At 45.0% G+C, this 57,671-nt stretch carries 56 protein-coding genes and 1 pseudogene (1 of these 57 running past the window's edge); 46 read left to right on the top strand and 11 right to left on the bottom strand.

Translation table 11 applies throughout. The annotated features are described in order from the left end of the window. From AB4Z17_RS04470 to AB4Z17_RS04445, 6 genes are all read left to right on the top strand, one after another. Positions 1-949: the 3' portion of a lipopolysaccharide biosynthesis protein gene (locus tag AB4Z17_RS04470; protein ID WP_339204772.1), read on the top strand. Its footprint begins 404 nt before the window's first position; only the last 949 of its 1,353 coding nucleotides appear in the window; its start codon lies off the left edge, out of view; the stop codon is at positions 947-949. Between the two features lies 1 nt (position 950). Beyond that, positions 951-1,904 carry a polysaccharide pyruvyl transferase family protein gene (locus AB4Z17_RS04465; protein WP_441958374.1) on the top strand — a complete coding sequence of 318 codons (954 nt, stop codon included), beginning with the start codon at positions 951-953 and terminating at the stop codon, positions 1,902-1,904. Positions 1,905-1,977: 73 nt separating this feature from the next. Further along, positions 1,978-3,345 carry a sugar phosphate nucleotidyltransferase gene (locus AB4Z17_RS04460; RefSeq protein ID WP_441958373.1) on the top strand — a complete coding sequence of 456 codons (1,368 nt, stop codon included), beginning with the start codon at positions 1,978-1,980 and terminating at the stop codon, positions 3,343-3,345. Between the two features lie 29 nt (positions 3,346-3,374). Then, positions 3,375-4,715 carry a UDP-glucose dehydrogenase family protein gene (locus AB4Z17_RS04455; protein ID WP_076269089.1) on the top strand — a complete coding sequence of 447 codons (1,341 nt, stop codon included), beginning with the start codon at positions 3,375-3,377 and terminating at the stop codon, positions 4,713-4,715. A gap of 28 nt (positions 4,716-4,743) precedes the next feature. After that, entirely contained in the window at positions 4,744-7,986 is a 3,243-nt protein-coding gene (locus AB4Z17_RS04450) for a hypothetical protein (protein ID WP_441958372.1), read from the top strand. An 85-nt stretch (positions 7,987-8,071) separates the two neighbouring features. Next, the gene (locus AB4Z17_RS04445; RefSeq protein ID WP_441958370.1) at positions 8,072-8,935 is read left to right on the top strand and encodes a hypothetical protein; all 864 of its coding nucleotides are present in this window, start codon (positions 8,072-8,074) and stop codon (positions 8,933-8,935) included. Positions 8,936-8,990: 55 nt separating this feature from the next. Here the strand turns inward: AB4Z17_RS04445 and AB4Z17_RS04440 are convergent, their stop codons facing one another. After that, on the bottom strand, positions 8,991-9,347 hold the full coding sequence (locus AB4Z17_RS04440; RefSeq protein ID WP_441908575.1) for a helix-turn-helix domain-containing protein: 357 nt from the start codon (positions 9,345-9,347) through the stop codon (positions 8,991-8,993). Positions 9,348-10,053: 706 nt separating this feature from the next. On the opposite strand from AB4Z17_RS04440, the gene AB4Z17_RS04435 reads away from it, so the two are divergent. Then, positions 10,054-16,941, top strand: a complete 6,888-nt coding sequence (locus tag AB4Z17_RS04435) for a rhamnogalacturonan lyase family protein (protein WP_441958368.1) — start codon at positions 10,054-10,056, stop codon at positions 16,939-16,941. 73 nt (positions 16,942-17,014) lie between these two features. On the opposite strand, the gene AB4Z17_RS04430 is transcribed toward AB4Z17_RS04435, so the two are convergent. Further along, positions 17,015-18,181 (bottom strand): hypothetical protein, encoded by a 1,167-nt coding sequence (locus tag AB4Z17_RS04430; protein WP_441958366.1) that lies wholly within the window; start codon positions 18,179-18,181, stop codon positions 17,015-17,017. A 144-nt stretch (positions 18,182-18,325) separates the two neighbouring features. Between AB4Z17_RS04430 and AB4Z17_RS04425 the strand changes: the two genes are divergently transcribed. From AB4Z17_RS04425 to AB4Z17_RS04335, 19 genes and pseudogenes are all read left to right on the top strand, one after another. Continuing rightward, complete coding sequence (locus AB4Z17_RS04425) at positions 18,326-19,264, top strand: VanW family protein (RefSeq protein WP_441958364.1); 939 nt, start codon at positions 18,326-18,328, stop codon at positions 19,262-19,264. 103 nt (positions 19,265-19,367) lie between these two features. Then, a pseudogene (locus tag AB4Z17_RS04420) lies at positions 19,368-19,847 on the top strand (HAD-IIB family hydrolase). Positions 19,848-19,970: 123 nt separating this feature from the next. After that, a complete protein-coding gene (locus AB4Z17_RS04415) occupies positions 19,971-20,258 on the top strand; it encodes a HesB/YadR/YfhF family protein (RefSeq protein WP_441908570.1) in 288 nt (95 codons plus the stop codon). A gap of 500 nt (positions 20,259-20,758) precedes the next feature. After that, positions 20,759-21,541 carry a formate/nitrite transporter family protein gene (locus AB4Z17_RS04410; protein WP_441958362.1) on the top strand — a complete coding sequence of 261 codons (783 nt, stop codon included), beginning with the start codon at positions 20,759-20,761 and terminating at the stop codon, positions 21,539-21,541. Between the two features lie 2 nt (positions 21,542-21,543). Continuing rightward, positions 21,544-22,458: an L-lactate dehydrogenase gene (locus tag AB4Z17_RS04405; protein ID WP_430059526.1), complete on the top strand. Its 915-nt coding sequence runs from the start codon at positions 21,544-21,546 to the stop codon at positions 22,456-22,458. A gap of 25 nt (positions 22,459-22,483) precedes the next feature. After that, the gene (locus tag AB4Z17_RS04400; RefSeq protein WP_076269080.1) at positions 22,484-23,014 is read left to right on the top strand and encodes a DoxX family protein; all 531 of its coding nucleotides are present in this window, start codon (positions 22,484-22,486) and stop codon (positions 23,012-23,014) included. 164 nt (positions 23,015-23,178) lie between these two features. Then, positions 23,179-24,090, top strand: a complete 912-nt coding sequence (locus tag AB4Z17_RS04395; protein WP_441958383.1) for a LysR family transcriptional regulator — start codon at positions 23,179-23,181, stop codon at positions 24,088-24,090. 285 nt (positions 24,091-24,375) lie between these two features. Next, positions 24,376-25,212, top strand: coding sequence for a transporter substrate-binding domain-containing protein (locus AB4Z17_RS04390; protein WP_441908567.1), 837 nt, complete (start codon positions 24,376-24,378; stop codon positions 25,210-25,212). 27 nt (positions 25,213-25,239) lie between these two features. After that, on the top strand, positions 25,240-26,028 hold the full coding sequence (locus AB4Z17_RS04385) for an amino acid ABC transporter permease (protein ID WP_441908566.1): 789 nt from the start codon (positions 25,240-25,242) through the stop codon (positions 26,026-26,028). Then, on the top strand, positions 26,018-26,728 hold the full coding sequence (locus AB4Z17_RS04380; protein ID WP_441908565.1) for an amino acid ABC transporter permease: 711 nt from the start codon (positions 26,018-26,020) through the stop codon (positions 26,726-26,728). The genes AB4Z17_RS04385 and AB4Z17_RS04380 overlap by 11 nt, the downstream gene beginning before the upstream one ends. After that, complete coding sequence (locus AB4Z17_RS04375; protein WP_441908564.1) at positions 26,725-27,477, top strand: amino acid ABC transporter ATP-binding protein; 753 nt, start codon at positions 26,725-26,727, stop codon at positions 27,475-27,477. The genes AB4Z17_RS04380 and AB4Z17_RS04375 overlap by 4 nt, the downstream gene beginning before the upstream one ends. Before the next feature lie 21 nt (positions 27,478-27,498). Next, positions 27,499-28,509 (top strand): LLM class flavin-dependent oxidoreductase, encoded by a 1,011-nt coding sequence (locus AB4Z17_RS04370; RefSeq protein WP_441958360.1) that lies wholly within the window; start codon positions 27,499-27,501, stop codon positions 28,507-28,509. Further along, the gene (locus AB4Z17_RS04365) at positions 28,506-29,696 is read left to right on the top strand and encodes an amidohydrolase (protein ID WP_441958358.1); all 1,191 of its coding nucleotides are present in this window, start codon (positions 28,506-28,508) and stop codon (positions 29,694-29,696) included. The genes AB4Z17_RS04370 and AB4Z17_RS04365 overlap by 4 nt, the downstream gene beginning before the upstream one ends. Further along, positions 29,659-30,816 carry an N-methyl-L-tryptophan oxidase gene (gene solA, locus AB4Z17_RS04360; RefSeq protein ID WP_441958357.1) on the top strand — a complete coding sequence of 386 codons (1,158 nt, stop codon included), beginning with the start codon at positions 29,659-29,661 and terminating at the stop codon, positions 30,814-30,816. The genes AB4Z17_RS04365 and solA overlap by 38 nt, the downstream gene beginning before the upstream one ends. Before the next feature lie 36 nt (positions 30,817-30,852). After that, positions 30,853-31,332 carry a DinB family protein gene (locus tag AB4Z17_RS04355; RefSeq protein WP_441958356.1) on the top strand — a complete coding sequence of 160 codons (480 nt, stop codon included), beginning with the start codon at positions 30,853-30,855 and terminating at the stop codon, positions 31,330-31,332. 63 nt (positions 31,333-31,395) lie between these two features. Continuing rightward, positions 31,396-31,932, top strand: a complete 537-nt coding sequence (locus AB4Z17_RS04350) for a GNAT family N-acetyltransferase (RefSeq protein ID WP_441908559.1) — start codon at positions 31,396-31,398, stop codon at positions 31,930-31,932. A gap of 63 nt (positions 31,933-31,995) precedes the next feature. After that, complete coding sequence (locus tag AB4Z17_RS04345) at positions 31,996-33,324, top strand: LLM class flavin-dependent oxidoreductase (protein ID WP_441958355.1); 1,329 nt, start codon at positions 31,996-31,998, stop codon at positions 33,322-33,324. A gap of 122 nt (positions 33,325-33,446) precedes the next feature. Then, positions 33,447-33,671, top strand: a complete 225-nt coding sequence (locus tag AB4Z17_RS04340) for a helix-turn-helix transcriptional regulator (protein WP_076269070.1) — start codon at positions 33,447-33,449, stop codon at positions 33,669-33,671. Between the two features lie 305 nt (positions 33,672-33,976). Further along, entirely contained in the window at positions 33,977-34,264 is a 288-nt protein-coding gene (locus AB4Z17_RS04335) for a 4a-hydroxytetrahydrobiopterin dehydratase (RefSeq protein WP_441958353.1), read from the top strand. A gap of 107 nt (positions 34,265-34,371) precedes the next feature. Here the strand turns inward: AB4Z17_RS04335 and AB4Z17_RS04330 are convergent, their stop codons facing one another. From AB4Z17_RS04330 to AB4Z17_RS04310, 5 genes are all read right to left on the bottom strand, one after another. Further along, a complete protein-coding gene (locus tag AB4Z17_RS04330) occupies positions 34,372-35,226 on the bottom strand; it encodes an SDR family oxidoreductase (protein WP_441958352.1) in 855 nt (284 codons plus the stop codon). Further along, positions 35,223-36,314, bottom strand: a complete 1,092-nt coding sequence (gene uxuA / locus AB4Z17_RS04325) for a mannonate dehydratase (protein ID WP_441958350.1) — start codon at positions 36,312-36,314, stop codon at positions 35,223-35,225. Before uxuA ends, AB4Z17_RS04330 begins: the two co-directional genes overlap by 4 nt. 19 nt (positions 36,315-36,333) lie before the next feature. After that, positions 36,334-37,011 (bottom strand): GntR family transcriptional regulator, encoded by a 678-nt coding sequence (locus AB4Z17_RS04320; protein ID WP_441958349.1) that lies wholly within the window; start codon positions 37,009-37,011, stop codon positions 36,334-36,336. A 152-nt stretch (positions 37,012-37,163) separates the two neighbouring features. Continuing rightward, positions 37,164-37,322: a hypothetical protein gene (locus tag AB4Z17_RS04315; protein WP_179089827.1), complete on the bottom strand. Its 159-nt coding sequence runs from the start codon at positions 37,320-37,322 to the stop codon at positions 37,164-37,166. A gap of 111 nt (positions 37,323-37,433) precedes the next feature. After that, a complete protein-coding gene (locus AB4Z17_RS04310; protein ID WP_441958347.1) occupies positions 37,434-38,315 on the bottom strand; it encodes an alpha/beta fold hydrolase in 882 nt (293 codons plus the stop codon). Between the two features lie 236 nt (positions 38,316-38,551). Here AB4Z17_RS04310 and AB4Z17_RS04305 point away from each other — a divergent pair, with 236 nt between their 5' ends. From AB4Z17_RS04305 to AB4Z17_RS04255, 11 genes are all read left to right on the top strand, one after another. Next, positions 38,552-38,716: a DUF1328 domain-containing protein gene (locus AB4Z17_RS04305; protein ID WP_076269061.1), complete on the top strand. Its 165-nt coding sequence runs from the start codon at positions 38,552-38,554 to the stop codon at positions 38,714-38,716. Between the two features lie 73 nt (positions 38,717-38,789). Beyond that, positions 38,790-39,188, top strand: a complete 399-nt coding sequence (locus AB4Z17_RS04300) for a general stress protein (RefSeq protein WP_441908553.1) — start codon at positions 38,790-38,792, stop codon at positions 39,186-39,188. Between the two features lie 201 nt (positions 39,189-39,389). Further along, a complete protein-coding gene (locus AB4Z17_RS04295) occupies positions 39,390-40,526 on the top strand; it encodes a SpoIIE family protein phosphatase (RefSeq protein ID WP_441958345.1) in 1,137 nt (378 codons plus the stop codon). A 129-nt stretch (positions 40,527-40,655) separates the two neighbouring features. After that, positions 40,656-41,270, top strand: coding sequence for a hypothetical protein (locus tag AB4Z17_RS04290; protein ID WP_441958343.1), 615 nt, complete (start codon positions 40,656-40,658; stop codon positions 41,268-41,270). Between the two features lie 59 nt (positions 41,271-41,329). Further along, entirely contained in the window at positions 41,330-41,680 is a 351-nt protein-coding gene (locus AB4Z17_RS04285) for an STAS domain-containing protein (protein WP_339204741.1), read from the top strand. Next, positions 41,677-42,114: an anti-sigma B factor RsbW gene (gene rsbW, locus AB4Z17_RS04280; protein WP_441908550.1), complete on the top strand. Its 438-nt coding sequence runs from the start codon at positions 41,677-41,679 to the stop codon at positions 42,112-42,114. The genes AB4Z17_RS04285 and rsbW (AB4Z17_RS04280) overlap by 4 nt, the downstream gene beginning before the upstream one ends. A gap of 187 nt (positions 42,115-42,301) precedes the next feature. Continuing rightward, positions 42,302-42,703, top strand: coding sequence for a GntR family transcriptional regulator (locus AB4Z17_RS04275; RefSeq protein ID WP_441908549.1), 402 nt, complete (start codon positions 42,302-42,304; stop codon positions 42,701-42,703). After that, entirely contained in the window at positions 42,696-43,385 is a 690-nt protein-coding gene (locus AB4Z17_RS04270) for an ABC transporter ATP-binding protein (RefSeq protein WP_441908548.1), read from the top strand. The genes AB4Z17_RS04275 and AB4Z17_RS04270 overlap by 8 nt, the downstream gene beginning before the upstream one ends. Next, entirely contained in the window at positions 43,382-44,224 is an 843-nt protein-coding gene (locus AB4Z17_RS04265; protein WP_441958341.1) for a hypothetical protein, read from the top strand. Before AB4Z17_RS04270 ends, AB4Z17_RS04265 begins: the two co-directional genes overlap by 4 nt. 11 nt (positions 44,225-44,235) lie before the next feature. Next, positions 44,236-45,510, top strand: coding sequence for a hypothetical protein (locus AB4Z17_RS04260; protein ID WP_441958340.1), 1,275 nt, complete (start codon positions 44,236-44,238; stop codon positions 45,508-45,510). A gap of 12 nt (positions 45,511-45,522) precedes the next feature. Further along, positions 45,523-45,768 carry a hypothetical protein gene (locus AB4Z17_RS04255; protein ID WP_441908545.1) on the top strand — a complete coding sequence of 82 codons (246 nt, stop codon included), beginning with the start codon at positions 45,523-45,525 and terminating at the stop codon, positions 45,766-45,768. A 66-nt stretch (positions 45,769-45,834) separates the two neighbouring features. On the opposite strand, the gene AB4Z17_RS04250 is transcribed toward AB4Z17_RS04255, so the two are convergent. Both AB4Z17_RS04250 and AB4Z17_RS04245 read right to left on the bottom strand, forming a co-directional pair. Beyond that, complete coding sequence (locus AB4Z17_RS04250) at positions 45,835-46,725, bottom strand: CheR family methyltransferase (protein WP_441958338.1); 891 nt, start codon at positions 46,723-46,725, stop codon at positions 45,835-45,837. Further along, entirely contained in the window at positions 46,698-49,445 is a 2,748-nt protein-coding gene (locus AB4Z17_RS04245; protein WP_441958336.1) for a response regulator, read from the bottom strand. The genes AB4Z17_RS04250 and AB4Z17_RS04245 overlap by 28 nt, the downstream gene beginning before the upstream one ends. A 162-nt stretch (positions 49,446-49,607) precedes the next feature. Between AB4Z17_RS04245 and AB4Z17_RS04240 the strand changes: the two genes are divergently transcribed. The 3 genes from AB4Z17_RS04240 to AB4Z17_RS04230 are packed head-to-tail and all read left to right on the top strand — an operon-like array spanning position 49,608 to position 51,297. Beyond that, positions 49,608-50,039, top strand: coding sequence for a DUF948 domain-containing protein (locus tag AB4Z17_RS04240; protein ID WP_441958335.1), 432 nt, complete (start codon positions 49,608-49,610; stop codon positions 50,037-50,039). Between the two features lie 38 nt (positions 50,040-50,077). Continuing rightward, the gene (gene rsbW / locus AB4Z17_RS04235; RefSeq protein WP_076269046.1) at positions 50,078-50,518 is read left to right on the top strand and encodes an anti-sigma B factor RsbW; all 441 of its coding nucleotides are present in this window, start codon (positions 50,078-50,080) and stop codon (positions 50,516-50,518) included. Beyond that, entirely contained in the window at positions 50,515-51,297 is a 783-nt protein-coding gene (locus tag AB4Z17_RS04230; RefSeq protein ID WP_441958334.1) for a sigma-70 family RNA polymerase sigma factor, read from the top strand. Before rsbW (AB4Z17_RS04235) ends, AB4Z17_RS04230 begins: the two co-directional genes overlap by 4 nt. Positions 51,298-51,379: 82 nt before the next feature. Here AB4Z17_RS04230 and AB4Z17_RS04225 read toward each other — a convergent pair whose 3' ends face one another. Further along, complete coding sequence (locus AB4Z17_RS04225; protein ID WP_441958332.1) at positions 51,380-51,526, bottom strand: hypothetical protein; 147 nt, start codon at positions 51,524-51,526, stop codon at positions 51,380-51,382. A 4-nt stretch (positions 51,527-51,530) separates the two neighbouring features. After that, entirely contained in the window at positions 51,531-51,887 is a 357-nt protein-coding gene (locus AB4Z17_RS04220) for a YtxH domain-containing protein (RefSeq protein WP_441958330.1), read from the bottom strand. 418 nt (positions 51,888-52,305) lie between these two features. Between AB4Z17_RS04220 and AB4Z17_RS04215 the strand changes: the two genes are divergently transcribed. From AB4Z17_RS04215 to AB4Z17_RS04190, 6 genes are all read left to right on the top strand, one after another. After that, a complete protein-coding gene (locus AB4Z17_RS04215; protein WP_441908539.1) occupies positions 52,306-52,887 on the top strand; it encodes a GNAT family N-acetyltransferase in 582 nt (193 codons plus the stop codon). Between the two features lie 42 nt (positions 52,888-52,929). Beyond that, positions 52,930-54,411 (top strand): methyl-accepting chemotaxis protein, encoded by a 1,482-nt coding sequence (locus AB4Z17_RS04210; protein WP_441958328.1) that lies wholly within the window; start codon positions 52,930-52,932, stop codon positions 54,409-54,411. Between the two features lie 289 nt (positions 54,412-54,700). Next, entirely contained in the window at positions 54,701-55,756 is a 1,056-nt protein-coding gene (locus AB4Z17_RS04205) for a phosphotransferase enzyme family protein (protein ID WP_441908537.1), read from the top strand. Positions 55,757-56,014: 258 nt separating this feature from the next. Continuing rightward, the gene (locus AB4Z17_RS04200) at positions 56,015-56,431 is read left to right on the top strand and encodes a hypothetical protein (protein WP_441958327.1); all 417 of its coding nucleotides are present in this window, start codon (positions 56,015-56,017) and stop codon (positions 56,429-56,431) included. A gap of 1 nt (position 56,432) precedes the next feature. After that, on the top strand, positions 56,433-56,960 hold the full coding sequence (locus AB4Z17_RS04195; RefSeq protein ID WP_441958325.1) for a nucleoside-triphosphatase: 528 nt from the start codon (positions 56,433-56,435) through the stop codon (positions 56,958-56,960). A gap of 24 nt (positions 56,961-56,984) precedes the next feature. Continuing rightward, positions 56,985-57,620 (top strand): hypothetical protein, encoded by a 636-nt coding sequence (locus AB4Z17_RS04190; protein WP_441958323.1) that lies wholly within the window; start codon positions 56,985-56,987, stop codon positions 57,618-57,620. The last annotated feature ends 51 nt before the right edge of the window (positions 57,621-57,671 follow it).

The following is a 57,671-nucleotide window of genomic DNA, read 5'->3' as shown; positions in this document are numbered from 1 at the left end:
GATTCTGCTCGCTATTAATTTAATATCGGCGCTGGCGCAAAGTACGGGCAAGTTTAACATTTATAACGGTGTGCGCTTATTGGTTCCGCTGTGCAATCTGGTTGGGCTCTTGGGGTTATGGGCGATTGGTGATTTAAGCCTGCATAATGCTTCGCTTGTATTTCTCGTAACCAGCGTGCTTGTCGTTTCATGGTCACTCTATAGTTTAAGAGAAACGCTTCAGATGAACTGGTTGAAGGGACTCGGCAATCGGCTGGCAGCGAAAGCGTTATTTGGCTATGGCAGCAAAGTGTTCGGAGTGGAGCTTCTCGGCACGCTTTACACACAGTTTGACAAGCTTGTCATTTTATCGATGCTGACAGCTAGAGAACTGGGGTTGTATACGGTTGTTTATGCGCTGTCCCGTGTATTCAATGTCGTTCAGATGGCGATTACGAATGTTGTGTTTCCGAAGGTTACCGGCATGGAGAAGTCAGCCATCATCGCAACGGTAGGCAGGGCGTTTCGGCTATCGATGCTGCTGATGACGATCGTCGTTATCCCGAGCATGTTCATCGGGCGTTATCTGATGGGCATCCTGTTCGGAGCGCCGTTCCTTGAAGCAAGCGGGGCCTTCTATCTGCTGTCGTTCGAATGCATTCTCGGCGGGGGCTCATGGATTTTGGCATCCTCGTTTAATGCGATGGGCCGTCCAGGGCTGGTGCTTGTCCGCCAGCTTATTGCCTTAGCGGCAACCATCGGATTGTTTTTTCTGTTTACACCCTTGTATGGGCTAAATGGAATTGCACTTGCTTTATTAATCGGTGCAGTCATTCGTTTAGTAGTGACGTTGGCCTCGATGAGAATTATTTTCCAAGTAAAGCTATCAGGGATGTTGTTTGATAAAAATGATTTCCGTTTTTTAATCGAGCGTTTGAAAGACAAAAAACAACGTAAAGGAGCGCGTTGATATGCAAGTTGAAGCACAGGTACATCCGATGGAGGGCCTCAAAAAGATGCTTCTCCGAATTACGAAGGTGATACCGCCGGGTTCAAGCATTTATTATATCGATTATCCCGTTTACAACAATGGCGGCGATTTGCTCATTATGAAGGGTGCAGAGGCGTTTTTTAAAGACAATCATATCCGCGTGGCTGCGCGTTATAGCGTTCTTGATTTCCCAGACAAGCTGACCATTCCGAATGATCAAATTATCGTGCTTCAAGGCGGAGGCAACTTTGGTGATTTGTATCCGGTTCATCAGAAGCTGCGGGAGAAAATCGTAAAGGATTATCCTAATCACCGAATTGTACTGCTGCCGCAGACGATTTTCTTCGAGAAGGAAGCGGAGTATGATCGCACGGCGCGTATTTTTAACGCACATAAGGATGTTCATCTTTTTGTGCGGGATACGCTGTCCTATGGGATAGCAGCTCAAAAATTTGATAAATGCTGCGTATACTTATCGCCGGATATGGCGCATCAGCTGTGGCCGATTTTGCCCAAAAGCAGCCCCGGCAAGGAACTGCTCTGCTTCTTCCGTACCGACATCGAGAAGACGAGCGAGCAGGCGAGCTTTGAACTGGCAGGGAGAGGCGATTATTTGGACTGGGCTTCCCTATACAATCGCGTCGAGAAAAAATCAATTAAGATGATCGGGCAAATGATGACGAAAAGCGGTGTTCCTCTGCCGATGCAGGCGATATGGGGCAAGTACTCCGACTATCTCGTAGACAAAGCGGTCAAGCGCTTCAGCGGCTATCGCGTCGTGCAAACCTCTAGGCTGCACGGGCATATATTATCCTGCTTGATGGACAAGCCTAATACGCTGCTCGATAACTCATATGGCAAAAACTCGAACTATTACAATACATGGACCAGCGGGATCAAGTCAGCGCAGCTGGTGGTGAAGAACGAAGCATAATAACCCCGGCATATCGAAGAGAGTAAGTGCAAATCGAATCACCGTATCATAAAAACGATTAGGAGGAATCAACATGAAGATTGTTCTTCTATCCGGAGGCTCGGGCAAGCGGCTGTGGCCGTTGTCGAACGAATCGAGATCCAAGCAGTTTTTGAAGGTGCTAAAAGACGAGAGCGGCGAGCGTGAATCGATGGTTCAGCGCGTGTGGGGACAAATCACGAAGGCGGGTTTACGCGAGCATGCTTATATCGCAACAAGCAAGCCGCAGGTAGATATGATCCATAGCCAGCTCGGAAGCGAGATTGAAGTGATCGTTGAGCCGGAAAGAAGGGATACCTTCCCTGCTATCGCACTCGCAGCAACCTATTTATATTCGGTGCAAGGTGTAAGCTTGAATGAAACAGTCGTTGTCATGCCAGTTGATCCCTACGTGGAGCAATCGTTTTTCCATAAGACGAAGGAGCTTGAGCTGGTTTTGAATGAATCGGGAGCAGATTTAGCGCTTATGGGCGTGAAGCCAACGTATCCTTCGGAAAAATACGGCTATATCGTTCCTGAGCTTGCAGCTGAGGCGAACCATTATGTCAATGTAAACAGCTTTAGAGAAAAACCCCGCGAAGAAGAAGCGGCAGCCATGATTGAGCAGGCTGCACTTTGGAACTGCGGGGTTTTTGCATTCAAGCTTGATTTTCTCATTAACATTCTGATTGCTAATGAACTGCCGATTCAATACGACGAGATGCTGAAGCAATACGGGAAGATGCCGAAAAACAGCTTTGACTATGAAATCGTAGAAAAGTCCAATCATATCGTGGCATTGCCATATGAGGGCGATTGGAAAGACCTTGGAACTTGGAACACCTTGACCGAGGAAATTGAAACGCCGCTTATTGGGAAAGGGATTATTTCGGGAGATTCAACGAACACGCATGTCATAAATGAGCTCGACATCCCGATTACGCTGCTGAATGTATCGAATGTCATTGTAGCGGCGAGTCCGGACGGAATTTTGGTATCGGATAAAGCGGCTAGTCCTATGATCAAGGAGGTCATGAAGCATTCCGACCAGCGTCCGATGTATGAGGAGCGTCGTTGGGGCCGCTATCGTGTGCTTGATTATTTGAAATATCCCGACGGCAAGGAAGTGCTGACTAAGCGAATATGCGTTGCGCCAGGACGGAACTTAAGCTATCAATATCATCTGCTGAGAGACGAGGTATGGACGATTGTTGCCGGACATGGCGTCATGGTGCTGAATGGTCGAAGCTTTGAAGTGAAATCAGGCGATGTGCTAACGATATCGAAAGAAAGCCTTCATAGTCTGCGCGCAGAAACAGAAATAGACATTATCGAAATTCAGACAGGGACGGAGCTTATTGAAGAGGACATCGTCCGGCTTGCCTTCGATTGGAATGAGATTATGCAAATATGCACCGTATAAATAAATCATTCAATGAAGGAGCGAATAGCATGAACATCACGGTTATTGGAACTGGCTACGTGGGGCTCGTGTCGGGCATTTGTTATGCGGAGCTTGGCAATCGCGTCATTTGCGTAGACAAGGACCCGCGCAAAATTGAGACACTAAACGCTGGCGGCATTCCGATCTATGAGCCAGGCCTCAAGGAGCTCGCAGCGTCGAACCGAGCAGCAGGAATGCTCACCTTCACGACTGATTTGCGAAGCGCGGTACAGCAATCGGACATTATTATTTTGGCGGTAGGAACACCGCCGCTGCCAAATGGCGAGGCTAATCTATCTTACATTGACCAAGCAGCCATAGAGATTGCAAAGGCGATGAACGGTTATAAAATCATAGCGGTAAAAAGCACTGTACCCGTTGGAACGAATGAACGCCTAGCAACCGTCATCGCCTCCCACACGAGTGAGTTGTTTGACAGTATCTCGCTGCCAGAGTTTTTGCGCGAGGGCTCGGCGATACAAGATACGCTGCATCCCGATCGCATTATTATTGGAGCCAGCTCACAAAGCGCAGCAGAAATTATGAAGCTGCTTCATATTCCTTTAACGGAACAAATAGTTATTACAGATATTCGCAGCGCTGAAATGATTAAATATGCGTCCAATGCATTTCTAGCTACCAAAATATCATTTATCAATGAGATTGCTAATATTTGCGAGAAGGTAGGCGCAGATGTAACGAAGGTAGCTGAAGGAATGGGTTATGACAAGCGAATTGGTCCATCGTTCCTAAAAGCGGGAATCGGCTACGGGGGCTCTTGTTTTCCGAAAGATACAAGCGCCTTAATTCAAATTGCCGGACATGTTGATTATGAGTTCAAGCTGCTGCGCTCGGTAGTAGAGGTCAATCAGGATCAACGCTTCAACGTTATTCGCAAGCTGGAGACGATATTTCAAGGTGAGCTTTCAGGCAAGACGATTGCAGTATGGGGGCTTGCATTCAAGCCGAATACCGATGATGTGCGGGATTCGCCGGCATCGGAAATTATTCAACATTTGGTGGACAACGGCGTTAAGGTCAAGGCTTATGACCCTATTGCGACTGACAACTTCCGCACTTTATATGAAATTAGCGGTGTTGAATGGTGCGAGGACGCGATGGAAGCGGCAAAAGATGCGGATGCGCTTTGCTTGCTGACAGAGTGGGAGGAGTTCTCGCATGTTGACCTTGGGYTGCTTCAACAAGTATTAAAAAGTCCGATTCTGATTGACGGCCGCAATGTTTTCGAAGAGGAGCATTTGGTTGGTACTGAATTTGTTTATTACTCCGTAGGCCGCCCTAGCCTTAATCAAGGCGTAAAGCAGCAAATACCTGTATTACAATTTTAAACCAAACTAATGACCAGAGGTGAATGAAATGACGTTTCGAAAAAAAGTAACCTTATCCGCGCTGGCGATCTCCATGCTTACAGCATCGCTAGGCGGATTGCCGCTCAGCCAGAAAGGGCTGACGGAGAAGCTGGGATTTGTTCAAGCGGCGAGTGCCGCAGAAGCTGCGCTGCCTTCAAGCGTGTTTTTGGAGCGTATGCAGGCTCTATATGCTGCACTAGCAGCTGGGGACAAGACGGACATGCAAGAGGTTAAAAATTTGCGAGATGAAATTGCTGGCCTGGATGAAGCAACAAACCAGCAGCTGATCGATCCGATTTGGACAAAAATTAGCGAGAAGCTTCCTGAGTCTGCCGATAAAGCGGAACTTAAAGCGAGCCTGTTCCGGTTGATCAAGGCTGTAGGCTCCTTCCGTTACGACCCTGAAGCCTCTGATTTGGAAGCTATTCGCACGAATCCAGAGTTTCGTGCAACGTTAAAGACGATTGCAGCTGCCGGCGGTGACGAGAACATCCGATTGGAAGATTTTCTTGTCTTTATGTTTGGCGATGGCAGCAGCCGTAAAGGCGTGGAAGGAACGATTGGCAGCTTGATCGCGGAGAAGTCACCGCAGGAGCTGATTTTGCTGCTTGGCAATAAGCAGGGCATTGTAACGGTGCTTCTTCAGGCGATGGAGAAGCTGATGGGTGAGACGAATGAGTACAAGTTCAGCTCTATTTTGCAAAATTTAGGGGTGACGCCGCAGGATGTAAGAGCGACCGTACAAAACTTCCAGGTGAAGCTGAAGAAGGATGAACCTGCAATCAGCGCGATGACCGTGGCATATATTCGTTCTACCGTGAAATCAAACGTAAAAATAGATCATACCGGCCGTGTGCATACGTATAGCTTAAATGTGTTCGGCGTATATCTTTTCCCACAAGTGCTGCAATGGTCAAAGGTATCCGGAGATTCTAATGTGAACGTATTGCCTACAGGCGTCGTTACAATACCGGATGATGCGAAAACCGGCAAAGCAGTTATTCAGGCCAAGCTGATTAATCCATACGGCGGTTCTGCAAAAGTTATATTTGAGCAAGAGGTTACCTTAAAGGCTGCCGTCCCGCATGAGACCGAATTTCCTGTAGAGTCATTCCTTGCGCGGATGAATAAGCTGCATTCTGCTCTAGCAGCAGGAGATCCGGCAGATATTGGGGCCGTTCGCAATTTGCGTGATGAGCTTGCCGGGCTGGACTTTGCTAAGGATCACAATTTAATTGATCCGATTTGGAAGAAGATTGCAGCAAAGCTGCCCGCAGAAGCAGACCAAGCAAAGCTGAAGGCTGTTTTGTTCAATATGGTTAAGGACATTAGCTTGATTCCATATGACCCGCAGGCTGCAAGTTTAGAGGCGATTCGCAAAAATCCAGAATATCGTGCGGTGTTAGCTGAGCTTGGAGCAGCCGGAGGCGGTGAAACTAGCTTTGTAATAGACGATATTCTCATGTTTTTATTTGGCGATGGTGGTGTTAACCCAGGTGTAGATGGCGCTATAAGGCAGAAGCTTGCCAGCCTGTCACCGACTCAGCTGCTGCAGTTGATTGGGGATAAGCAAGCGATTTCCACACTGCTGCTCCAGAAGACAGAGGAGCTGCTAAGTGAAACCGGCAATTATAAGGTCAGCTCTGTTTTAAGCCAGTTAGGTGTAACAGCGGAGGAGTCTGCTGCGACCATGCTTAACTTCCAAGCAAGATTGAAGATGGATGAGCCAGCAATTCAATCGCTAATTATCGCTTATATGCGCTCCGAAGCTGTCGAGGCTGTCAAAGTCAGTGAAGATGGCCGTGAGCAAAAATTCAGCTTGAAAGTGTTCGGTGTAGATGTTCCGCCGCTTGCGCTAAGGTGGAGCAAAGTATCTGGAAGCAAAGATGTGAAAGTATCTACAAGCGGTACGGTTACGCTTCCGCGAGGCGTTGCCAGCGGATCTGCGGTTGTTCAAGCGACATTGATTAATCCATATGGCGGACAAGCTAAAGTTATATTTGAGAAAGAGGTTACGTTAAAAGCAACAAATGGAGAGGGAGAACACTTCCCGGCAGAAGAATTCCTTGAGAGAATGAATAAGCTTCACGCGGCGCTGCTTGCTGGAGATCCTTCGGATGTGCAGGATGTACGCAATTTGCGCGATGAGATCGCCAAGCTTGATTTTGCCAAGGATCAATCCCTTATTGATCCTGTCTGGGTCAAAATAGCGCCTAAGCTTCCCGCATCGGTTAACCAAGCGGAGCTGAAGAAGACCGTGTTCCAGATCATTCAGTCTGTAGGCTCCCTGCAATATGATCCAGAAGCGAAGGGACTTGAAGCGATTCGAACGAATCCAGAATTCCGTGCTGCACTGAAGACGATTGCCGCTGCAGGCGGGGTAACAAGCCTTAGCATGGATGATTTCCTCGTTCTGTTGTTCGGTGATGGAGCTGACCGCCTAGGTGTTGAAGGGACCGTTCGCAAAATTATCTCGGATATGAAGCCTCAGGAGATCGCTCAGCTGCTCGGCAACAAGGAAAAAATAAATGCGGTTATTATGGAAGCCATGGGTGAAATTTTATCCAAAAAGGATGATTATGCATTAAGCGAGGCGCTGAACAACTTAGGTGTTAAATCGGCTGATGTACGACTATCTGTTTTTAAATTCCAACTAAAGCTGAAATATGATGAGCGGGCCCTTAACGCATTAACAGTTGCTTATATCCGTTCAGAAGTTATTTCGGCGGTGAAGATTACGGATAGCGGAAGGCAGCATGAATACAGCTTGAAGCTGCTTGGCACTGTTTTGCCATCCTCGTTCTTGAAATGGAAGAAAGTATCGGGAAGCAAAGATGTCACGGTCGATTCGCGAGGGAAAGTAACGATTCCGAAAAAGGTTGCTAATGGTACGGCTGTTATTCAAGCGACGTTAGTGAATCCATACGGCKGCTCTGCTAAAGTGATTTTCCAGCAAGAGGTGACGCTAGTTAATGAAGATGTGGAAATTGATCCTAAGGCAGAGTTTAAGAGAATAGCTGAAGAATTGGACAGCAAGCTGAACGAGGTTAAGAAAAAGCTGAAAGCAGCGACCAACGATGAGCAGAAGGCACAACTGATCATGGATGTTGTACAGGCTAGAAATGTAGCTGTTGATGAGATCAATAAAGTAAAAACAACGAACGCGCTGAAAAATAAGGCGATAAACGAAACGAAAAGCAAGGTCAACAAATTGCTTACTACTATTATTATGGAAATCATGCGATCTTAACAAAAAGCAGCCAGTCTTCCTTCTCGTCTAAGAGAAAGGAGACTGGCTTCTTTCTATTCAAAACGGAAGGTGGTATGAGCATAATATGAGCAAGCATCATGCAAGGAAGAAACGGCGTCCGCGGCTTCAGAAGCCGGATACGATTAATATTATTTTAGGCTCGTTAACGCTTATTCTGTTATTTGTGTGGGGCGGTCTCTATTGGAATGAATCATCACAACAATCACTTATTGTGAATGCGAATGGCGCAGCATTAAACGAGCAAGCACAGCTGAGTGAGGAAGAACTGTATGGGACAGCGCCTGAGAAAACGAGTCCAACTGTAGATGGCGTACCGCCAACGACTGACAAAACCGGCAAACCAGTGGAACAGGTGGCGGGTAAGCCTGCTGGAAGTGGAGGGGAAGCTGTACTGCCGGAGAAAGAGGCGGATAAGCCGGCAGGGGAAAATGAAAATCCTTTGCCCGTTCAGACGACGAAGCCATCAAGTACAACTAAACCGAACAAAGGGACGGAGACGAAGCCGAATGATGGTTCAACGTCAACGCCAACGACAAAACCAAAGCCACTGCCTTCGCCTGATCTGCCGAATGTGCCGGAAACGGAAGCTCCAATTACGTCAACAGAAAAGTATGAGCAGCAGATTGTTCAGATTCAAGCTAAGTGTACGCAGGATATGAATGATGTTTTGGCAGGGGCGGAAACAAGTGTTGCACAATTGGATATGTCTGATCCTTACGCGTTTCAGGAGTTAAGCCAGAAATGGATGGATGGGCTTTCGAAGGTGGAAGCGACATGCAGTACGAAAATGCAGGGAATTATTGCACAAGCAGAAAAGGATAAAGTAGAGGCAGAAATTACGGATAAGTGGGAGCAAACGTTCAGCGATCTCATGCTGCAGCTTCAAGGGCAATTCGAGGCGAAGCTGCTGCAATTGATGGGCGGTTGAAGCTAAGAACGTTTGGAGTTCCTTATTTTAATCAAATATAGATATAGTTTATAGATCATTCATCCTTTGGCAAGGTGCGATCGCGGAGTACACGTTCGAGCAAGTTGCGAATTAAATCCAGGTCGTCCTTTTCCAAAGGAACCCCATCCCAGTGAAGCTGTTCATAATTCAAATATTCCTTCGCATTATGATTGAGCTCGATTGGCGGCTCAGGATAATCAGTAAGCCCAAGAAGATAATCAGCGGAAGTGCGCAGCTTGCGTGAAATGGTTTGAATGGATTCAAGAGTCGGCTGTCGATAGCCGGATTCATAGCCTGCATAGGTGCTTTTCGCAACTCCTAAATAATCAGCAACTTCCTGCATCGTTAATTTCCTCGATTTACGCAGCTGTTTAAGGCGCTTCGCAAACATCAATATCCCCCTCTCCAACGTCACAATGTCTATTTTAAATGATCATATTGCTTGCAAGGTAAATGCACACATAATTATATCATGTTTTCCAATTGCATGTACAAATCAGAACACTAGCTTGTTGTAAGCAACCTTACAGCCGCCCAAAGTCCCGCTCTGACTGCGAATTGACTCCATAAGCACATATATGTGCTTACAGCCGCCAAACTCATGATACTTCAAGGCTCTAAGAACATATACGTGCTAACAGCCAATTTAGATCACTATTTCAACGCTGGTTTTACTCAATAAGCACATATATGTGCTTACAGCCGCTAAACTCATGATACTTCAATGCTCTAAGAACATATACGTTCTAATAGCCAGCATAAATCCCCACTACAACGGCCCGCCAAACTCAATAAGCGTATATATGTACCTACAGCTACCAAACTAACATAACTTTAAGGCTTTTAGAACACCGACTTGCTTACAGTCACCTTCACTAATCAACAGCCCTGTATGCCGCCGCCGAAGTCTGTCGTTTTTGCAAAAGCTGCCTAAATACACGGATATTTGAACAATCATTATGGTTTTTTCTAATGAAAGCGCATTCTTTATAAGAGTACTATTAAGAGGTAAATATTTCTTGCCAAAAATTTTGCATGATTGCTAGAAACGTTTACAGCTTATTTTAGCCCATTTATGAAAGGGGAACAAATGCTGAATGAGTAAGCGATTGAAACGGAGCATGTCGTTAGTGTTGGCAGTAGTTATGGTTTTCTGCACGGTTTTTGCTGGATTTACAAATGAGCAAGCAGAGGCCGCGCAAACGACGCAGGCGCAGATGTGGAAGTTTGATTTTGGTTCAGCGCCAGCACCTGCTGGAAGTACAGGCGGTCCTGTTGCGGATGGTTATATCGGAATTACTGGAACGACGCTTTATACACCTGAGAAGGGCTATGGTTTGGATATGAATCTTGCTTCTCGTTTTCGAGGGGCAGAATCACCGGATAACGTAATTAACGATTTTGTTTTGGGAGGAACCAATGTTCCTTTTGTATTCAAAGCGGACATACCTAATGGCAACTATAAGGTCACGCTTTATTCCGGTGATCTTCTTCAAACGACTTCTACCTACAAAACGAAGGTAACGATTGAGGATGTAGCCGGGGAATCTATCAACTCTCGCAGAGCTGTAGAGAGCAAGGCTTATCATGCTTCAGTCGCAGATGGACAACTAAATATTCAACTGACAGGCGATGGAACATTCAGTGTATTGAACGCTGTCATCATCGAACAAGTACTTCCTTCTGCGCCAGAAGGACTCATGCTGACGAGTATAAGCGCAAGCGGAGTTTCAATGAAATGGACAGCTGTCACGGATGCGGTTTACTACCATGTATACCGTACGACTGGCGGCAGTGAGCCAAGTGCGCCGCTTGCTGAGCAAATCAAAGAAACGAGCTATTCCGATGCTAATGTAAGTGTTGGGGATAGCTATACGTATTATGTTTCGTCCGTCAATGCCTTTGGCCAGCAATCGCCTTTAAGCACAGCTAGCGAGGTTGCCTCGATTCCGATGCCGCAGTCTCCTGTTGTTCCAACCAATCTAGCAGTTACCGAAGTAAATGCCGCCTCTACTCTGCTTGCTTGGGGCGCTTCTGCCGGAGCGGCGGACTATGTCATATATCGTTCGGATGCAGTGGATGGGACGTATGCTGAGATTGGCCAATCAGCAGCATTGTCGTATATCGATCAAACTGCGAATACTGCTATCGTACAATATTACAAAATAAAAGCACGGAATGGACAAGTCTTGTCCGACTTCTCGGCTTACGCGGCAAGCACCGTGTATATGCCGCCGATCGTCTTGCCGGATGGAGATGTAAAACTTTTTGATTTTGGAAAAGGTTGGGCAGCCGATGGTTATGTTTCCGTTTCCTCTGCTGCTGCTTATTCCGCGGAGCGAAAATACGGATTCGGTGATCCGGCAAAGGTAAGCTTCGTCGACCGCGGCACAGCGGATGCGCTGCGCTCGGACTTCAGCATCATAAAGGACACATCCTTCATTGTGGATCTGCCGAATGCAGATTACACCGTGTCTCTTATTGCAGGGGATCTGAATGGCGTAACGGATATTTCAATTACGGTCGAGAACATTGAAAAGGTAAAACGACTGGACGGCAATGCGGTTAGGCCAGCAGGTCAATTTCTTGAAATGAGCTTTGATATTGCGCTCGTAGACGGGCAGCTGAACTTCGAGTTTGCGGGGACTGCTCCAAAAATCAACGCGCTCGTCATTACGAAAAAGGCGGAGCGTACACCAGGCGAGCTGCCTACTATTTATCTAGCGGGTGATTCTACAGTACAAACGTACGATCCGTACTGGCTTCCACAAGCGGGCTGGGGACAAATGATTCCAAGCTTTTTCTCTGAAAATGTTATTTTCAAAAATCATGCGATCGGCGGTCGTAGCACCAAAAACTTTATATCCGAAGGCCGCTTGGATGAGGTGCTGAGAGCTATAAAGCCGGGCGATTATTTCCTCGTGCAATTTGGTCATAATGATGCAACGATTAGCGTTCCGGATCGTTATGCATCTCCAGCTGATTACAAAAACTATTTGAAAATGTATGTAAACGGCGCGAAGCAGCGCGGAGCAACGCCAATTCTTGTGACGCCGATGGGCAGGCGCAGCTTCAACGCCGAGACTGGAAAGTTTAACGTCAGCTTCCCAGAATACGTGCAAGCGATGAAGGAAGTTGGGCAGGAGCTTGACGTTAATGTGGTCGATTTGAGCACGCTTAGTATTGCGTATTACGATTCAATCGGTCCAGCAGCAACGTTATCCGTGTTCCTTCATACGCCAGCTGGTGTATACGGAGCATTCCCGAATGGCTCCGCTGATGATACGCATTTCCAAGAATATGGCGCCATCCAGCTCGCGCGTATGCTCTCGGCAGCGATCAAGCAGCTGGATTTGCCTCTTGCTCAATCCGTAAAAGAAATTGAATTGCCAGCAAACGTGCCAGCTAAGCCGACCAGCCTTATCGCTGGAAGCATAAGCAATGCAGGAGCATTGCTCAAATGGGACAAAACAGCAACGGCTGATATTTACAAAATCTATCGCAAGCTTTCCTCAGAGCCGGATAGCGCGTATGCGATGATTGGTACTTCTACACTTCCGACGCTGAATATGGGCGGCCTAGTTGAAGGGAACAGCTATCATGTTTATGTGACAGCAGTGAATGGCAAAGGAGAATCTGCGCCATCCGATCCCATCTTTATTCAAACGAAATCGGCATTGTACAAATATGATTTCGGAACGATTGGCGGTGTAGTTGAGGCCGGTTATACCGAGGTTACTCGCAATACAATCTACACTGCTGAACGCGGGTATGGCATAACAGACAGCACAGGGATGATAGATCGCGACCGCGGAGCGGGTACAGATGCGCTCAGACGAGACTTTGTTGCTTATTTTGGCAAAAGCTATGAATTCAAAGTGGACCTGCCAAACGGTTATTATTCAGTCAAAACCTATACGGGGGACTGGATCGGGTCAACGAAAACGAATATTAATATTGAAAATAAGGATTATGGCACGGTATCATCGGGCAAGGAAAATATTGCTGAACGAGTGTTCAACATGATTGCCGTTAAGGACGGGCAGCTGAACATGATCCTCAGCGGCCAGACTGCTCATTTGAATGGGATTGAAATAACGCCGCTGCTTCTAGCGCCTACGAAGCTAAAACTAAACGATCTTGATTTGAGCAGCAACCCAATTAAGGCAGAGCTTTCATGGACGGGAATTGCGGATGCTGTAAAATATCATGTTTATCGCAAGGCTACTGTCGCAAGCAGCGCTGAGCTGCTAGGCGTGACGATGCAGCCAACGTTTACTGATACTAGCGCGTATGTTGGCCTTGAGTACGTATATTCGGTGTCGGCAATAGACAATACCGGATTTGAGTCGGTGACCTCTAATTTCCTGCAGGTGTCCATGATTGATCCGAATGTGGAGAAAGCAGCTATTCCATCTGGCCTTGCGCTTGCTTCCATTCACAAAAACGATATCAGCTTCACTTGGGATGCCGTTCCACAGGCAAGAATGTACAATGTGTATCGCGCCAAAGAAGCGAATGGCCCTTATACATTGATTGGAAAGTCATCTACGGCAGCTTATACCGACAACACCGTTTTGACGACGATTCCTTATTACTATAAAGTGGCCTCTGTCAATGAGGGCGGCATTTCTGAGCTGTCGGGTGCTTTGGAGACGCAGGCAATTACAACGCTTGTTCGCGCAATGGAGTATCTGGATCGTTCGCCTGTAGCCATTAAGACGGAGAACGGCAACTATTTGGGATGGCGTATGTTAGGACTTGATCCAGATTCAATCGGCTTCAATGTTTATCGTGACGGCGTCAAGCTTAACGATGAGCTGATCACGAAGAGCACGAACTATGTGGATACGGCGGGTACAGACACATCCTCGTACCATATTACTTCGGTGCTGAGCGGTATTGAGCAGGCGGCGACCAGCAGCTTCGGCGTTTGGCAAAAGCAGTACAAATCAGTGCCGCTGCAAAAGCCAGCCGATGATTATACGAAGGACGGACAGCCGTACACGTATTCAGCGGGTGATGCTAGCGTAGGGGATCTCGACGGTGACGGTAAATATGAGATTGTCATGTTATGGTCGCCATCAAACAGCAAAGACAATTCCCAAGCCGGTTATACGGGCATTGTGTATATGGACGCTTATAAGCTTGACGGCACGCGGCTATGGCGCATTAATCTCGGACCAAATATTCGAGCAGGAGCGCATTATACGCAGTTTATGGTTTATGACTTGGATGGTGATGGACGTGCGGAAGTAACGTTCAAGACAGCGGATGGTACGATTGACGGAACGGGCAAAGCCATCGGCGATCCTAGCAAGGATTATCGCAACAGTACCGGATATGTTTTGTTAGGCAATGAATATTTAACCGTATTCGAAGGCTTAACTGGAAAAGCGCTTGCCACAACAGAGTATGATCCGCCTCGCGGTGATGTTGCAGCGTGGGGAGATGCTTACGGCAATCGGGTAGACCGTTTTCTAGCAGCGGTCGCGTATCTTGACGGCGAGAAGCCGAGCTTAGTTTTTAGCAGAGGGTATTACACGCGAACGGTGCTTGCCGCTTATGACTATCGCAATGGTCAGCTGACGAAGCGGTGGGTATTTGACTCTAACGATGAAGGAAACGGCTCCTTTGCAGGCCAAGGGAATCACAATTTATCGATAGGCGATTCGGACGGCGACGGCAAAGACGAGATTCATTTTGGCGCGATGGGTATTGATGACGATGGCAAGCCGCTCTACAATACGGGACTTGGCCACGGTGATGCGATGCACTTTGGCGACCTCGACCCTGAACGTCCGGGACTGGAAATATTCGCTGTACAAGAGCATAGCGACTCTCCATACGGGATGGATTTGAAGGATGCGCGTACAGGCGAAATTATTTGGGGTATTCATACCGGCGTAGATACGGGCCGCGGGATGTCAGCTGATCTCGATCCAAGATATTTGGGTGAAGAGATGTGGAGCGCCAATATTGTAAGTAGCGAGCATATCCCGGTTACAGGATTGTACAGCGCTAAAGGCGAGAAAATAACGACGAGCATCCCAAGCTCGACAAACTTTGGCGTATGGTGGGATGGCGATCTGCTGCGCGAGCTGCAGGATTATAATCGCATCGATAAATGGGATTATATGAATGCAAAAACGGTTAATTTATTGACCGCAGTTGGCTCCGCTACAAATAACTCGACGAAAGCGAACTCTAGCTTGCAGGCTGATTTGTTCGGCGACTGGCGTGAGGAGATCATGTGGCGTTCAGAAGACAGCAGTGAATTTAGAATCTACTCTACTGTGGATGAAACTGAATATCGCATTCGCACGCTGATGCATGATCCGAACTATCGTTTAGGAGTAGCTTGGCAAAATGTTGCTTATAATCAGCCGCCGCATCCAAGCTTCTATTTAGGAGACGGAATGGCGATGCCAGCAGCTCCAAATATTCAATATATTCAAGCGCTAGTTACCTCGATAACGGTAACAGCGGCAGGGCAAGCTGATTCTGTTAAAGTAGGCAGCACGCTCCAGATGAATGCAGAGGTTCATATGGACACTGCGGCTAACAAAAATGTTGTTTGGTCAGTTGTGAATGAGGATGGCAGCTCTACTGCTCTGGCAGCAATCGGAACAGATGGCCTGCTTCATGCGGCAGCGGAAGGAAAGGTAACCGTCATAGCGACGGCTGCGGATGGATCGGGTGTAAAAGGGGAGAAAAAAATTACCCTGCTTGCGAATCCAGTCGTTTCACCAAGTCCAACACCGACACCAACACCAACTCCAAGTCCAACACCGGATTCACCGCCTGGTGGTACAGCGCCAACTCCAGCACCTGCTGGCAATCAAGTAACGGTTGAAGCAGTGACAGTGAACGGAAAAGCGACAGCGGTGGTAGAAGCTGCGGATCTCCAAAAAGCGATCGAAACAGCAGCGAAATCGCTCGCCATTAAGGTGAATGCGGTAGGGTCTGCCAAATCAGTAGAGATCAGCATTCGTGGCGGTGCGTTTGCGGGCTTGAATACGAAGGATGAATTATCTTTAACCATTGATACGGGCTCGGCAAAAGTAACCCTTTCAAGCAAAGCACTTAAGGGTGCGCTTGGCGCAGGTACAGAAACGCTAAAACTATCAATCGATAGGATGGATACTTCTGGACTCTCCGAGGCTATTCGAGAGAAAGTTGGCGATGGAACCGTCTATGATTTCAATCTATATGTAGGCGATAAGAAAATAGGTGAATTCGCGGGCGGCAAGCATGCACTTGAGATAAGTGTTCCTTATGTGCTTAAGCCAGGTGAGAAGCCGGGCAATGTGGTTGTTTATTATATCGCAGACGATGGCAAATTCGAAATCGTTCGCAATGGAAAGTATGATGCAAAAACAGGGACGATCACCTTCAAGACGAATCATTTCAGCTATTATTCTAGCCTATATGCGGCATCTGCATTCACGGATCTGAATCAAGCTTTATGGGCAATCGATCCGATTGAAGCATTGGCAGCGCGCAGCATTGTTAATGGCTATGGAGATGGCAGCTTCCAGCCAAATGGCGAGGTGACACGAGGAGCATTTGTGAAAATGCTGATGCTGGCATTAGAGCTTGAAGACAGCGAAGGCGTAAGCAGCTTTAGCGACGTGAAAGCAGGCGCATGGTACGCCAGCTCAATTGCCGCAGCTGAGAAGCTTGGCATAATAAAAGGCAAGTCTGACGGAACCTTTGGCGTGAACGAGCTTATCTCACGGCAGGATATGGCCGTTATGGCCTACCGTGCAGCTGAGGTGGCTGGCTTGAAGCTTGTGAGCGGAAGCGCAATTGCTTTCACCGATCAGAAGGAGATTGCCGATTATGCAGTCAAGGCTGTTCAGGAAATGCAGTCGACAGGCATTCTGAACGGCATGTCGGGTAATACATTTATGCCAAATGGATGGAGTACAAGAGCACAGGCAGCAAAAGTCATTTATTCGATGATGAGCATGCTCGAATAAAATACGTCAACTGAGTAGATCCCTACAGCGAAGGAAAGCCGAGTGATTCGGATTCCGCAGCTATAGGGATTTTTTATTCAATAATATCTTGAATATGCCATGGGGACTTAGCAGTTTCTCGTTTGAACATAAAGGTATAGACGCTGCTTCGGCGAGGCTTATTCAGCTGATGGATGGATACAGGCAATCTTATTTCGGTCGTTAAAGCATCACCAAGCTCATCGGTGTGGATCTGACCTTTGGATTTTGGCGGGATTTGCTCTCGTATGGAAACGAGTGACTCCATGACATGTAAGATGGAAGCGAGCTTTTCCTTAGGCATTTCTTTGGCGAGCGGAAGCAACAACTCATGGTCTTGATGATACATCGCTTCAACGAAGCTTCTAGCCAGAACGCTCGGCTGAACAGATTCGAAATAAGGTTTGATTTGACCAGCAGCCTTATGTACCATCATTTGGTGCGCAGGGTCTGGCGTATCTGATTTATGGGTGGAGCTGCCTAGAAAATGAATGCAAAAGTGACCAGAGAAGCCATTCTCCGGAATGCCGTCTCCGCCATGCGGCATGCCATTCATAGAAGCAGCGAGCCAGGTATCGCCGGAGTGGACGAGTATGGCTTTTCTTTTCCAGCTCCATTTGTCATTATAAATTTGCTTCATAACACGGGAATCTTCTTTCGTTAATGGCTGTACATCTGCATGATCACTGCCAGCGCGCCGCTGTACATGGAATGTTAATCCCGTCTCCAGCTCCGTCACGGAAAACATGCTTTTTTTAGGCAAAAGCTCCGTTGCTTGCTGCCATGTCAACAATTTCCCGTAATGCTGTGTCCGCAAACCTTCGGCTAATCGAACCAACTTCTTAGCCAGCTTATCAGGCAAAATTATTTTTTCTGCTTTTGCTTCGTTCCAGAGCTGTCCAGAGCGATCCAAGCGATAATGTACCGTTTCAGCAGACTTTAGTGCGATGTCTATATCGGAGTAATAGTCTATTTCAGCTTCAGGGACATGCTTGGATTGACGCAAAGCGGCATTCATTTCTTGGCTTTCAATTTGCAGCTCGCTCATAAATGAGGATTGTTGACCAGAGCGGACAGTCATAATCATTATATGTTGCTGCTGCTCATTTGATTTTTTGGGCTTCAACATCATCGTCTGCGCAGCGGCATCGTTGGCTTGTAAGATTAACAGCGATATARGAACGAATACAACAACAGCTGCTTGTCTCCAGATCCGGGTCATAAGTTGTCCTCCTCCAATCCCAATTGTCGTTATCTTTATATTCAGCCATTTTCACGTTAATTATGTGGTCACCGCGCATGCATGCTTCTGCCTAAAATGATTCATACTAGCACGGATACTACTGTATAGGGGTGATTAACGACAATGGGATTGCCGTGGATTCTGGCCATATTGTTTTTGTTCCAGCAAGGAGCATATTCTGATTCTTTAGTTATCGAGCATGAAGGCCATGCGATTTCGGAAATGAAACGTGCACAGTATAGCGATTCGATGACTGGCATTCCGCTCGTTAATCAAGAGAAGCTTGATAAATTTATGGATGAGCTTGATAAACGTGTGCAGAAGGCTCCTATTAACGCAGCGCTTGATGGAGCGGGGAGAATCATGTCCGAGCAGACAGGAAGCAAGCTTAATCGGAAAGCGTTCGAGGAGCTGTTTTACAGCTTTATTTTTGAAGGGGAACTATTAAAGCTTGAGACTCCTATGCTAACGACTTATCCGAAAGTAGACAGCGAGCTGCTCTCGAACATCAAAATCAAAAAAATTGGACTCTATGCTACATACTACAACTCACGCAACAAAAACCGTTCTCATAATGTTGAATTAGCTGCGAAAGCAATTAATAACCATGTCGTTTTCCCGGATGAACGGTTTTCTTTTAATGAGGTTGTTGGCATGCGGACAAGGGAAAAAGGGTATTTGCGTGCTCCAGTCATTGTGAGGGGAGAAGTTTCGGAAGACGTCGGCGGCGGTATTTGTCAAATTTCATCTACCCTCTTTAATGCGGTGGACCGGGCAGGACTCAAAATTGTTGAGCGCTACTCACACAGCCGGCATGTCAAATATGTTCCTCCAGGACGCGATGCGACGGTAAGCTGGTATGGGCCGGACTTTGTGTTTCAAAATAAATATGATCAGCCTATACTCATTCGTGCTTATGCGCAGGGAGGGCAGGTTAGCATCGTTATTTGCTCTTCGGAAGACGTTAATGCAAAAACGAGACAAGTGCCCAGCGCTTCGAAAAAATTGCCTGAGGAAATCAAGCTGGAGATGGATGCTGGCGGCTCGGAGCCAAAGAAATAACATAAAAGTTTAGATTAGGGACTGCCAGTTGGCAGTCTTTTTATTATGTAATTTATTGCTAGATCTTAATTGCAAAGTAAAGTAAAGCAAGGGAGAGATGCTTATGGATAACAAAATTGTTTTTTTCGATGTAGATGGAACGATTACGCACCATGAGGATGGCAGCATTTCAAATCAAACAAAAAAAGCGATAAAGGCGCTAATCGACAAAGGAATCAAGGTCGTTGCTGCAACAGGCAGGCCGTTATCCATGTGCGAAGAAATAAGAGAACTCGGAATCGATACGTTCATCACAGCAAATGGCGCGTATGTAAAACATAAGTAAGAGATCATTCATAAATTGCCGATGGACAAAATGATTATGAGACAAGTATTTGATTTTGCTCATACCAATGACCACGGGTTATCCTTTTATATTGCCTTTGGCGATGGCGAGAACGACATAGATATGCTCGAATTTGTAGGGCTAGGCATTGCGATGGGCAATGGGAGTGAACGGCTAAAAGAAGCAGCTGATTTTGTTACCAAAAAGTCGAGCGAGGACGGAATTGAGTTTGCGCTCAAAAAGTATGGGATTATATAACCCTTTCCTTCTTAAACGAAGGTGGGAGGCTTTTTTGATGACGGTTTGGTACGAAAGGGTTGACACCGCTAAGCGATTTCGTGATGATGGAGTAGAGCATGTAGCGGAAGGAGCTGACCTAAGATGAATTTAATAGTGGAACAACCAGCAGCTCGCTGGTACAAAAAAGAAATGGGTCTTTCCGATGGTGATGCGATTCGTATTTACGTTCGCCTGGGCGGCTGCGGCAGYGTTCATCCAGGACTTTCACTTGGCATTATGAAGGATGAGCCCAAGACAGCGGGACTTCGTGATGTCGTAGAAGGTATTACCTATTTTATAGAAGATGACAATCTGTGGTATTTGGATAATAAGACGCTTCGCATTTCTTTTGACGAGAAGTATGAAGAAATTAAAATGGTTGTGGAATAACCACATGGCATAGCAGGACAACAAAAAAGGAGCAGCTCCAATAGGTCATAAACCTTAAAGAGCTGCTCCTTTATTGCGTGTTGGCGCTTATTTGCTACTTATCAAGAGGCGATTCTGCTTCAGTTTTGTCCTGACATGAGCTTTTTGAGCAATTGCAGCATTTGCCGTTATGACGATGACCAGCTGCCTTGTCTTTATCATGGGGTGCTCCGTTTTTTGTATTCTCCTTGTTATCCTCATTTAAAGATGTCTGTATGTCCACTTTGTTTACCGCCATCCTCTCATTTGCCGATCACTTATTTCTATTATAAAAGTATGATCATGGAGGCCGCATCGGGGAACCTCCCTATTTGCTAAGCAGCTTTCGCATAGAAACCCTTAGCTATAGTTCAGGGAGTTCCCCGACATACAAATGGAAGAGAATCCCCTAAACTAAAGGTGTAGCAAACGAAAGCGAGCACAGCATAAACGATTAACACCACACATTAGGAGGATTTCATATGGAGCATGCTCCTTTGAGAAGGGTTGAACAGCTTGCTTTGAAGAAGCAAAAGGTGTTTCTGACAAGCAAGCTGAGATATATATTGCGAGCCATGTTAGCGAGTATGTTTATCGGATTTGGCGTAATCGTAGCGTTTAAGACAGGCAGCTTTTTCTATGAGTCACATAGTCCGCTAACCTATCCAATGGCGGCGATAACGTTTGGTGCAGCAATCATTCTAATCTCATATGGCGGAGGAGATCTTTTTACAGGAAACACCTTCTATTTCACCTTTGCAGCTCTTAGGGGCAAAATGCGCTGGCTAAACGTTGTAAAGCTATGGTGTGCAAGCTACGCAGGCAACTTTCTTGGTGCAGTTGCTTTCGCCCTTCTCATATGGGCAACCGGATTGTTCAGCGATGCATCCGTTAATGGATTTTTACTCAGTGTCGTAGAGAAGAAGCTTCACGCTCCGGTATGGGAATTGTTTTTCCGAGGTGTATTGTGTAACTGGCTGGTCTGCTTAGCGTTTTTTGTTCCGATGTCACTGCGCGGAGATGGGCCGAAATTGTTCGCTATGATGCTATTCGTATTCTGCTTCTTTATTTCAGGCTACGAGCACAGCATCGCTAATCTTTGCACCTTCGCCATTGCGCTTGTGCTGAATCATCCGGGAACCATTTCACTCGAAGGCATGATTCATAATCTTGTACCTGTAACACTAGGTAATTTAATCGGTGGCTCCGTCCTTATGGGCGTTATGTATTATTTCGTAAACAAACCATTTGAAGAGGTGGAATAACAATGAAAAAATCAAAAGTTGTCGTTATTGGTGTAGGAGCAGTAGGATCCACAACAGCCTATACGCTGCTGCTTCGCAGCCGGATGGATGAGCTTGTGTTAATAGATGCGAATGCAGGCAAAGCAGTTGGGGATGCGCTTGATATGAACCACGGGATGCCATTCCTTGGTCAGACTAAAGTATGGGCAGGAACTTACGAGGACTGTAAGGATGCGGATATCGTCATCATTACAGCTGGAGCAGCACAGAAGCCTGGGGAGCCAAGGCTGAATCTATTAAAGCGCAACATTGCCATCTATGAAAGCATCGTATCCGAAGTATTGAAATACAATGATGACGGCATTCTATTAATCGCGACGAATCCGGTAGATATTATGAGTTACTTCTGCCAGAAAAAGTCGGGCTGGCCAACTCACCGTGTTATCGGTTCGGGCACATTGCTCGATAGTGCTCGTTTCCGCTACCTGATCGGCGAGCGATTGCAGCTTGACCCGCGCAGCGTACATGCCCATATCATTGGGGAGCATGGGGACTCCGAGCTTCCATTATGGAGCCTCGCAAACGTAGCTGGTTCGTCCATCTCGCTTAGCGAGGAAGAAAAGTCCGACATCTTTACGCATACGAGAGATGCAGCCTACGAAATCATAGAAGCGAAAGGTGCCACTTATTACGCTATTGCGTTAGCACTGGATCGCATTGTAACTGCGATACTATCCAATGAGTCGGCTGTACTCAATGTATCCACGTTAGTAGAAAACTACCACGGCATATCAGATGTATACATGGGTGTTCCGTGCGTCGTTGATCGCAATGGAGTAAGAGAGGTGCTGGACATTCCGATTACAGAGGAAGAAAAAGCGCTGCTGCACCGTTCGGCGAACAAGCTGAAGGAACTGATTGAAACGATCTCGGTTTAGACAAAAATAAGAGGAGCTGATCGTCATGGTAACCAAATGGCTAAGCGAAAACAAATATGCAGCGGGCTTAATGCTTGTGCTGCGGGTGTACTTGGGATGGCAATGGCTGAGCGCTGGTTGGCATAAGCTTGGCGGATTTGATGCCAGCGGATTTTTAAAAGGAGCTATCGGCAACCCAGTAATGGATAAAGCGACAAACGAATTAGTTTATCCGACGTTCACTGCATTTCTAGAACATGTTGCTCTTCCGAATGCAGGCATCATTAACTTTCTCATTCCCGTTGGTGAATGTTTGGTAGGGCTTGGACTTATTGTTGGCGCACTTACGACAGCTGCAGCATTTTTCGGATTATTAATGAACTTCATGTTTATGTTTGCTGGTACGGTATCGACTAACCCTTGGATGCTGCTGATCGGAATTATTGTATTCATCGCTGGCACGAACGCAGGCAAATTCGGTATTGATTACTTTGCCCTTCCTTATCTGCGCAAATTATTTAAGAAAGGCAACCGCAGCGATAGCGGGTATGCGGACAACAATACAATCCCTCGTTAGAGCGGAACGAATGTAGAGAATAAGGGTTGCTCCAAAAGTAGGTTTATCTGCTTTTGGGGCAACCCGTTTTTTTTGCTCGATTGACATGAACTCCTTAGTTTGTTACTTTAATTATATATATTCGTATTGGTTTAGTTGGATTTAAGTGAGTGGAGGTGTGTCAAATCAACATTGAGAATATAGAAGCATTCGTCTATGTCATCCATTGTGGAAGCTTTAATAAAGCAGCTGACGCGTTGTATTTGTCTCAGCCTTCTGTAACAGCAAGAATTAAGTCCCTTGAGCAGGAGCTCGACTGCAAGCTGTTCGATCGAAATGGCAAACAGATTCAAATAACGGAAGACGGTAAACGATTTCTCCCTTATGCCCAGCAGCTGCTGCTCATCTATCAGAAGGGCAAGCAGCATATTAATCAGAAGAAGTCACTGCCGAACGAGTTCCGAATTGGCTGTACCGTGTCTGTCTCCAATTATATTATTCCTGACTTATTGCCTCGCTTGAAGAAGAAATTTCCAAACACTCACTATAAAATTGTCACAAGCACCACGGATGAGATTGTGAATAAAGTGCTGAGCAAGGAAGTGGATATTGGCTTTGTTCGCAAGGTGAATCATCCAAGCCTGCAATCGACGAAGTTCTATGAAGATCCAATACGGCTGCATGTGTATCATGGGCATCCGTTCTTAACAACGGATATGCTGACGGTTGAGGCGATTGCTGAACAGCCGCTCGTTTTTTTTGAATGCGGCTCATTGGATTGGCTTCGCATTCATCGTATATTCGAGAATTTGGAGCTGCCGCCCAACATTCAAATTCAGACGGACAATTCCGAAATGGCCAAAAAGCTTGTCATTCAGAAAGCAGGCATCGCGTTTCTTCCAGGCTTATGCGTCCAGCAGGAGCTGCAGGATGGGAAGCTTTATCCGATACGCGTCCCGGAGACGGAAGGTATTTTTTTGCAGACGAACCTCATTTCGCATCATGGAGAGCATCTGGAATTTGTACATGCCATTACGGAAATAAGCAAGCAATTAGCAGATGCGGAGCTAAGCTTATCAGCAAATATAAATCTGTAATATAAAAACTCTATTATTCGATAGGCGCTTGATATGGTACATTCATAATTACAGTTAAGCCGATATGAATAGTGAACTTAATCACATTCGTCCGCTGCTCCTACTGAAGCAGCGGACGTTTTTTGTTGATAAAAGCATCATTGGATTATTCAATTTTCTTATAGAAGATCTCTATAAGCTATAGGATTGACGAAGCTGGCAGTCCGGTGATAAAGTGAATTCAACACAATTCTTACTTAACAGGTAGGAATTATAAGGATTTAAACATTTAGGGGGAAAAAGAAAATGAAAAAACGTTTCGTTTTATCGATTGCACTCGTCCTTGCCCTTACAGTTGCTGGCTGCGGAAGCAATAAAAACAACACCGGCGGCAGTGTGGAAACAGGAAGCGGAGAGGCTTCCAAATCCGTAACAAAAATTGTTGTTGGCACAGGAACACAATTCCCTAAAGTTTGCTTTATAGATGAGAATGGCAAGCTTACTGGTTTCGATGTAGAGCTTGTAAGAGAAATTGATAAACGTCTTCCAGATTATGAATTTGACATTCAAACGCTTGAATTTACGAACCTGCTGTTAAGCTTGGAAACGAAAAAAATTGACATGATTGCACATGAGATGGAGCAAAATCCGGAACGCGTACAGAAGTACCTCTTTAATAAAGAGCCTTATGCGCACTGGAGAAACAAGATCATAGTAGACAAGGACAATAATTCAGTTCAAACGTTGGCTGATCTAAAAGGTAAAAAAGTGCTAACAACGGCAACAAGCGCAGCGGCAACGATTCTTGAGAATTACAATAAGGAAAACGGAAACGCGCTTGAGCTTGTGTATCAAAATGGCGGTGCAAACGACAACGTATCGCAAGTAACCTCGGGCCGAGTGGATGCCTTCCTCGCTGCTGACTTTACTTTATCGTTAGTTGATCCGAAGAAAGAGCTTAAAGCAGTAGGTCCGGCACTGAGCGAAGCAGACATCTTGTTCATGTTCCGCAAGGACGATCCGGAGCAGCAAAAGCTTTCTGATGCAGTTGATGTGGTAATCAAAGAACTGAAAGCAGACGGTACGCTGGCTAAGCTTAGCTCAGAATGGCTGGGCGATGATTTTACTTCCCAAGAAAAATAAACCCATTTGAAAGGTGAGATGGCTAAGGTGGGAGAACCTTTTGATATCAGCTACGTGTTCGAGTATCTAATAAAGCTGCTGCCTACCTTGAAAGTCACTCTTCTTATTGTGGTGAGTTCCATCGTACTTGGGGTTGGCGTCGGATTTATCGTCGCCTTTCCCCAGCTTTATAAGATTCCGGTTCTAAGACGGTTTTCGCAGGTGTATTTATCTTTTTTTAGAGGGACGCCTATACTCATTCAGCTATTTCTGTTTTATTACGGCTTGCCTGAAGTTTTGAAGCTTTTTCATTTGGATGTGGCTAAAGTGCCGGCATTATATTTTGTCATCCTTACTTATGCGCTGCACAGCGGAGCCTATATAGCGGAGATGATTCGCGCGGCTGTCGGGGCAGTGGATCGGGGCCAGGTTGAAGCAGCTTATGCGGTAGGAATGACGGGTTTCCAAGCTTTTACCCGAATTGTACTACCTCAAGCCGTTTCGATTGCATTGCCGGTATTCTCTAATCTTGTCATTGCAAATTTGAAGGATACATCACTCGCCTTTTCGTTAGGTATTATGGAATTAACAGGAAAATCACAGACACTGGCTGTTATGTCCAGGCATTTCCTTGAAACGTATGTATCGCTCGCGATTATCTACTTTATTTTGAGCTTTGGGCTTGAGAAGCTGTTCCATTTGATCGAACGCAGGTTATTGAAGCACGAGCGCCGCATCGCGGTAGAAGACAAAGAACCTCTTATCAAAAAAGATAAAGCAAGGCGGTTTGCAGCCGGAATAGGCTTTGGCAGAGGAGGAAGGGAAAATGAAGCTTGATTTCGCATTCATATGGACGGCGTTTGTTCAGCTTTTGAGCGCGGTGCCAACGGCTTTGGCGATTACGTTCGTTTCTGTTTTTTGCGGCTTCCTCATTGGCACATCTGTAGCTGTCATTAGACTTTATAAGATTCCAGTCCTTTATCCTATCGCCGTTTCCTATGTTACCGTCATCCGCGGAACTCCTATGCTAACGCATTTATTGCTTATTTATTTCGGTTTGCCGATTATCGTTGATGGTATAGCAGAGGCGTTAGGCTTATCGTTCCGTTCGGTCTCGATTCCCATGATAGGGTTCGCTTATATTTCTTTCTCGATTACGGCTGGYGCATACATGTCTGAGGTTGTCAGATCGGGACTGCTTGCGGTTAACCGCGGACAAATGGAAGCAGCGTATTCCATTGGAATGACGACCTCTCAGGCGATGCGCCGAATTATTTTGCCCCAAGCCTTTGCCGCAAGCTTGCCTAACTTATCGAACTCGGTAATTGGCATGCTGCACGGATCAACGCTGGCTTTTACAGTGTCGGTTGTTGACATTAATGCAAAAGCGCAAATCGTTGCTTCAACAAACTGGAAGTTTTTTGAGGCTTACCTTGCCGCAGCTCTTATTTTCTGGGGATTAACCTTTTTCATCGAGCGACTGACCGCGTTAGCCGAGAAGCGCTTTAACCTGTACAACAGAGGCGGTGTCTCATGATTAAGCTGACGCAAATTAAGAAGAGCTTTGGACGCAATGAGGTGCTCAAAGGAATCGATCTTACAGTCAAAAAAGGCGAGGTTGTTGCAATACTCGGGCCAAGCGGCTCCGGCAAAACAACGCTGCTGCGCTGCATCAATTATTTAGAGAAGCCAAGCGACGGTCAAATTTCGATTGATGATTTCACCGTTAATTGCAAGCGTCCCGATAAAAAAGGAATTCATACGCTTCGGCAAAAAAGCGCAATGGTTTTCCAGCAATATAATTTATTTAAGCATAAGACGGCAATTGAAAATGTAATGGAAGGTCTCCTCATCGTTAAGAAGCTTCCGAAGGAAGAGGCGCGGCAAAAAAGCGAGGAGCTGCTTGAAAAGGTTGGTCTTGGCAATAAGCTGCATGCTTATCCGAGCGAGCTCTCTGGCGGACAACAGCAGCGTGTGGGCATCGCTCGCGCGCTGGCGCTAAATCCAGAAGTTATTTTGTTCGATGAGCCGACTTCGGCGCTTGATCCAGAGCTGGTTGGCGAGGTGCTTAGCGTTATTCGCAAAATCGCAAAAGAAGGCATCACGATGATTATCGTGACCCATGAAATGAGCTTTGCGCAGGATGTTGCCAGCCATGTTGTCTTTATGGACGGCGGGGCGATCGTTGAAGAGGGCAGGCCTAACGATATTTTCACCAATCCGAAAGAAGAACGAACCAAGCAATTTTTGAAACGGATCACACCTGAGGGTGTCTATTCCATCTAACACATAGAGGAGCGAATCAATATGTCACTCAAAATTGGCATTCTGGATCAAAGTATAATTTTTCCTGGTCAAACTGCTGCTGAAGCCTTGGCGAATACCGTGAGGCTGGCGCAATTGGCAGAAACGCTTGGTTTCGAGCGCTTCTGGGTATCTGAGCATCATGATTCTCCCGGGATGGCGGGGTCCTCGCCAGAGGTGCTTATTGCTTATTTGCTGGCTCAAACATCATCCATTCGCATTGGTTCAGGCGGCGTAATGCTCCAGCATTACAGCCCTTATAAAGTTGCAGAAAATTTTAATGTGCTTGCTTCACTCGCGCCAGGAAGAGTTGAGCTTGGCATCGGGCGAGCGCCAGGCGGATTGCCGCGTTCTACGAAAGCTTTGCAGAAGGGAGTAGCGGAAGCCGATACTTTAGCTGAGAAGCTGACAGAGCTGGAGCACCTGCTCCATGATAAGACTGGTGAAGAGCATCCGCTGGCTGGGCTTGTTGCAAGTCCGCTGCCGAAGCAGCCTGCTGACATTTTCTTGCTTGGCACAAGCTTATCAAGCGCGGAGCTGGCTGCGGAGAAGGGTTATCCGTATGCTTTTGCATTATTCATTAATAACGATCCGGATACGGCTCAAAAGGCGATAAATACGTATCGGAATAAATTTAATCGGTCGTTTGGCGGAGAGCCTAAAGCGATTTTAGCGTTGTCAGTAATAGCGTCCGATTCGGAGGAAGAAGCGAATGAGCTGGCAGGTCATTTTAAAAATGTGAGAGTTACACTGGCAAGCGGCAAGACTGTAAATGTTGGCACGCTGGATCAAGCGAAGGAATTTGCTAGGCAGGCGGGAGAGACATATACAGCAGATGAAAGGGATGCGGATATTACCCGCGGCACAAAGGAGACGGTTCGCAAACGACTGCTTGAAATTGGGGAGCAGTATGGCGTGGATGAGTTTATTTTTACGACAATTATTCCTGATTTCGCCAAGCGTGTACGATCCTTCGAGCTGCTTAAGGAAGCCTTTGAAGGAGAGTTGGTATGAGCGATTTCTCAGCTGAATTCATAGAAGAGAAGTTGATAGCCATTCGAAGGCAGCTGCATCAGCATCCTGAGCTTTCTCATGAGGAGTTCGAGACGACGGCTTCCATACGCGGCTGGTTAACGGAGGCGGGCATTCGAGTTGTTGATTATGGACTTCAAACCGGTGTCATTGCAGAGATTGGAGGATTGCATGGCGGCCCGATTGTCGCGGTTCGCGCGGATATAGACGCACTGCCGATACAGGAGGAGACGGGTCTTGCATTTGCTTCAACAATTCCGGGTAAAATGCATGCCTGCGGACATGATTTCCACACGGCGTCGATTATAGGAACTGCTCTTTTGCTCAAGGAACGGGAGCAGGAGCTGCAAGGAACGGTGCGCTTGTTGTTCCAGCCTGCGGAAGAAAAAGCAAAGGGTGCTCAGAAGCTTATTGCAAGCGGAGCTTTGGAAGGCGTGAGCGCGGTGTTCGGCATGCATAACAAGCCGGATCTCCCAGTTGGAACGATTGGAATTACAGGCGGGCCAATCATGGCGGCAGCTGATGGTTTTGTCGTTGAAGTGGAAGGCCGCGGCAGTCATGCTGCAGTACCTGAAGCGGGTCTTGATCCGATCGTAACCGCGGCGCATATGATTACGGCGCTGCAATCGATCGTAAGCCGCAGCGTAAGTGCGCTGGACAGTGCGGTTGTTAGTGTGACAAGGCTTAATGCGGGAACCGCTTGGAATATTATTTCGGACAAAGCGGTATTTGACGGTACGCTGCGTACGTTTGAAGAGCATGTCCGCACGACAGTGCGCGAGCGCTTTGATCAGGTCGTAAATGGTGTAGCATCGGCGTTTGCAACGAGTGCGAAAGTGAAGTGGCTGGAAGGGCCGCCGGCAGTTGTCAATGATCAGAAGTGGGCCGATCAAGCTTCGATAACAGCGAATGCTCTTGGCCTTGCAGTGGTGAAGCCGACGCCTTCTCCGGCAGGCGAGGATTTTGCGTTTTATTTGAAGGAAGCCGAAGGGGTGTTTGTGTTTTTTGGCACAGCCGGCTCACAGGAATGGCATCATCCAGCCTTTGATTTAGATGAAAAAGCATTGCCGATTGCTGCTTCTTTTTTTGCTTCCCTTGCTGTGGATGCTCTGTGCAAGCTGGCGGGCGAGAATGCGCCGGGAGGACGACAACATTCCGAAATCATATGACGTGATCATCGTTGGGGCAGGCTCCATGGGAATGAGCGCAGGTTATGAGCTCGCAGCCCGCGGAGCAAGGACTCTGCTCATTGATGCTTTTGATCCGCCGCATAATATGGGAAGCCATCACGGCGAGCCGCGTCTAATCCGGCATGCCTATCATGGCGGCGATACTTATGTGAAGATGGCGATTCGAGCTGATGAGAGGTGGCTGGCACTCGAGAAAGCAACGGGGGAAAAGCTGCTGGAGCGATCGGGCGTGCTCAATATGGCAGAATCGAGCTTTTACAATTACGAAGGCAGATTAGGCGATGCTATTGCTAATGGCGTTCAAGTGGAGCTGCTGCGTGCGGAAGAAATTAATCGGCGTTTTCCAGGTGTTCAATTGGCTGATTCCTTCCAAGGGATGTACGAGCCGAATGCGGGTTACTTGTACAGTGAAAAATGTGTTGCAGCTTATAAGCAGCAAGCTTTAGCAACTGGAGCGGAGCTTCTGGTAAACAGCTTCGTTACAGATATTCAGGCGAATGCTTCAAGCGTCACCGTTCATACGAATGAAGCTGCCTATACCGCACAGCAAATCATTATTACCGCCGGCGCATGGTTTGGCATGCTCGCGAAGCATGTTAAGCTTCCCATTCGTGCAGTTCGCAAGGTAGTTGGGTGGTTTGAAACGCGTTCACCCGCTTTTGATGCAGGCGTATTTCCCGGCTTCACTTGGGGCGGCGCGATGGGAGGCTACTATGGCTTTCCGAGCATTGGCGGCGCAGGAATTAAAATTGGCAGACACGATACAGGCGTGGAATGGCAGCCAGGTGAGCCGATTGCTCCATTTGGTGCTTATCCAGAAGATGAAGAGGATCTTCGCCGCGCGCTTGCCGCTTTTGTTCCGGATGCGCCCGGCAAGCTTTTGCGGGGTGCAGTATGCAAATACGAGTTTACGCCTGATGAGGATTTCATTATTGATGCTCATCCTGAGCATCATAATGTGCTGCTTGCTGGCGGTTTTTCCGGTCATGGCTTTAAATTTGCGAGCGTGGTAGGCGAGATTTTGGCTGATAAAATACAAAAAAAGAATACAGGCTATGATCTGAGATTATTCGAGCTTGATCGTTTTAGCAGGGCATAACGCTATTACTTTTGTTATTCACGAGGAGGATTTTCAATGAGCGAACCCATTGTCGATATTCATGCATTTGTGAACGTATATGATCAAATTGAGCAGGAATTGGAAGGGCTGTCGGATCGCCAGCTGAAATGGAAGGCTGCCCCTGAGTCATGGAGTGTGACCGAGGTGCTCGCTCATCTCGTTGATCACAGCATTATCGTATCCTTTCGCATTCGTGAAATCTTGTCTGGCTCCGAGATAAGACTGCCTTCCTTTAAACAGGATGCTTGGGTGTCTGGCCAAAGGGCAAATGAAGGCGATGTTAAAGATATTTTGCTTGCGGCACGTTCATTTGTTCAATATAACAGCCTGTTGTTTAATCGTTTGACTGAGGAAGAATGGAGCAAGACCGGCATTAATTTTAAAGGTGAGCCCGTATCAATAGCTGTGATCGTACCGGCATTTGTGAAGCACGTGCAAGGCCACTTAGGTCAAATTCGTCGAATCAAGCAGGGAGAGCTGGACTCTCGCAAGTAGATTGATGCCATTTTAAAAGGTAAAGCCATTGTGATCATATAAAGGGAGAGCAGGTGAAGAAGCATGTCTGATACAGCTGTCATTATTCGTAATGCTGAGCTTGAGGATCTAGATGCTACACGGGAAGTACTTATTGATGCTTATGGCCAATATGAGCAAGTGCTGCCTGAAGCGGCATGGAATCAATATAAAGAAAGCATACTGGAATCTGTTGAAGGCGCAGCAACGAAGGCGCGTTTAGTCGCGGTGCTGGGCGGGAAGATCGTTGGAAGTGTGTTCTTGTTTGATTCCTCTGAAGCGGCCTATGGACGGCCGGAGCTTCAAATTCATTCACCGATTATTCGCCTGCTCGCCGTATCGCAGACAGCACGCGGCTTTGGTGTAGCGACGGAGCTTATCCGTGCCAGTGCAAAGCTTGCAAAGGAATGGGGAGCGGAGACGCTGCATCTTCATACTTCAGACATGATGGATTCAGCTGTAAGGCTGTACGAGCGCCTCGGCTTCGAGCGCGCATTCGATAAGGATTTAATGAACGGGGAAACGCTCGTTAAGAGCTATCGGCTTCAATTAAAGGAAGCATCGTTATTGCAGGTAACATAGCAGGACTGCTGCTTTTGCTGTCAGAAGATCAATCATACTATGTTTATTAGGAGGATGTTTATTATGGCGAACCGCAAGCAACTTAAGTTTGGCGCATTGATTCATGGTGTGGGAGGCAATATCTCGGCATGGCGGCATCCGGAAGTGCCGGCTGATGCGAGCGTGAACTTTAAATTTTATACGGAGCAGGCACAGACTGCTGAAGCGGGTAAGTTCGATCTTGTATTTATCGCTGACGGTCTATATATAAACGAAAAATCGATTCCGCATTTTTTAAATCGCTTTGAGCCGATTACGATATTGTCCGCGCTGGCAGCTGTTACGTCCAAAATTGGATTGGTTGGCACATTGTCGAGCTCATATAGTGAGCCGTTTACGGTTGCAAGACAATTTGGTTCTTTAGATCATATTAGCGGCGGTCGTGCTGGATGGAATGTCGTTACATCTCCGCTTGAGGGCTCGGCAAGCAATTTCAGCAAAACGGATCATCCGACACATGATGAGCGCTACAAAATTGCCGAAGAGTATTTGGAAGTGACACGCGGTTTGTGGGATTCTTGGGAGGACGATGCTTTCGTCAGAGACAAAGAGTCAGGTGTGTTCTTTGATCCGTCTAAGCTGCACCGTCTAGATCATAAAGGCGAGTATTTCTCTGTTCAAGGTCCGCTTAATATTGCTCGCTCGAAGCAAGGGCATCCGGTTATTTTTCAAGCTGGCTCTTCTGAGAGCGGCAAGAAGCTGGCTGGCAAAGCAGCAGATGCGGTATTCACAGGCCATGACAATATCGAAGATGCCAAAGCATTTTATAAAGACGTGAAGGATCGTACGGTGGCTGAAGGCCGTTCGGTGGATGATATCGTTATTCTTCCTGGGATTGGTCCGATTATTGGACGTACGGAAGAGGAAGCTGAGCGCAAGTACCAAGAGCTGGCAGAGTTAGTGACGATCGAGAATGCTTTGAACTATTTAGGGCGTTTCTTCGAGCATCATGACTTCTCGCAATATCCGCTTGATGAGCAGTTCCCAGAGCTTGGTGACCTCGGTCAAAACAGCTTCCGCAGCGGCACGGACAAAATTAAAAAAGTAGCAAAAGAGAAAAATCTTACGCTGCGCCAGGTTGCGCTTCAATCCGCGACTCCGCGTCCGCAATTCATAGGTACACCTGAGAAAATTGCAGATCTGATTGAGGAGTGGCATGAAGAGGGAGCAGCAGACGGCTTCATTATTCATTCTTCGATTCCAAGCGGATTGAATGATTTTGTTGAGCTGGTTGTTCCAATTCTCCAAGAGCGCGGCATTTATCGCACTGATTATGAATCGGATACGCTGCGCGGCAATCTCGGCTTACAGATTCCGGCGAATCGCTATTCCAAAGAGAAAGTGAATAGCTAATTAATTTAAAAATGTATAGTCCTTCCTTCCATGTTGTGATAGTGACAAGTCTTGAGAGGGTATAGAGAGGGTTGCTTGGGTAGACTTGTATTGTGCGTTCTGTTAAATGGAGGTGCAATACGATGAAATACGAACTGGGCAATTGCCTGCTGGAGCAGCGATTAAGCGAACGCGGGTTATCGCAGGCGCAGCTTGCAGATGCACTGATGGTGAGACCCGAGAGGATCGGCGACTATATCGACAACAAACGAATCATGCCGCTTAAGGTGGCGATTTCGATAGCTGCAACGATTAAATGTGATGTACCCGAACTCTATGAGCTGCGGACATCCAATGAAGTAGAATAATGATTCAAAGAAAAATAGCCCAGTAGGTCTTCTACGACCTGCCGGGCTATTTCGCTGAAAATATTGGACGTGCAGGAAGCCGACCTGTACAGAGCATAAGCCTTAAAAAATAACGCTGTCCAGCTCCCTAGGCGGCGTTTTTCTTGCTGTCGCACTCTCCATTTAATAGCGAAGGTTCGCATATGCAATATGTTCATTAATTCGTGTGGCCAAACTTGTTCAATTCTTTTCCTTGCTATAACATTATGAAATAAGATAGACCTTGTACAGGAGTAGAGCCATAATGAAACGAAGGTGGGGAATGTATGAAGCTAACGGAGCCCGAAATCGAAAAAAGCTTGGCGGCATGTGAAGGCTGGAAGCGGGAGGATGGTAAATGGATAATCAAAAAATATCGTTTTAAATCTTTTCCAAGCGCTATCGCTTTCGTAAACGAGGTAGCGCAAGCATCCGAGCGTCTGAACCATCATCCATTCATAGCTGTCGATTATAAAATGGTAACGCTCCGAATGACGACATGGCATGACGGCGGCCTTACGGAGCTGGATTTTACAGCAGCAGCAGCTTTTGACCTTGCTTATGCCAGCGCTTGACTATGTCCTTGATTAAGCTGAATTATCTAAGCAAATGTATGGACAAAGATTAGCAGGCTGCCCCAGACGATAAGTCCATTAGGCAGCCTGCTATTTTTTATGAAAAACTAAACACCTGAATACGCTAAAAAACCGCCATCAACTGGAATCGTTGTACCAGTGACAAAACCTGCCGTTGTCTCGTCAGCGAGCCATAATAGAGTGCCCAGCAAATCTTCGGGTTTGCCGAATCGGCGCATTGGAGTATGGGAAATAATTTTGCCCGAGCGTTCGGTTAATTGACCATCCTCGTCCAATAGCAGTTTTCTGTTCTGCTCAGTCAGGAAAAATCCAGGAGCAATAGCGTTAACTCGAATGCCGGATTCAGCTAGATGAACGGCCATCCACTGCGTGAAATTGACGATAGCTGCTTTGGCTGCACTATAGGCAGGTACCTTGGTCATCGGCGATGGAGCGCTCATCGATGAAATATTTATGATCGTTGCGCCCTGACGGCCAAGCATTTGTTCTGTAAAGATTTGCGTCGGAATAAGTGTGCCGATAAAGTTGAGATCCATGACGCTGCGAAATCCTTCAATGCTCAAATTAAACAGCGTCGTTATATTTTCTGCGTGAAGATGCTCTGGCTTAAAGGTCTCGTTCGTCGTATTCGCGCTAGGATGATTGCCGCCTGCACCATTAATTAATATATCGCATGGACCAAGCTTATCGAGCACAGCCGCTGCCGCTGCTTTCGTGCTTTCAGCGCTCGTGACATCACATGCGACAGCGATGGCGATCCCGCCGGCAGCCTGTATCTCCTCAGCCACGGCAATCCCTTTCTCAGCGGTGCGATTGAGTATGGCGATTTTGGCACCTTGTCTAGCAAGCTCAAGCGCCATGACTCGGCAAAGTACGCCAGCACCGCCAGTGATGACAGCGACCTTGCCTTCAAATGACTCATGCTTAGGCAGCTGTGTCATGATTTGCCCTCCAAACCTGCAGTCGAAGCGGCTGCAAGCTGATACGCGTCCCAAAGCCCCCATAAATACATAATGCCGAGCGCGCGATCGTATAGGCCGTATCCCGGTCTGCACTGCTCATCAAAAATATGACGCCCATGATCAGGCCTTGCATATCCTGTGTAGCCCACCTCGTGATAAGCTCTCACAATGCCGGCGATATCAACGGTTCCATCTTCTGTACGGTGAGACGTCTCGATAAAATCTCCGTTCTCATACACGCGGACGTTGCGGATATGGGCGAATGGGATACGGTCTGCAAACTCATGAATCATAGAAATAATATCATTGCTTGGATTTGCGCCGAGCGAGCCGCTGCAAAGCGTAATTCCGTTAAACGGACTATCATAAAGCTTGAGGAAAGTTCTGAAGTTTTCCTGTCCTGTCATAATACGCGGCAATCCGAACACAGACCATGGCGGATCATCCGGATGAATGGCCATTCGAATGCCGCTGCGTGCTGCCACAGGTATAATTTCATTTAAGAAGTAACGAAGATTTTCCCATAGATGCTCTTCGGTCACGCCTTGATAAGCCTCAAACAGCTTCGTCAAATGCTGAAGCCGCTCAGGCTCCCAACCCGGCATAGTTAGCGCTGAGTTCGCGTTAATCTCTTCAACAAATTGGAATGGATCGGCATCAGCAATTCGGCTATTCTCGTAAAATAAAGCGGTTGCACCATTGCCCATCGGCTTGTGCAAATCGGTGCGCAGCCAATCGAAGATGGGCATGAAGTTATAGCAAATAACTTTAACGCCAACGCTGCCTAGCTTTTCAATTGTTTTCTTATAATTGTCTATGTATAAATCACGTGACGGCAAACCAAGCTTAATATCCTCGTGTACGTTAACGCTTTCAACAACATCGATATGCAAACYGTATTGCTCTGCTTGCTGCTTTACCTCCAAAATTCGCTCCAGCGGCCATTCCTCTCCTGCCGCAACATCATGAAGCGACCAGACGATACCGTCTGTACCGGGAATTTGTTTAATATAGCTAAGGGGAACCGTATCGTTGCCTTCTCCGAACCATCTAAAAGTCATTTTCATGAGTATCAATCCTCCCGTTTTATTTGTAGTAATGCGGATACTTTTCCTTAAGCACGGCCTGATCGGATATGTTCTGAGTAAGATGCTCCGTCATGAGCCGTTCAGCAGTATCCGCATCTTGAGCTTCTACAGCTTCTGCCATCATGCGATGCTGCGCATAAAGATTTTCCCAGTGGAGATCATCCACCAGACGCAGCATACGGCTTCGATTGAGATGCCCATTCATTTGCTGCATATTCGACCAGGTGTTGCTCTTGCTGCAGCCTTCAAATAAGATGCGATGAAAAGCCTCGTCAAGCGAAAACATACTTTGGTTATCTTTGTTGTGAATGCTTTCCTGCTGAAGGTGAAGGTTGTTCTGAAGCTTGAGAAGGTAGGGCGCAGGAAAATGGCTGCACGCTAACCGAATGACAGCCCTCTCTAGATGCTCTCGCATAAATCTTGCTTCCTCTACGAGTGCAGTGTCGATTAATGAAACGAGTGTTCCCCGCTGTGGAAGCACTTGAACAAGACCCTCTTGAGCGAGTCTAAGGAAGCTTTCCCTTACGGGAGTACGGCTGACCTTGAACAAAATGGAGGTCTCATTCTCTGAAAGAGCTGTTCCAGGCGGCAGTTCCAGCTTCAAAATCTGTTCTCTTAGCTGCATATAAACGGAGTCTCTAGTGGATAGGGGCTGTTGACGTACATGGTAATCCATCGGCTCATTCCTTTCATCTTCACACTACCATACTACCATACAAGTACACAATCGCGTAAGCGTAAATTTAAAATGCCAGAAGGGCTGCCCCAAAAGTAGATGATCTACTTCTGAGACAGCCCTTCAATATGGTTCCATACGTTTATTTTGCGCTAATCGGCATTACTCCAAGTTGTTTCATTACCGCTAATAGGACAAGCAGGGAATTTTTCTCCCTTTTGGAGCTTATCTTTCTTGCCTGACTCTGAAATGTAGTTCCCAGCATGCTTAACAATTTCTCCCGTTCGATAAGAAGTATTCGTACTACTCATAGTAACTAGCACCTCCAGTTATTTTGTAGCAGGTAGATAGGGGGTTACCTGCTTATTCTTATTTACCCCGCTTAGCATGATATGAAACAGTTTGTAGTGAAAAAAGATAACTTAGCTGCTTGCGGCATTTTCCGCTTTTGCTTCAGTTCTCGTTTTCTCACGCTCTAATAGCGTCTTCAAATAGGTCGACATCACTCTCGCTAGCTGATCGGATACTTCCATAAGACTCATATGTCCGACATCCTCGAATGTTGTCTCCAGAATATGAGGGTATTTGAACGTCGTTTCTGGTTGATCCAGACTCGTAACCGTGAACGTATCATTAGGTTTAATGACGCCATCCTCTGCGCCTGCTACTAGCAATATAGGGTATTTGGCTTCAGCCAATACATGGCTGCGGTCGGGACGCCTCTTCATCCCTTCTAATGTAGCGATAGCAGCGTGCGCCTCCATCTCCTGACCGACACCAATAAGCTGATTGACCTCGTCGCGCATTTCTCCGACTTTATCATCGGTAAATAGATTAGGAATGATGCTGTACAAATATTTTGAAATGCCTTTTTCTTGAATCGCTTCAATATCTGTATCACGTTTCTCCTTTGTAACCTCGGAGTCGGGAAGCACAGTCGAATGGATAAGGGCAAAACCTGCCAGCTTGTCCGGATAGTTCTCTGCAAAAGCAGCCGTTACATAACCGCCCAAGGAATGACCGAACATAACAACCTTCTCAATTGCAAGTGCTTCCAAAAGTGCTGCAATATCCTCGGCCATAGTCTCCATTGTATACGGACCCTCAGGAGCAGATGAACCGCCGTGACCGCGGAGATCAGGGATGATGACGCGATATTGATCACCTAATACAGGACAGATTTTTTGCCAGTATTGAGATGAGCCGCAAAAGCCGTGGAGCAATACAATGACGTCTCCTTTACTACTGCCACATTCTTCATAGACTAAATCGATGCCATTAACGTGTATACGCTGCTTTTCCATCGATCATCACCAGCCTTTTCTATTATCGATTTGTTTTGGTGTAGTCTCTTAACCTATTCCAGAGCTTCTGAAACATTTGAAAAAACGGATTATTTATTTCTTCATTAATAGCCCTATTTTCAATTCGAAAGTCTGAGAATGGGTTGTTTCAAAGGTCAATAGGCTGGTTAATATCATGACAAGTTAACAAATTAACCAATCAACAAAAACACAGCTTCAAAGGAAGGATGATTCCGATGTTAGGATGGGCATTATTATTTTTCATCTTTGCCATTGTCGCAGGCATTTTCGGATTTCTAGGCATTGCCTCGGCACTCGCTGGGATAGCAAAAATATTATTCGTCGTATTCGTTATTCTCTTTATTGTTTCTCTCATCGTTGGAAGAAGACGAGTCAGTTAACTTCATCTAACCAGATAGAACAACAAGAACTCAAATCAAACCATTCCAAACAAATACTGAGGAGGAATTTATTATGAATCAACTATCCAATACGAAGGTACACACGGTAAACAACGCTGTCGAGGTGCAAGAGCAGGTTTATAAATTTCAAACGGAAGGTTATGCGAAGGACAAAATTTTTGTACTGACGCATGATAAGGACCGGACAAACCGTATTGCTGACAATACGGATGCTGAGAAAATCGGCATTGCCGAGGAAGGCCTGGGAACGGCTATCGCAAACATTTTCCGCTCGAACGGAGATGAGCTGCGGGCGAAGATGAGATCACTGGGTATTTCGGAGCAAGAGTCACAGCGTCTTGAGCGTGAGATGGATCAGGATAAAATCTTAGTCATCGCATGGGGCGGTAAAGAATATACGGGTGATGAGTTTGATCCTGCCGTATACTACTACCCACAATACATGGGCTAACAACAGGCTCCACAACTACCGAGAATCTAATCAGGGCCTATCCGCGAGGGTAGGCCCTTTATTAAAAAGCTAAGTTTCAATTTTATAAGTAAGCTTATAAGCTATTGTGCTGCTTGGTAATTTTACTTATAAAAATTTGACTCTACTACCGCTTACGCTCAGAATATAAGTAGTAGTTATTGGAGCTAAAGGAGCCTGCATATGAGTATTATAATTGTAGATGATAATGCTACTAACCAGATTATTATTAAAGCTATTTTAAATAAAGAAGGTTATAAAAATTTGAAAATCGCGTCCTCGGCAAAGGAGCTTTATACGATGCTGGACATTGATTGTACGCTATCGACTGAATCAAACGTAGATTTGATTTTGATGGATATGATGATGCCGGAGATTGATGGCTTGGAAGCTTGCAAACGAATTTTACAGGTGGAGCGCTATAAGGATGTACCGATTATTTTCGTTACTGCGCTTGGCGATTCCAGCAAGATGGCGGAAGCGCTTGATGCCGGCGCCAGTGATTACGTGATGAAGCCGATCAACAAGATGGAGCTGCTGGCTAGAATTCGATCTGCTTTAAGGCTCAAGCGAGAAATTGATTGGCACAAAGAAAGAGACAGGCAGATTAAAGCAAAGCTGGAGTTAGCCAAAAAGGTACAAAGAAATGTATTAAGCCAGCCTATCAATGATGATCATGTGGCGATAAGCGCTGTATATCAGCCTTCTTCGGAGCTTGCGGGCGATTTCTACGCATGGTACCCGATTGATGAGAATCGTTATGGCGTTATTTTGCTGGATATGATGGGACATGGCATTTCTTCTTCACTGGTCTGCATGTACATCTCCTCGGTTCTTAAGGATACAATTACGCATATTACCGATCCAAGTCTTGTTATGCGCGAGCTGAATCGGTATATGAACCAGCTGTATAAGAAGGAAGAACTGCTTAATTATTATTTTACCGCCATTTATTTAGTGCTGGATACGAATAAGCGGGTCATTGAATATGTAAATGCCGGACATCCTCCGGGAAAAGTACTAATTGGCGATGAGACAACCTTGTTGACTGCAGGCTGCTGTGCGATTGGGCTGTTTGAAAATATAGACATCCAAAAGGGCAGCATCTCTTACGAGGATCATATGAAGATCGTTCTTTATACGGATGGATTAAGTGAATCTCTTGGCGATAACGAAGAGGATAAGCTTAATATGCTTGTTGAACAGCTAATAATAGAAGATGCGAGTGAGCATGCGGAAATGGTCAGCGAGTTTTTATCGGAGCATGCGAGTGTAAGCCAGAAGGACGATATATGCTTAGTCATGATTGAAACCAAATAACTCTCCGGCTTGGAGATATCATTATATTTTAAAAATAAATGTTTAACCTGTTTCAAAGCAATCCGAACGGTTTATATGTAAGTATAAGCAAAAGGAAGCTCGACAATCCCGCATAGGAGGGAGATAATTATGAGGACGTTTATTCTTATTGGTTGTTTAATCGGAGGTATATTCGCATACACGGGAGATATTGGGCAGGTCGCCGCGACGTATTCGCCAGTGACTGCTTCAAGCCCAGTGAAGGCGATAAAGGCTGAGGAAGCAACTCATGACATTGTAATCGCTTCTGCATCTCCCTCTACTGTAACGGAAGTTACCTATGCAGCAGAATCAACACCGGTTGTGAAGGCAAAAAAACCAGAATTTACGCTTCAAATGGTTAACGGCATCACGCTTTATGATGATCCAAGCCTTGTGATTCAGAAACTGGGCAAACCAAAAAGCAAAACGGCAGACCCGGATTTAGCTGATCTGATCACCTATCATTACCCGAATATGAATGTCATCTTTAGCGGTGAGTTCATACAATCTGTTGAAATGGCGGAGAATACCAAAACGCTGTTGATTGATGGAAGTGAAGTTGCAGCGACTGTAGATGCTGTAAAGAATGCGTTAGGAGAGCCAGATTATGTGACGGAGGACGGTATCGTATTCGAGCGAGATGAAGCCCTATTAAAGCTTTTTATTGATGCGGATACGCAGAAGCTGACGTCCATTCATTACTTCCACAGCTTCTCTATGTAATAAATCACTTGTACTGCTTGTACAAGGAGAAGGATCTTGATACTATTTATTAAACAAACGTGAGCGGAGTGAATGGAATGAAAGCTGAGCAATTTCAAGTCAAGCAAGAAGAGACACAAAATCAAATTATTCTTCATGTAAGCGGAGAGTTGGACTTATCTGTAGTGCCGCAGCTGCGGGCAGCTCTGGAACCGGTTATGAACCGCGAAGATAAAGCATTGATTCTAAATCTTAAACATTTAAAATATATCGACAGTACCGGAATCGGCATTATCGTTTCGGTGCTAAAACTTCGTGATGAGCTAAAAGCGCCGTTTTTCGTGCGGGATATTCCTTCCGCGGTTAAGCGTCTGTTTGACATCACAGGCATTTCAAGATATTTAATAGAAGGGACAGAGGCCCAAGCATGAATGCCATTCGTTTACAAATACCGGCCCATGCGGACTATATCGATCTGGTCAGAATCTGTCTATTCGGAATTGCCTCAAAGATGAGTTATGCATATGAAGAAATGGAAGATATGAAGGTAGCTGTTTCTGAAGCCTGCAATAATGCAGTTATTCATGGCGTTCAGAGCTCCGAGCAAGAGGTTATCGACGTTTCCTTTGAACCAACTGAAACCGGATTAACGATCAAAGTAAAGAACAGTGGATCAACCTTTCCTTTATCGGATGCACTTAATAAAGCTGCTCCACTCCCAGATGCGGATGTTAGCGGGCTTCGTGTTGGCGGTCTAGGCATTTATTTAATGCAGGCGCTGATGGACGAGGTAGAGGTTCATCCGTTGGAGAATGGAACAGAAGTTGTCCTAACGAAATATTTGGATGCAGCAGCAGAGGATTAGTGAGATTAAGGTTACAAAAACATCAAAAAAAGCGGTGCAGGAATTATTCCTGCACCGCTTTTTTTTGATTCTGATCTAGAGTTTCTGGATAATTTCCCATTGACTTCCAAGTGTATTACATGCATAATACGCTTATGAAGTGTATTACGCGCGTAATACACATTTGCGATGAATGTGAGGTATGACTATGAACACGATTGAAGGCTGGACGGAAGTTGCGTTCAATAATCGGGACCCTGTTTATTTGCAGGTGGTCCGTCATTTTAAAGAACGAATCGCAACTGGCAAGCTTGCCGCTGGCCAGGAAACTCCCTCCAGAAGGGAGCTGGGCACGCTTATGAAAATTAATCCCAATACGGTACAGAAAGCGTATAAGGAAATGGAGGAGCAGCAATTGATTATTACGGAAGGAAACTCACCTAGCCGAATTACGAATGATAAAGAACTGCTGAATCATATAAGATCGGAGCTTATTGGCGAGGCGGTAGGTGCTTTTGTGGCGTCGGTGCGCAAAATTGATGTACCTATCGAAGAGCTGCTGCAGCTGGTTAAAAACAAATATGAGGAAGGTGAGCCGGAGCATGATTGAGGTAAAAGATATACATAAGCGGTATCGACGCCGCGATGTTCTGAGCGGCGTTTCTTTTACCGTGCAAAAAGGAGAAATCGCTTGCCTTATCGGCGTGAATGGAGCCGGTAAGTCAACGATTCTGAAGGCAATCATGGGACTGACTCCTATATCGGCAGGTTCGATCCTTATTGATGAACAACTTTTAAGTCCAAGCTTGTATGAGAAAATAGCGTTCGTGCCCGATCATTTGACGATGCCAACCAGCATGAAAATATCCGAAGCGATCAGGTTTATGGCTGACTTTTATGAAAGCTGGAATCCAAAACGCGCAAGTGAGCTCATGCAGTTTTTTAAGCTGGAGTATTCGGATAAAATCGGGAACCTGTCGAAAGGAACTGCCGCTAAATTCAATCTCATGCTGGGGTTAGGACAAGATGCTGATTATATCTTAATGGACGAACCGTTCTCCGGCATTGACTTGTTCAGCAGAGAAACGATAGTGGAAGTGTTTACGAGTGAATTGATTGAGGGGCGTGGCGTTTTGCTCACAACGCATGAAATCGGAGAGATGGAGCAGCTCATTGATAAAGCTATTTTATTGCAGAACGGTAAAATAAACAAATCGTTTTACTGCGAAGAAATGCGCAGCGAGCAAGGGAAATCAGTCATTGATGTGATGAGAGAGGTGTACCGAGGATGAACCGTTATTTGAAGCTTGTTCATATGGAAGTACATCGTTTTCGCTGGGTGCTCGCTATTCTAATGGCAATTGTTGCGATTACCCAATTTGCTTCGCTCATTTGGGCGACGACCAAAGAATTGTCATTTCGAGAAAAGCTGTTGTTAGAGACTGTAGACAAGAGTCTCCTGGGTGGTTTTTCTCCTCAATATTTATCGTTTGAATGGGCCATTTTCAGCTCGCAGATGGGTTATATTTTGCCGATGTTCCTTTGTATGGGTGTACTTGCCTTGTATGTTTTTGTTATCTGGTACCGTGATTGGTTTGGCCGCTCTACCTTTGTATATCGATTGCTTATGCTGCCAACGGCTAGAAGGAATCTTTATTTAGCCAAAATATCGGCATTTCTCCTGTTCGTTCTTGCGTTTATTTCGTTTCAATTACTATTGCTCAAGGTTCAGCATATCGTATTCAACCTCATCGTTCCGGCTGATCAGCGAATAGACTCCCATATCRTTGAAGCAATCATCAGCAATCAAGCACTTGTATGGCTTATTCCGCAGCAGTTTGAACAGTTTGTTTATTTATACGGCTTTGGAGCCATCGTCGTAGTCGCTGTGTTTACTGCTATTTTGCTGGAGCGAAGCTATCGCCGTTTAGGCATTTTGTATGGCGTGCTTTATTTGGCCGGTTGTGTGTTCGTTGTGGCAACTCCATTTTTATTTTTGTATATGGATCAGTACTATAGTTATTTGTATCCCTATGAAATATTTGCGCTTGGGCTAACCCTGTGCATTCTTGTGCTCGGCATTTCGGTGTGGCTCGGCATGCGGCTGATGGCCAAAAAGATTACGGTGTAAGGAGAATGTTCATGAGACGTTATTGGTTATCGATCTTAATGGTTGTGCTCGTTGTAAGCGGAATAGCCACTTATTATTCATATGGCAGATTAGATTTCTTGCCTGATTATAAGCTGGAAACGATACAAGGCGATGCCAAGGAAGGCGCTGTTATCGAATTATCAGGCTCTCAATATTTAGAGAGACGCTCCGAAGCTCTAAATATTAATTTCAAAGGAAGCGAATATTACAGGTCGAACGAAAATATGCGTAAAAATGTGCTTAGCGGAGACTCATGGTTCTATAAGCAGCCTGACATTAAGCAAATGATAAAAGATCATAAGTCATTTATGCGGGGCAAGCTTAATGCACAAGGCTTTTACAGAGACGAGGAATGGGTTGTCTATGCAGAAGTTAAAGCAGAAAAAAAGGGCTCAGAAGCCGCAATTGCGGTATTTCAGCTGGAGCTGCTTGAAGAATCAACAGACAAAGTATCGAAGCTTAAAGTGACTTATGAGCTGCCGAAAGCTGTGAAAACGACAAGAGTGAACAATTTCAGCAATAATTATATGAATTTAGTAGATGTTCAAAAGGTAGATGAAGAGATTCATCTGCTCGTCAGTACATATGATTACGACAACGAGAGCAGCAGGTACGAGATATTTGTCATCGATATGAAAAGCGGGAAGCTGCTGCGCAACACGAATATCGAGTCACTGGGCATCAAGTCCACAAGTAATAAAAAAGACGTTCAAATCGAAATTGGACATTTGGGGGATTCAAGCACCCAATACAGCACTCCTTCCGAGAGAATACTCTTTATTGTGATGGAAGAGAAAATTAGCCAACAAGATCGAGAAGCGAACAAGGTGCCAGAAACGCTAAGCGAGAAATATTTTGCCTATTCCTACCGTATGGGCTTAATGACTGAACTGACTAATTTAGAYATTAAGGAAGCGTGGACGAGCCTGCAAGGCGATGTGTATTATGTAGCAAAAGGTGGACCTGAACACATCACCTTATCGCGGTATCATTTATCAACAAATAAATTCGAGCAAGCTTATGCCAAATTATCCGCAGACCAGTTGAACGTAGACGAGATCAAATTCCCGTTGATTAAATCAAATCGTGTATACGTTATGACTCAACATGCAGATGTTGCCGGAGCATCTGTGCTCGATCTTGCAACAGGGAAATTGCTCTATACTGGCCGTGTTGTTGAAATCGGCAATGACAAGCAAACACCAGAAGAATTAAAGGAGAATTTACATTTAAACAATATGGAAATCGTCGGAAAAATAAATTGATGAGGAAATGTTATGAGCAGAGCCATTCTAACAGCTTGCAAGCTCCAGCAATTAAAAGGAGTTGAGCCATACGCCTATCAGGTTGCTCACTTTATTTTGCAAGATGCATATCTCGCTGAAGAGGCAGCAAAAGCTGCTTTATTGCAATTATGCCTTGCTCTCAAGCCATTCGAGGGAACGGCGGAGGAGCTGCAATGCCTAGCGAAAAAACTAACGATTAGCGCCTCGATTAAAGCAGCAGGTTCGGTAATAAAATGAAAAGAGCCAAAATCCTTAGGAAAGGATTTTGGCTCTTATTTGTTTCGTGAGCTGAAGCAGCTTTAGCTAATTACTTATTTTGCGAAAAATTCGTTCTGACTGATTAAAATCCTCGTATTTGATTTTATGAACCGAGATTAGTGATTCCATATTGCCTAGTGCCAAGAAGCCTTGTAGAGCGAGGCTTTCAAAAAACAAAGTATGAACACGGCTTTGCAGATCCGGGTCAAAATAAATGAGAACGTTCCGGCACAAAATAACATGAAACTCATTGAAAGAACGATCCGTTGCCAAGTTATGCTGGGCAAACATCATATTTTCTTTGATATAAGGATGGAATAAAGCATGCTCATAATCAGTCGTATAATAAGAGGAAAATTCTTTTGTACCGCCAGCTTGCAAGTAATTTTTGGTGAATCCTTGCATTCGTTTGAGCGGGAACTTCCCTTGTTTTGCACTCTCGATAACATGCTCATTCATATCTGTTGCATAAATCTTCGCTTTATCCAGCAAGCCCTCCTCTTGGAGCAGGATAGCCATCGAATAAACCTCTTCTCCAGTCGCACAGCCCGCATGCCAAATGCGAATTTCAGGAAGGTTCCTAAGAAAAGGAATAACATCCTTGCGGAACGAAGCAAAGAAATTTGGATCACGGAACATTTCCGTTACTCGTATGGAGAAATCATTAAGCAATATATGAATAAATCCAGGCTCATGGAGCACCTTCTCAAGGAGAGAGGTGATCGTGGGCAAGCCTTCAAGATTCATTCGATGCGTAATGCGTCTTCGAAGCGATGAACGCAAGTAATTGCGGAAGTCATAACCATAGACGCGGTAAATGCCATCCAATAACAAATCGATTTCGATTCGTTCCAGATCATCGAGCGTTAATTCATTATAATCTGCAGCTTCTTCATTTCCTTGACTGGTCAATTGCCCACCTGCTTCGTCAACCATACCCGCATCAGCGAGAAAAGCTGGTCCATATTTAGAGGTTTGCTAATATAATCGGAAGCACCGGCTTCCAAACATTTGTCGCGATCGCTTTTCATCGCTTTCGCCGTAAGTGCAATAATTGGCGTATCCTTCATTTCAGTATCCTGACGTATGATTTGCATCGTTTCAAATCCATCCATAATTGGCATCATAATGTCCATGAGCACAATATCGAAGTTGGATTGTTCTTTTATAATATCCAAACATTGTCTACCATTGCTTGCCACGGTTACGTTAAAGGCTTTGTTCTCGAGCGCTTTGACGAGTGCGAACACATTACGGGAATCATCCTCGACGAGCAGTACCTTTTTCCCTTTAAATAGAGTGCATTCATCTTCCGATAAATCAGAAATGTTATGATCGGCAATATCAGGCGCAGCATCGATGACCACAGTTTCTGAAGCTGCTGCAACCTCTTGATCAAGGGATACAAGCTGTTCTTTCTCCATATCAGGCAGGCTTGGCACGTAAAGCGTAAAAGTGCTTCCTTTTCCTGGCGAGCTGTTAAGGACGATATTGCCGCCTAAAAGCTTAGTAAATTCATTGCAAATGGATAAGCCTAATCCTGTTCCGCCATATTGACGATTTGTTTCGCCATCGACCTGCTGGAACGCTTCAAATATAAGCTGCTGTTTATCCAGTGGAATGCCTATTCCGGTGTCGGTTACAGATATGGCCAAAACGTCTTTATTTATATGTGCGGGTACAAGTTTTTGTACTTCATGCGAGCCAGCCTTTTGGATGCCCAGAGTAACTGATCCTTTTTCCGTAAATTTAAAAGCGTTGGATAATAGATTTTTCAAAATTTGCTGCAGCCGCTGACCATCCGTATAAAGCAATTGAGGGACATTAGCATTGACGTTAATATGGAAAGCTATTTCTTTCTGCTCAGCGACAGGTTGGAATAGCAGCTTCATATGTTCAGGAATTTCACTTACGTTTACCTCATCCATTGTCAAAATGAGCTTTCCGGCCTCGACTTTAGACAAATCAAGAATGTCATCTATTAGCGTTAATAGATCTTTACCGGATGTATTAATGACTTTTGCATACCCTTCTTCATCCGAATTAAGCGTATGGTTCTCATTTTCCGCAAGGAGCTGAGAGAGAATTAAGATGCTGTTTAATGGAGTACGAAGCTCATGCGACATATTAGCCAAGAAATTGGATTTGTACTGCGAGCTTTGTCTAAGCTGCTCCGAATAGGCCTCAAGCTCTTCTTTTGCTTTTTCCAATTCCTTTGTTTTCTGTTCGGCAAATAGATTCTGTTCCTCTAGATGCTCGGTAGTCATGCGCATTTCCTCTTGCTGCATCTGAAGTTCTTCAGACTGTGTCTGCAGTTCCTCGGTTTGCGTTTGAAGCTCTTCCGTCATTACTTGCGATTCGCTAAGCAGCCTCTCGATTTCCATTCGGCCAACAACGCTGTTAATCGCAACGCCAAAATGAGTATCGATTTGCTCAAGCAGCTTTAAGTGCCGGGAAGTAAACGAATCGACGGAAGCAAATTCAACGACAGCTACTACTTTGCCTTCATACTCGAAAGGCACGATCAGGATGCTCTTGGGCTGAAGCGTTCCAAGACCTGAGGTTAAGCTAATAGGATGCTCTGGAGCCGTGTTCAACAAAAACGTACGTTTTTCAAGCGCTGCTTGACCGACAAGGCCTTCGCCCAATCGGAAGCTTTCTAGTCCTGACTGATCGCCATGGGCTGCATAGGAAGCCATTTTCACAAGTCTCTGCTGCTCGCCTGTACCTTGGCGGAGATAAAATAAGCCATAGGCAGCACCTAGAATTGGAGCAAGTTTTGTGAGAAACGAATCGGCTAGCGTTGAGGTATCATTAATGCCTTGATTCATCGTTGCCACCTCGGCAACTTTCGTTTTGATCCAATCTTGGTCGTTTATATTATCAAGCAAACTGTTGGTAGCTTCAGCTAGATCTTTAATTTCATCTCGTGTATTTACTTTTATACGAGTGGATAAATCCCCTCCGGAGGATGCGATATCGTTTATCGTCTTCACAACCTGTTGGATCGTTTTGACGATTGCGCCGGAAACAAATGAAACGATAATGAAAGCAATAACTGACACGATAAGCAGCATGAGATACAAGCTAATAATGAGGATGTCATTTCGATTTTCCAATTCAGCAATATGCTCTTTCGTTGAAGCGATCTCATTTTGTCGCAAGGTTTCTAACTGTATCCGAAGAGAATCAATATGGTCTTTTCCAATGTCGTCATTAAAGAAATCAATTATGCCTTGCGTATCGTTATTTTTGCGCATGGTTAGAGTAGGCTCACCGGCAATTTCGATCCAATTCTGTATGGTCAGTTTTATTTCTTCCATCGTTTTGAGTGTAGTTGGATTGTCGGACAAATACTGGTACAGTGCGTTATAGTTGGCTTCCCATTCGCTTTTTCCACGAATATAGGGCTCTAAATATAGGTCATTGCCCGTAATCACATAACCGCGCTGGCTAGTCTCCATGCTTACGACATTATAGCGAATACTGGTAATCAAATTATGCACTTCGATGTCTCGGCTTGTAATTGACTTAATTTCTGTTTGCAAGGATGATATTCTCTCGCTGACGACAAGGATAGAAACGCCTAAGCAGATTATGATCAAAAAATAGCCGAGTAAAATCTTTGAGCGGATTTTGAAACGTAAATTACCCAATAGAATAAACTCCTTTATATGAAAGAATTCTAGTAACAGTCTCTCTTTATTATAGCATGAAAGAGTGCATAGAATATTCCTGCCTCTTATATGAGAAAAACCGCTTTTTGTTTCAAAGAATGAAATAGCGGGTATGTAATGAAAAAAAGGAAGTGATGACCGATGGATCTACTTATGCAAATCAGTATTGCGGTTATAGCGATTGCTTTTCTTGTTCTCTTGTATTCACTAATTCAAACGTTGAAAGTATTGCGAGGTGCACTTGATGAAATGAGGCAAACCGTTGGCTCGCTGCGAACTGAAGTGACTCAAATTAGCGTTGAGGTGAAGGAGGCCGTTCATAATACGAATGCAATGACACTTGATGTACGAACGAAGCTAAGCTCGCTCGATGTGTTGTTCGCATCCGTCAATGATCTTGGTCACGCCCTGCACTCATTTACCGGAGCGGCTAAGGAATCGGCAGCAAGCGTAGTTGCTTCCATAAAAGGTGAAGGGAAGAAGAACCCAGCGTCAGAACCTAGCTTAATAAGTACGATATATGATGGTGCGATTTCCACAATAAGGATATGGAATAAAGTTAAGAAAATATAAGCTATAATAGGAACATAGAAGAGAGGACAGAAGCGACTATGAACTCATTCATTCGTTTATCGATTCCGGCGAGAGCAGAATTCATTGATATTGTTAGACTTACATTATTTGGCGTTGCGAACAAAGCAGGTTTCTCTTATGAGGAAATTGAAGATATGAAGGTTGCTGTAACCGAGGCTTGTACGAACGTTGTACTCCATGCATACAGCAATAGCCAGCCTGGTGTAGTTGATATTAGTTTTGAGCTTGAGGAAGAAGGGCTTTCTATTCGCATCAAGGACGAGGGTACGAGCTTTAAATATGAGCCATCCGCAAGCAAAACCGAGTCTCTGCATAATAAAGAACTAAGTGAAGTAACGGCTGGCGGACTTGGGCTGTTTATGATGCATGCATTGATGGATAAAGTGGAAGTGTTTTCTGAGAGAGGCACCGAGGTAATTTTGACCAAGCTATTTGGTAGGAAAGAGGAGATGGCATGAACGCAAATTCATCCTTCCTGGATCCAGAACATATGATTGAAAAAATAAAATTGTATCAGCAATCGAATTGTAATGAAGTTGCAACCGTATTGCTGCAGCATTTTGAGCCCATTGTGAAGATGGCCGCTGCAAAAATGTCGCGCAGCAGACCAGATCTCTATGAGGATTTATACCAAGTCGGTCAGTTGTCTATGCTGCGATTATTTAGGCAGTATGACAGCTCGCGTGAAATCCCGTTTGAGGGATATGCAATGAAGAGCATTATCGGGCATTTGAAAAACTATTTGCGAGACAAGTCTTGGTATATCCAGGTGCCGAGACGGATTAAGGAAAAAGGCTTGCTGATTCAGCAAGCCATCGATCACTTAACCGTTGAGCTAGGCCACTCGCCCAAAATGGAAGAAATTGCGGTTCATTTGGGGCTTTCGGTGGAAGAAACGATAGAGATACTCTCTTGCCGCGAATCCTATCATTATGTATCGCTTGATACTCCATTATCAAGCGAAGGGGAAAGCGCTGCTACTATAGGCGATCTAATTGGCTCAGACAAGGACGATTATCAGAATGTTGATAATCGTCTAGACTTGGAGGAGGCGATGGATCAACTGAAAGCGGAGGAGAAGAAGGTACTTATTCTTGCTTATCACAATGGTCAATCTCAGCGTGATATAGCCGATCAGCTTGGCGTATCGCAGATGAGCGTTTCTCGCATACAAAAGCGGGCGATTGAGAAGCTGAAGGTACTGCTCGCAGATCATAGCGCTGAATTTGGAACGTAAAAGCACTATTATTATTTTTTAGTATATTAAAAACCCCCTTTCCATCTTGATGGAAAGGGGGTTTTTGTTATAAGCCTTATTGTTATTGAACCGGATCGGGAATCATGCCACTTTCAATGACTTGTGCATTGGTTTCCATGTTCTCCATATCCTCGCCAAGCTTAATCATCTCTTCTTCTGTAGGTGCCATTGAATTTGTAGTTGATTCTAGCTCGTCCTCGTCTTTCATTTCATTACCTCCCAGTTGTTGCAAGTCCATCCTTGACATCATCTTTAGCAGAGGAAATGGAATCCATAATATGCTGATTTGATTTTTTGGCGTGATCTACCAAGTCGCCAGCTTCCTCTTTGATATTAGTTGCTATATCCTTCGTGTTTTGTCCGACGGCAGCAGCTAAATCCTTTGTATTATTTCCCACCGTAGTGGCAATTTCCTTTRTCTTTTCGCTAATCGTCTTGAACTTGTTGGAGAGATCCTCCCGCAGGTTTGCACCTGTCTTTGGTGCGAACAGCAGAGCTGAAATAGCACCGATAGCACCTCCTACGATTGCGCCAATCAATACGCCGTTACTAGAGTTTTCTCGTGACATTTGTCATCTCTCCTCGATTTGTATTTGTCGATCAAGTTGATCAACGTTGTTTGAATTTCTTAGTTATATATAAACGAAAACAAACGTTTTGAAACAAAACAATAAGGAAACTATTGACAATTTAAGGGAGACGATGCTACATTTGTTTCGATTTCTCACTTTATTGCTAGGAATTATGTGATATAAAAGGTGGAGCAAATCGATGGAATGGAATTATTTATTTTTAAAAATCAAGAAGGAGGACTTTACTATTCAGTAGGTTGAAAAAATGGAAGAAGCTTTAGAAAATTTCTTAAAAATAATATATTTATTCTCTTAAATTGGTTAATTATTGAGTTAATTATTCCGATAAAAAAATTGCCTGCCTATTTCACCTATGTAGAAACTCACAAAAATAGAGAGATAGAGGAGAGAAATCATGTTTAAACGAGTGGAGAATGAGCTGGAACTGGCTATGTTTAACGGCATTTGGACAACCGTCTGGATGGAGAAAGGTTTTGAACTTGAATTTTCTAAACACGCTCTTGAGAGATTCGTCATTGTGACAGAGGAAGGACATTATGTAGGGACGTCTGAAATTAAACCCTATTGCTTGACTTCAAGCTCCATTAACGATGCAGGTCCGTTTCAAACGCATCCGAAAATTGTTGAAGCAGGCGACGCTGTAGCTGAAATTGACAAAATTGCGCTGCTCCGATCGTATAGAGGAAGGCATATCTCAGATTTGCTCTCGTCGGCAGTCTACATAGCAGAGAAGCTGCAGCTGAAATATTTTGTCTCTTTGCTTGAGCCGAAATTTATGAGGGCGCTTCGCATTTCATACCAAGTACCAATAGAAAAAGTAGGAGAGAAGGTGTTCTATAAGGGAGATGATGTCATTCCCGTATTGTTCGATATGGAGAAGATGTATCGCAACAAAAATAGTTATGAATGGCTCGTTTATCCGCAAGAAGCGGTTTTAGCTGCAAACGGTGCAGGAGGAACTGGACGTACCGTTTAAACGTATGAAAACATGAGTTAACTCAGAAAAGGCGGAAATGTCATGAAAAAAGAATTAACAGAACTAGACAAACGGAATCGATTGTTAATAAAAATCCTGTGGAGTTTGCTTGCTCTCGGGATCGTTACAGATCTTGCTATTGGGCTTGATGCAAAGATGGTTCTTCTTCTTGCGGGAGTCGGTATATTTTTGTGCGGTGCAGCTACTTTCATGACATACCGTGGCATTTTTACACAATCTATTAAATTTTTTGTACCCTTTATTTTGACCATTATCGTTACTTTATTAATCGTATCGGATCCGAATCCTATTGTGAGCACGTACTTTTTAGTTTATGTAAACCTCGCAATCATTACTCTTTACGCAGACTATAGACCGATTATTTTGACAGGTGTTTTGGGAGCCGCAGTAAGCACATATTTGTTTTTTGATCCTGTGCTGCAGCCTAAGCTATTCCCAAACGAATCGCTTGTTTATTTATTTTTGTATCTCTTATTTGCTACGGTTGCGCTCGCATTCTCAGCCGGCTTCAGCGGCAAATTGCAGCGGCAGGTAACAGACAAGCAGCGGGAAGCTTTAGCTTCTAAGGATATGGCAGAGGCGCTGCTCGCTAAACTAAACTCTTCTATTATTGTATTAACGGAGTTCAGCAGCAGCCAGCAGCTGACGGTTCGTTCCACTGGAGAAATATCGAAAGAGGTAACGGCAACGTTCTCCGAAATGTCGGCTGCGATCGAGAAGCAGACAGGGACTATTATGAACATTAGTGAATCCTCGCAGGTCATTGATACTTCGGTTAAAACGCTTTTGGAAGGTACGGAGCAGTTGAAGCAATTTTCTACGGTTAATGCAGATTTGACGGAGAACAATCGGGAGAAAATGGCGGTGTTATCGTCAGAGGTAGAAAGTGTTCGCTCTATCATTACTCATACCGTGGACATGATGATTGAACTCAATGAGCAAAATGATCGTGTAAGCTCAATTGTAGAAACGATTAGTACGATTGCTGAGCAGACGAATCTACTTGCGCTTAATGCTGCGATTGAAGCAGCTCGCGCAGGCGAGCACGGCAGAGGTTTTGCTGTCGTATCAGGCGAGGTGCGCAAGCTTGCAGATAATGCGAGAGCGGCGACGAATGAAATATCGGAAATTTTGACGGGAATTCGTTCACAAATCAGTGCTGTTCACGCGCAAGTAGAAAGCGGCCAAGTAGCAGTGACGACGAGCAGAGATGTATCTTTGCAGGTTGAGAAGCTTATTGATCAGATAAACGAGAATACGGAGCTTGTAAAAAGGCATTCTGATTCAGTTGGCAGCTCTGCCAATGAACTGCATGAGCGTTATGCGAGCATGTCGAGTGAAATGCTCAATATCGCAGCTACGACGGAACAAAATATGGCTTCTGTTGAAGAGGTTCATGCCAGCATGGAGACGCAGGATATGAAGATTCATACGATGGTAGAAGAATATGCTCAGCTTGATCAATTGCTTTCAGAGCTTAAGCAAATGGCGGCGAAGCATTAAGCTGATTTGTTATAAGTTTTATTGAAAACGCCAATAGAAGGAGTCGGCTTACCGCGAATGGGGTTGGCAGCTCCTGAAATGGCGTTTTTTTGTTAGTTTTATATGAATATACATGAATAATTAACGCGCAAATATGGAATCACAAACCTCTGTTATCGTTGAGCAGATATGGAGTAATTTTGCGTACTAAATGATTTCTAAATGTTTATTACTTAGGTTCACGGCATGATAGCCATTATAATGACAAGAACAATGAAATGGTGGCTATAGCCGTTGAAGGAGATAATATATGATTGATTTTTTTCGTTTTGATACAGATGAGAATAGGATATCACTGCTAGCTCGAGCGAGGAAAGTTGCGTTATCGGCACTGCAAGAGTATGACTTGGAATGGGTGAGCATTCGATTTATTCAGCTGTCGGACACAATCACGTATAAAATTGAGACAGATACAGCGGAAAAATATTTGCTTCGAATTCATTCGGATCGACTCAGTATAGAGGAAATTCGTTCAGAGCTTGCTTTGCTTCAGGCCTTAAATAAATCGGAGGATTTGCATGTGCCGGAAGCGCTGGCAAGCTGCAGCGGCGCTTATGTTTTGCAGATCGATACGGAAGCGGGCTATCGTCGTCCGTATGTTACTCTGATGCGATGGGTAGATGGGGAGCACGCTAGCGGGGAGTTTTCGGATCATACGGTTCATCTTATGGGTGTCATGATGGGAGGGCTTCACAAAGCGGCTGCAAATTTTGTCCCGCCTTCTGATTTTGTTCGTCCTGTTTGGGGAGCAGAGAGCTTTAGTCGTCAAATGGCTAAGCTTGAACAGTATTATGGAAGTTTTTTATCGGGTGAGGCATGGAGATCGTATCAAGCAGCGGCTGAGAAAATCATATCGGAACTGGCTGCAATGGAACGCAGCGGCGATAACTACGGACTCATTCATGCGGATTTGCATAGCGGCAACATCGTTTTTAACGAGGATCTGCCGTATCCCATTGATTTTGGCAGATGCGGCTTTGGTTATTTTCTGTACGATATGGCAGGCTCGCTATTAGAGCTTTATCCGAAGCATCGCTGGCTGTTTATTCAAGGCTACGAGAGTTTAAGAAAGCTGGAAACGGATTATGTGCGCAATCTGGAAAGCTTTTTTGTTATGTTCATGATCGAGAATTACTGCCATCATGCCTCTGATCCAAGAGAAACAGCCAGTTTAATTGCAGAACAGCCGTATGCTCAGGCGTATATTAGAGATTATTTAAATGATAAACGGTTTTTATTCGAAGTTATCGAACCTGTGGAAATCGATAGAACAGCAATTTTAGGGAGGAAGGATAATGGAAATTGAAGCTTCCTTAAAGAAACAGCTGCTTGAACTCGAGAATGAGTTGTTAAAGCCGGAAACTCGTACATCCCGCGGAGCAAGATAGGTGAAAAATATGATTTTAGACCCACAAAGGCTGATCGTTGTGAAGTCCGTGCGCTGCGCGGGCTTTTTTATGTATGGAGCGAAACATCAAAATAATAAAACAGATAAGGCAATTGTGAAACATTGTAAATTAAATAAACGTTTAATACTTATCTAAGCAAACAAGGCGGTGTTTAATTGGAGATAGTCAAACATTTTTTTCTTTGGATTTTTATGATTATATTGTTTGTTGCGGCAGCGGTGGTCTTGGAATTATTCGAGGGGAGCAAAATTATGACAACCGAATATTATGGTCTCCGTAATATCGGGCTGACGTTCGTTTTGCTGATGGTTGTTTACGCCTTCCTTTTTTATCCGATTACATTGCTGCCCATCTCTTTGGTTGTTCATAAGCTGGTGAAATCACTAATGATTAAGGCTTCAATCTATATCCTGTTTGGTGGATTGGTGGGCGTATATATGTTTCATTATTTATATGATAATTTTGTCTCGGGATACGAGTTGAATAGAAATAGCTCCATTATAATATTTGCGGTTGTGGGTTTGTTATATGCCCTAGCAGAAAATATGCTGCACCGCCGAATGAGGGACTGATATGGAAACATGTTTTTTGTTGACTGGGAAGCCGCGAGTAGGCAAATCGACTGCCATTGTACAGCTTATTAACCGAATTGGCGCTGAGCATGTTGGAGGATTTTATACGGAAGAAATACGGAGCGACACGGATCGTATTGGATTTAACTGCGTAACATTGGATGGAGAAAGCGAAAGAATAGCAAGTGTAGATAGTACAAGTTCCATAAGAATAGGGAGATATGGCGTTGAAATAGAAGCTTTTGAGAATTTAGCTCTAACGTCAATTAGACAATCCTTGATGACGAAGAATGTTACCGTTATTGATGAAATTGGCTACATGCAAATGTTATCAGTACCTTTTCGGAAGATGGTCTATAACATGGTTTCAAGTTCGCAGCATCTCATTATAGGCACGATTTGCTTGGATAGCCATCCCGAAATTGACAAGATAAAGGAGCTACCGGGCATCAAGCTGTACGTTATGAATGAAGAAAATAGAGAATTAACAACAGAGGCATTGGCGAACGATCTTTTTAGGTTATTGTAGGTGGTATAGGGGGAGATATAAAGAATGTTTGATGAAATCCACGACAAGCTGGAAGAAATGCGTAAAGAAACAGATGAGTGCTATTTCTGTATTGATAAGAGTGAGTATGTTGACGAGAATATCATATTAACGATTACAATCTATAGAGATGAGTCAGGAGTAAGAGTGGAAAAGGGGAAACAATGGGAAATTATTTGTGAAACCGTATTGGATCAAAGGCTAAGGTTAGATAAGGCGTTTGGCTACCTTGATCTTTTAAATAAGCATCCTTATTTGTTTAAGTATAATAAACCGGAATATAATATTTATGGTCCAAAAGAAGCTTTTAAAAATGATGAAATAGCTGGAGCCATTTATCACGAGTTGCAAAAATATTTACAACGCTTTTTTGCGTTGGAGACGATAAGTCATTACATGCCTAGTTACGGCACATACGGTTATCAGGAAAAGGACAGATATGCTTCATTTTGTTCAGGACCGATAGAAATCGTAAATATTTATAAAAAGGTGTTTCAAGCCCACTCCTTAAATCCTGGGATTGATCGTTCCCCTATTAATTATAATGATAAGGGTAAAATGAAACTTTTACTTATGCGTCAACATGAAGAGCCTTCTTTTGTAGTTGCAAAGAACTTTACATACAGGGAAGTTGAATGTTGAAATACATCTATTATCTATGGCACTACGCAACGAAGTAGAGTAGTCTGAGTC

It is taken from the genome of Paenibacillus sp. TAF43_2 (assembly GCF_052113545.1).
GTDB lineage: Bacteria > Bacillota > Bacilli > Paenibacillales > Paenibacillaceae > Pristimantibacillus.
Note: the sequence above shows the minus strand (reverse complement) of the source record. Positions and strands in the feature narration are given on the sequence as shown.

Bases quoted from the DNA above. Each gene is read 5' to 3' on its own strand.
- AB4Z17_RS04315 (WP_179089827.1), bottom strand. From the start codon at position 37,322: ATGAGTAGTACGAATACTTCTTATCGAACGGGAGAAATTGTTAAGCAT.
- AB4Z17_RS04305 (WP_076269061.1), top strand. From the start codon at position 38,552: ATGTTAGGATGGGCATTATTATTTTTCATCTTTGCCATTGTCGCAGGC.
- AB4Z17_RS04240 (WP_441958335.1), top strand. From the start codon at position 49,608: ATGGATCTACTTATGCAAATCAGTATTGCGGTTATAGCGATTGCTTTT.
- AB4Z17_RS04230 (WP_441958334.1), top strand. From the start codon at position 50,515: ATGAACGCAAATTCATCCTTCCTGGATCCAGAACATATGATTGAAAAA.
- AB4Z17_RS04310 (WP_441958347.1), bottom strand. From the start codon at position 38,315: ATGGAAAAGCAGCGTATACACGTTAATGGCATCGATTTAGTCTATGAA.
- AB4Z17_RS04425 (WP_441958364.1), top strand. From the start codon at position 18,326: ATGGGATTGCCGTGGATTCTGGCCATATTGTTTTTGTTCCAGCAAGGA.
- AB4Z17_RS04195 (WP_441958325.1), top strand. From the start codon at position 56,433: ATGGAAACATGTTTTTTGTTGACTGGGAAGCCGCGAGTAGGCAAATCG.
- AB4Z17_RS04440 (WP_441908575.1), bottom strand. From the start codon at position 9,347: ATGTTTGCGAAGCGCCTTAAACAGCTGCGTAAATCGAGGAAATTAACG.
- AB4Z17_RS04355 (WP_441958356.1), top strand. From the start codon at position 30,853: ATGAGCGAACCCATTGTCGATATTCATGCATTTGTGAACGTATATGAT.
- AB4Z17_RS04190 (WP_441958323.1), top strand. From the start codon at position 56,985: ATGTTTGATGAAATCCACGACAAGCTGGAAGAAATGCGTAAAGAAACA.
- AB4Z17_RS04370 (WP_441958360.1), top strand. From the start codon at position 27,499: ATGTCACTCAAAATTGGCATTCTGGATCAAAGTATAATTTTTCCTGGT.
- AB4Z17_RS04410 (WP_441958362.1), top strand. From the start codon at position 20,759: ATGGAGCATGCTCCTTTGAGAAGGGTTGAACAGCTTGCTTTGAAGAAG.
- AB4Z17_RS04465 (WP_441958374.1), top strand. From the start codon at position 951: ATGCAAGTTGAAGCACAGGTACATCCGATGGAGGGCCTCAAAAAGATG.
- AB4Z17_RS04365 (WP_441958358.1), top strand. From the start codon at position 28,506: ATGAGCGATTTCTCAGCTGAATTCATAGAAGAGAAGTTGATAGCCATT.
- AB4Z17_RS04270 (WP_441908548.1), top strand. From the start codon at position 42,696: ATGATTGAGGTAAAAGATATACATAAGCGGTATCGACGCCGCGATGTT.
- AB4Z17_RS04375 (WP_441908564.1), top strand. From the start codon at position 26,725: ATGATTAAGCTGACGCAAATTAAGAAGAGCTTTGGACGCAATGAGGTG.
- rsbW (WP_076269046.1), top strand. From the start codon at position 50,078: ATGAACTCATTCATTCGTTTATCGATTCCGGCGAGAGCAGAATTCATT.
- AB4Z17_RS04295 (WP_441958345.1), top strand. From the start codon at position 39,390: ATGAGTATTATAATTGTAGATGATAATGCTACTAACCAGATTATTATT.
- AB4Z17_RS04390 (WP_441908567.1), top strand. From the start codon at position 24,376: ATGAAAAAACGTTTCGTTTTATCGATTGCACTCGTCCTTGCCCTTACA.
- AB4Z17_RS04290 (WP_441958343.1), top strand. From the start codon at position 40,656: ATGAGGACGTTTATTCTTATTGGTTGTTTAATCGGAGGTATATTCGCA.
- AB4Z17_RS04250 (WP_441958338.1), bottom strand. From the start codon at position 46,725: ATGGTTGACGAAGCAGGTGGGCAATTGACCAGTCAAGGAAATGAAGAA.
- AB4Z17_RS04460 (WP_441958373.1), top strand. From the start codon at position 1,978: ATGAAGATTGTTCTTCTATCCGGAGGCTCGGGCAAGCGGCTGTGGCCG.
- AB4Z17_RS04345 (WP_441958355.1), top strand. From the start codon at position 31,996: ATGGCGAACCGCAAGCAACTTAAGTTTGGCGCATTGATTCATGGTGTG.
- AB4Z17_RS04330 (WP_441958352.1), bottom strand. From the start codon at position 35,226: ATGACACAGCTGCCTAAGCATGAGTCATTTGAAGGCAAGGTCGCTGTC.
- AB4Z17_RS04335 (WP_441958353.1), top strand. From the start codon at position 33,977: ATGAAGCTAACGGAGCCCGAAATCGAAAAAAGCTTGGCGGCATGTGAA.
- AB4Z17_RS04445 (WP_441958370.1), top strand. From the start codon at position 8,072: ATGAGCAAGCATCATGCAAGGAAGAAACGGCGTCCGCGGCTTCAGAAG.
- solA (WP_441958357.1), top strand. From the start codon at position 29,659: ATGCGCCGGGAGGACGACAACATTCCGAAATCATATGACGTGATCATC.
- AB4Z17_RS04350 (WP_441908559.1), top strand. From the start codon at position 31,396: ATGTCTGATACAGCTGTCATTATTCGTAATGCTGAGCTTGAGGATCTA.
- AB4Z17_RS04300 (WP_441908553.1), top strand. From the start codon at position 38,790: ATGAATCAACTATCCAATACGAAGGTACACACGGTAAACAACGCTGTC.
- AB4Z17_RS04205 (WP_441908537.1), top strand. From the start codon at position 54,701: ATGATTGATTTTTTTCGTTTTGATACAGATGAGAATAGGATATCACTG.
- AB4Z17_RS04215 (WP_441908539.1), top strand. From the start codon at position 52,306: ATGTTTAAACGAGTGGAGAATGAGCTGGAACTGGCTATGTTTAACGGC.
- AB4Z17_RS04405 (WP_430059526.1), top strand. From the start codon at position 21,544: ATGAAAAAATCAAAAGTTGTCGTTATTGGTGTAGGAGCAGTAGGATCC.
- AB4Z17_RS04275 (WP_441908549.1), top strand. From the start codon at position 42,302: ATGAACACGATTGAAGGCTGGACGGAAGTTGCGTTCAATAATCGGGAC.
- AB4Z17_RS04320 (WP_441958349.1), bottom strand. From the start codon at position 37,011: ATGGATTACCATGTACGTCAACAGCCCCTATCCACTAGAGACTCCGTT.
- AB4Z17_RS04255 (WP_441908545.1), top strand. From the start codon at position 45,523: ATGAGCAGAGCCATTCTAACAGCTTGCAAGCTCCAGCAATTAAAAGGA.
- AB4Z17_RS04400 (WP_076269080.1), top strand. From the start codon at position 22,484: ATGGTAACCAAATGGCTAAGCGAAAACAAATATGCAGCGGGCTTAATG.
- AB4Z17_RS04435 (WP_441958368.1), top strand. From the start codon at position 10,054: ATGAGTAAGCGATTGAAACGGAGCATGTCGTTAGTGTTGGCAGTAGTT.
- AB4Z17_RS04225 (WP_441958332.1), bottom strand. From the start codon at position 51,526: ATGAAAGACGAGGACGAGCTAGAATCAACTACAAATTCAATGGCACCT.
- rsbW (WP_441908550.1), top strand. From the start codon at position 41,677: ATGAATGCCATTCGTTTACAAATACCGGCCCATGCGGACTATATCGAT.
- AB4Z17_RS04340 (WP_076269070.1), top strand. From the start codon at position 33,447: ATGAAATACGAACTGGGCAATTGCCTGCTGGAGCAGCGATTAAGCGAA.
- AB4Z17_RS04210 (WP_441958328.1), top strand. From the start codon at position 52,930: ATGAAAAAAGAATTAACAGAACTAGACAAACGGAATCGATTGTTAATA.